The organism is Pseudomonas sp. PDM28 (assembly GCF_019219115.1).
Taxonomy (GTDB): Bacteria; Pseudomonadota; Gammaproteobacteria; order Pseudomonadales; family Pseudomonadaceae; genus Aquipseudomonas; species Aquipseudomonas laurylsulfatiphila.
This window is the reverse complement of sequence record NZ_JAHUWG010000014.1, coordinates 56998-114668: the sequence shown is the minus strand read 5'-3', so window position 1 is coordinate 114668 and position 57671 is coordinate 56998. Positions and strand designations below refer to the sequence as shown.

Here is a 57671-nt window from a genome sequence, read left to right as displayed (position 1 = left end):
GATTTGCGGCACGGCGCGTTCGGGTGTCATTTGCGTCAGCCAGGTGACCCACAAATCGGCGGTCGGGTTTTTCAACCCCCGTTCCGCCGGCAAGGGCAGGGCGATGCCGATCGGCGTGGCCTGATCGAGGTGCCTTTTCAGGGCCTGGAGCCGGGTCAGTACGGCGTTGGTGACGAACTCCGGGTAGGTGCCCTGTAGCGCGCAGGCGATGTCGCGCAGGTTGAAGTTCACCAGGAACTTGTCATGCACGCGACGGAACAACTCGAAGTCCTGTCCTTGCAACGGGCGCAGGGCTTTGATGCGCTCGAACAGCACCGAAGTGCTTTCGCCCTGGACCGCCATGTGCAGCAGCGGCCTGATCTGCCCGCTGAACAGTTCACCCAGGGTGAACGGATTGACCAGAGGTTCGGCTTCGCTGGCCTTGAGCGTCTGGAAAATGAAAAACGGGTAGCGTCGGCCACTCGCATCCCTCGAGCTGATCAACCCACCCAGCAACCAGTTGCCGCTGCGCGCGCGATAGCTGAAAAAGCACACTGGCAAAGCGTCGAACAACGCTCGCCAGTCTTCACGATGCTGCAGGGCGGCCAGCGCCCCTTGCAGCCAGCTATCGAACTCGCAGACCTCGTCGCCCGCACCTTGCAGGCTGACGAAGTCCGGGCTCGCGGGGACCTTGCCGAAGCAGCCGATCATTGGCCGGTTCCCGGGTTCAAGGTTCGACGGCTCACAGCGCTTGACCTTCTTTGGCGTTGAGCGCGCTCAAGGCCTTGACGTTGGCCAGGTCGGTCAACTTGACGCCGCCGTAGTTGCGCACGGCGAGGCTGACCGGGCCACTGCCGGTGTTCCAGCTGAAGCGTTGCTGGATGCCGTCCAGATCGCTGACCCGTGCGCTGTCGTTCATGCGCAGCAGGCCCCAGCGGCCCGGGTAGTCGAACACCGTGATGCGCTCGCCGGTCAGGGTCACCACATCCAGGCGTGCGCCCGGCGTGGTGGTGGTGCCCGGCCAGGAGAAGCGGCTCCAGCTGGTCTTGCCGTTGCGGTAGTGCTGCACCTGGCCATCGAGGGTGAAGATGATGTCGGTCAGGTTGGCCGAGGGCTCGAGCATGATCTCGAAGCCGTTGTCGCGGTCCGACAGGCTGGCGATCACCTGGCCCAACGAACTGGCCTTGTCGATGCTGTTGACCATGTTCGGGTTGACCAGCGGCGTTGCCTTGCTGTTGTTGCTCATCCCCAGGCCTTCGCCACCGGACAGGTTGCCGATCTCGTTGCGCTTGAAGTTCGGCAGCAGCCCGGACTCCGGGTCGACGAAACGCTGCAGGTCCTTGACCGAGGCTTCATTGCGGCTGCCCGGCGCAATCGGGTAACGATGCGCCATGACCTGCTCCCACGGCTTGGCGATCTGCTGTGCCCAGGCCTTGGCTATCTGCTGGCCGGCCGGGTCGCGCAGGGTTTCCCAGGCAAACTGGATCGGCAGGCTGAACAGGCCCTGCAACGATTCGGACAGGCCACCCTGGCTGGTGTCGACAGTGGTCTCGACATAGTTGCGCACGCTGGTCACTTCGCTTGGCAGCCCTTCGAGGGTTTCGCTGATCAGCTGCTTGCTGCTCTTGCCCACGTCCTGGGAGCGCTGGATGTTGTTCATCCGCACCTTGAGCTTGCGCAAGGCCGCGAGGTAGCGGTCCATGATCGTGCTGTCGGCGCCTTCGGCGTTTTGCACGGCGAACACCCGCGACACCGGCTCGAAGCGCTTCGCCAGGCTGCCGTCATCGACCGCCGGCAAAGGCGAAATCAACGCGCTGGGCGACGTGTTCTTGCCATCGAAAACCCCGCTGACGCTGCTCCAGAATCCGTCATCGGGCTTGACCCCCGCCGGCAGTGTTTCGCGGGGGGCCGGGACATCCCATTGGGTGTTGTCGTTGACCGCCGCCAGGAGGATTTTCACCGGCGAGTTCTGCACGTCGCTGAGCAGGGCCAACTGTTGGGTCGCGTTGGCCATGTCGGTGAAATGGCGAACGCCAACGCTGTCGATCAGGGTGTACCAGGCCTGGGTGTAGTCGCGCTTGTAGCGCGTCATGAACTCGCGGATGAAATTGGCTTTCTGCACGATGCTGTCGCCGCCTTCGCCGTCGAGCACCCAGTCCGATTCGTTTTGCAGGTTGCCGGACACCAGCTTGATCAGCTCAGGCTTGACGAACTGTTCCCAGCCCTGACGGGTGAAAATCGCCGGTACCGCCTCAGTGCCGTACAGCAACTGCCGGCCGGGCATCGGCACCAGGTCGCTCAAGCCCACGGCCGGGAACTGACGGCTGGATTCGAGTTGCAGGCGCAGGTATTCACGGTCCACCAGCGAGCTGGAAATCATGAAGGACTTCAGGCTGTTGCGGGTTTCGCTGATGAGTTGCTCGTTACGCGACAAGGACGGCGCCTGGCCATTCTTGAGCAATTGCACGTAGACCGGCGAGTTGTCCTGGATCACCGCCGTGCTGACAGGGTTGTCGGCACTGGCGGTATTGGCCCAGGCCACCGGCAACGCAGCACCGACGAACTCCGGGTCAGGGTGGGTGCCGGGTTGCGTCAGCATCAGGTAGAGCTTCAGTGCGTTATACGACTCGATGATGGACGCGACTTGTCGCTCATCCAACCGCCCGAGCATTTCTTCAGACAACGACAGCCCGCCGGTGGTCGCCGACAAATCCGCGGCATCGCTCGCCGTGGCCGGGTTGCGCAGTGCTGCCAGCGCTTCGCCGCGTGCCTTGTTGGCAGCGCCCTTGGCCGCGCCGCTCAGGCGACTGGCCGCCTCACCGCTACTGCGCGGCAAGCCGTTCAGGCGGGTGGGCAGCTTCAGGCCTTGCGCACGGCCTTTGGCAGCGTCGGCCTTGGACGACGCCGAGGCAAAGCTGTTCTGCGGCTCCATGGTTTTGGCGAACTCGTTGAAGGCGCGCATCTGCAATTGCAATTGCAAGGTGACGGGTTCCAGCGCCTGGGTACGCAGTTGTTGCAGATAGGCGGCTTGCGCGACGCGGTAGATGTCGTCACCGCGATACAGGCCTGCGCCCAGCTGCAACGGCACGCCTTTGGCACGGTTCTTCTCGATGGCCGAGAGCTGCTCACGCAACAGCTCCAGGCCTTGGCCCGAGGCGAGCAACCCGGCACGGTCCGGGGACTGTTGCAGCTCGGTCAGTTGCTCGCGCAACGTGGCCAGCCACTGACGGTTATTCTGGAACGACAGGGCTTGCCAGCCAATGAACGCGACGCCGGCCAGTACCGCCAGGCCCAGCAGGGCAGGGCTGACGGAGGTGTTCTTGCCAAGGCGCGACTGATAAAGGGTCAGGTCGCGGTCCGGGAAGATCACCCGGCGGAACGTATCGGTAATGAAATAGCTGCGGTCGCTGATTTTCTTGCCGGTGCTTGCCTGCGATTGCTCATGTTCCAGTTGCAGGGCGAACGACTCGGCCAGGTCGTCTTCATACACCTGGCCCAACTGCTGGTCGGTCTGCAGGGCGCTGGTGAAATACAGCCCGCGCAGCAACAGCGGCGCACCGCTGCGACCGGTCTCGGCGAAGTGCTGGAGAAACTGCTCCAGCACCCCGGACAGTTCGGCGAAATAGTTCGGAAAGTTCAGCAGTGCGCTGTTGGCATCGGCACCCAGCGCAATCATCTGGGCGTCGACGTGACGGCGAATATGGCTGTGCAGGTTGGCCAGCTTGGCATCCAGCACCGGGCGCAGGCCCTGGTTGCGGATCTCGGACAAACCGAAGGTCATGCCCAGCGGTTGCTGGCGCTCGTTCAGGTCCAGGCCCTCGAACGCCTGGCTGAAGCCCGGCAGTTGATCGGTCTTGCTCAGCATCAGGTAGATCGGTGGACTGGCGTCCAGGCAAGCGTTGTACTCCTCGATGCGCGACACCAGTTGCGCGGCGAGTTCGTTACGCTCGGCCGCACTGCATGCCAGCAGTTCAGGCAGGCTCACCACCAGCACCAGACCGTTGACGGCGGCCTTGCTGCGTTGCTTTTTCAGCATGCGCAGGAAGGCGGCGAATTCGCTGGCCGACGGGTCGTCGCGCAGGTAACGGCCGGCCGTATCGATCATCACGGCCTCGGGGCTGAAATACCAATCGCAATGCTGGGTGCCGCTTTCGGTGTCGTTGGCGCTGCTGGCAATGCTTGCGGAAAGGCCCGAGCGGGTCAGCAACGAGGTCTTGCCCGCCGCGGACATGCCGATGACCAGGTACCACGGCAAATCGTAAAGTGCCGACGAGCCGCCGCCACCGGCCGAGCGGTCGGTGCGCAGCATCGCGATGGCGTGCTTGAGGCGTTCGCGCAGCACCTGCTGATCGCGGAACTCACCGGCGGATTTGAGCGAGCGATCGACTTCGAGCTGCACCAGGTTTTCAAGGTTGTGCTCCGCCCGGATACGCTTGTACTGACGCAGCACAATGATCAGCAGGTAGAAGGCGCTGACGATCGCCATCGCCTCCGGCGCATAACCGCGCAGCCAGCTCACATGCGGCGCGACGAACCAGCAGACCGCCAGGCTCGCCAGCCACAGGGCGGGAACGAGGAACCAAAAGCTTTTCAACAAACGCAATAATGTCTTCATGTCTTCCTGACTCGGTTACCTGACCTGTGCTCAGGCACTGAACAGCTGGCTGATTTGTTCGGACAACGCCGCTACGTCCTTGGCCAGCAACCAGTCCAGCGTCAGGTAGACACCTGCGCAGACCAGCGCAATCAGCGCCAGGTAGAGCCAGAGGGGAACTTCATGGCGCAGCATTTGCGAGACCTGGTCGGGCAACGCCCAGTCAGGCGAGAGGGCCTTGGGCGTCTTGCGATAACGCGCGATGTCCTGGCCCAGGGTATTGGCCAGGTAACGCAGCTGATCTTTTTGCCCGAGGCTGAACTTGCCTTCGAAGCCCAGGGCCAGGCACAGGTGGTAGACCTCGAGCACATCGAGGTGCTGTTTGACGTCGCCACGCAGGGCATCGATTTTTTCGAAGAAGCCTTCGCCGGCCAGGTGCACGCCGAAGTAGCGGAACTGCAGCGGCTGCAATTCAAAGTGCCGGCGCAACTCGTTGTCCCCGGAGCGCAACACGCTTTCATCGAGGAACGCACACAGGGCGTACTGGGTGTCCTTCACCTGTTCGACGCTGTAGTTGGCGCTGCGGGCATCGCGCTCCAGTGCCTTGAAGAAGGTGTCGACACTGGCCTCGAAGGCGCTGACCGACGTCACTTGCCGGCCCTTGCGCACGATCAGCGCCATGCTGATGAAGTCTTGCACCAGGTCTTTGAGCGTCGGTTTTTCACGGGCGGCCGCAACGGCGCCTTGCAGTACGGCTTCGGTCATTTGAGTACCGCCATCAGTTCAAGCTTGAGGTTGGTGAAGGCGCTGGGCGCGTAGAAAGAGATGGCCTGGGCGCTCATCATTCGTTCATACACCCGGCCATGGGGCTCGATGGAGAAGTAGTGATTGTCCAGTCGCACCGGAATCGCATTGGGCAGGCGGGTCGAATGATTGAGGGTGACGCCGGGCATGGCGCTGTTGACCACCACTTCGATGTCTTCCGGCGAGCCGACCTTGAACGCCCGTGGCACCAGCTCTAGCAGGCTTGCGCCCGGCATGTCGGCGTGCACGGAGATGTAGAAGTCCGCCTCGGCCAGCCGTGGGTCGTGCAATTGCCCTTGCCAGTAAGAGGGTTTGGTCTGGGTCAGGTTGATCACCACGCACTGGTTCGGCACGACGTTGTCGAGCAGCACGCGAATCATTTCGTCGAGCTTGACCAGCGAGGCCGCCGGGTCGTGGTGGTCGTATTCGGGGATGTCGTTGAGCTGCGTATCCAGCGAGAACGTCAGCAGGCCGCCGGCGAGTTCGGCCAGGAACAGATACAAGCGCTCGGGGTGCAGGCGCGGGTGCGCGAGCAGGTGCGCCAGGCTCGGGTGGGCACGGTTCACCGTGTTCAACAGCCAGAACAGGGTCACGTCGCTGGAGCCAAATTCGGCAATCTGGTCTGCGCGCTCGCGACGACGACCCGACAACGCCTTGCTCTTGGATTGCAGGGCGCCAAGCAAACGCTTGCCCAGTCCGACCAGGGTGTCGTGGGTGCCCAGGTGCAGCGTCGGGTGCACGAAATGCCCGTCGAGGTTGAATCCGCCGATGTTGTTGCGCGACAGCCGGGCAATCGGGCACCAGGTGTAGCCATCGAGGTTGTCGCCGTCGATCAGCATCACCACGTTCAGGCGCAGGCTGGTGATTTCGTTTTCCAGGTCGCCTTCGTTGAGGTCCGGCAAGGTGTCGAACTGCTTGCGAAAGCGTCGCCCGGTCTTCTGCTCCTGGCCGTCTTCGACGTAATTGAGGCCGAATGGCTCGGGCAGTTTCAGCGCGGCGTAGACCTTCAGGTCGTTGCCCTTGAGCAGGTCCTTCAGGTCACGGGCCGCCGGCAGCGGGTCGTGCTGCGGTGCGTCGAACAGGCTGCCGTCGGGAAACACCAGCTTCAGGCGCTTGAGCTGCAGGGAGCCGGTGGCGAGGGCTTCCTCGTCCACTTCGAGCAACTGCACGCCCCAGTGAAAAGGCGTGTTGCGCAGGGTCGCCTGCGCCAGCTGATGCTGGTGGAACTCATCCTGATACTGGAAATGTTGTGGCAAAAGGAACATGCCTTCGGACCACATCACCCGGCTTTGCTTACTCATTGAGCGCCTTCCAATAATGAATTCAATTTCGACTCCACGGCTTTTTGCGCGGAGGCACTCGCCTGGTCCTGGGCTTTCTGCACCACGGCGTCCTGCACGCGCTCGGTCAGCGTGGGCTCGGCCGGCTGGTCGGGCAGGGCGGCGGCTTTTGCGAGCTGCTCCTGGGTCTTGGGTTTGTCCAGCACGTCGACGCCACTGACGGCGGACACCGTGTTGTTGTCCACCAGCACCCGCAAGCCGTCGGAGGAGAACCAGATGCCGTCCTTGCGCAGGGAGTTGGCGTCGAACGCGACCTTCCAGCGGCTGTTCTCGTCGTTGCGGAAGAAAGCCGCGACGCCGACATAGCCTGCCGCCTTGTTCAGCGGCCACTTGTCGACTTGCCCCATGCCCGGCAACAAGGTGATTTCGCGGTTTTCGATCAGGGTGTTGCCGAGGGCCTTTTGCGGGTCGTCCCACAGCGAGTCGGCATCCACCGACGCAAAGCGCTCCAGCGATGTCAGCTGGTACACCCGCAGCACCACCGAAAGCGGCTTGCCAGCCGCGTCGGGGTTGAGCTGATTGCCGCCGTCGGACGTCAGGATGACCTTCTCGTTATCCTCGAACAGCATGTCGCCGGCCCAGGTGTTGTCGACCCGCTTGCCGACCCGGTCGGTGACGCCGCAGGCGCTGAGTACCGTCATCATCGCCACCGCCGTCAGGCATTTGGCCAACGTCGTCCCCGCGGGACGCTTCCCTGAATATCTCTTGTCCATGACCACTACCTGTTAATGCCCGATCAGTTCAGGCGATAGGCGAAATCGCCGTCGCTGCCCAACTCGATGTTCAAACTCTGAATCGGTTTGTCCTGCGCCATGCGCTCCAAGACCCGTTGGGCCAGTTCCGGCATCAGGGTCTGGGACAAAATGTTGTCGATGTTGCGGGCGCCGCTGTCGACCTCGGTGCAGCGCGAGGCAATCGCCTTGACCAGTGCTTCGTCATAGCTCAACTGCGCTTGATGATTGCGCTCGAAGCGCTGGCGAATGCGCGCAAGCTTGAGCGCGACGATACGCTCGAGAATCGCGTCCTTGACCGGGTAGTAGGGGACGATGGTCAGGCGGCCGAGGAAGGCCGGCTTGAACACCTGGTTCAACTCGTCACGCAGCCCTTCGACGATGTCCTGCGGCGTCGGTTGCGTCTGAGCATTCAGGCACCACTGCATGATGCGGTCGGTGCCGGTGTTGGACGTGAGGATGATCACGGTATTGCGGAAGTTGATCTCGCGACCTTCGCCGTCATCCAGCACGCCTTTGTCGAACACCTGGAAAAACAGTTCGAGCACGTCCGGGTGGGCTTTCTCCACTTCATCGAGCAGCACCACGCTGTACGGCTTGCGTCGCACCGCCTCGGTCAGCACGCCGCCCTCGCCATAGCCGACGTAGCCCGGTGGCGAACCCTTGAGGCTGGAGACAGTGTGGGCTTCCTGGTACTCGGACATGTTGATGGTGATGACGTTGCGCTCGCCGCCGTACAGGGTGTCGGCCAGCGCCAGTGCGGTTTCGGTCTTGCCGACGCCGCTCGGGCCGAGCAGCAGGAACACGCCGATCGGTTTGTTCGGGTCTTCCATGCGTGCGCGGGAAATCTTGATGCGCTTGCCGATTTCGTGCAGTGCGTGGTCCTGGCCGAGCACCCGCTCGCCCAGCAACGCCGGCAGGCGCTGCACGGTTTCGATTTCGTCGCGCAGCATCTTGCCCAATGGAATGCCGGTCCAGCCGGAAATCACTTCGCCGATGGTCCCGCCATCCACCAGGGCATGCACCAGCGGTTGCTCACCCTGGACGCTGGCCAGTTCGGCGCGCACCGCGGCAATCTCCTGGGCATCCGGTGTCTGATTCTCCGGGTGGCTGAGGGCGCCGAGTTTTTCCACCAGTTGCAGTTCGCGTTGCCATTGTTGTTCGAGGGCGTCGCGGGTCTGCTGTGCGCTTTGCAGTTCGGTATTGAGGGCGGTCAGCCGCCGGGCGTGGTCGCTGCCTTTGGCGGCTTCCTGCTGCAGTACCGCGATTTCCGCCTGCAGGTTGTCGATCTGGCGTTTGCAGTCTTCCAGCGGCCCCGGCTGCGCCGATTGACCGAGGGCCACCCGGGCGCAGGCGGTGTCCAGCACGCTGACGGCCTTGTCCGGCAACTGGCGGCCGGTGATGTAGCGATTGGACAGGCGCACCGCCTGCACCAGTGCTTCGTCCATCACCGTGACCTTGTGATGCTCCTGCATCTTGGCCAGCAGGCCGCGCAGCATGTGGATCGCCTTGTCTTCGTCCGGCTCTTCGACCTTCACTACCTGGAAGCGCCGCGCCAGTGCGGCATCTTTCTCGAAGTACTTCTTGTACTCGGCCCAGGTGGTCGCGGCGATGGTGCGCAGTTCGCCCCGGGCCAGGGCTGGCTTGAGCAGGTTGGCGGCATCGTTCTGCCCGGCCTGGCCACCCGAGCCGATCAGGGTGTGCGCTTCGTCGATGAACAGAATGATCGGATGCAGGCTGCGCTTGGTTTCTTCAATCACCGACTTGAGACGGTTTTCGAATTCGCCCTTCACGCCGGCACCGGCCTGCAACAGGCCCAGGTCCAGGGTGTGGATGGCGACGCCCTTGAGCACCGACGGCACGTCGCCCTGGATGATTCGCAGGGCCAGGCCTTCGACCACGGCGGTTTTGCCGACGCCGGCCTCACCGGTGAGGATCGGGTTGTTCTGGCGGCGGCGGGTGAGGATGTCGACCATCTGCCGCACCTCGAACTCCCGGCCCAGCACCGGATCGATCCGGCCTTCGCGAGCGCTTTGCGTGAGGTTGATGGTGTATTGATCGAGGGCCGGGGTCTTGCCGTTGCCTTTTACCGTGCCGGCGCTGGCGACGTCGGATGTGCCCAGCGGTTTGGCCTGTTTCGACTCGGCGCTGCTGTCCACCAGCGCGCCGAGGTTGACGCGCAAGTCGTCAGCGTTGATTTTCTCAAGCTCGGCGGCGCTGGCGACCACCACGCGGCGCAGCTCGTCGTCATCGAGCAAGGCTTGCAACAGATGACCGGTGCGGATCTGCGCCTGGCCGAACTCGATGGACGCCAGGACCCACGCCTGTTCAATCATGCGGGTCAGGTGCGGCGACAGCGCCGGTGTGCGCGTATTGCCTTTCTTGAACGTCCCCAGTGCCGTCACCAGCTGCGCCTGCAAGCGTTCGGGCACTACGTCGTAATGACGCAGGATGGCCGGTAGGTCGTTGTCGTGGCTGTCGAGCAGCTGCAACAACAGGTGCTCGATTTCGACATCGTAATGGTGTTCCGACAGGCACAAGGCGGCGGCGCTTTCAGTGGCGGCGCGGCTGGTGTCGTTGAGCTTGGCAAACAGGGACTTCAGGTTCACAGGGAGACCCCATCAAAAGGAATGTGGAAGAGGGCACAACGGGATGGCTCGACGTCGGCGTCCGGGCGCTTGAGCCAGCCGAGCCAGCCCAGCGAAACATTGCCTTGGCGCCCCAGGCGAGCAACGGGCACGGCCTGGGGTTTGAGCTTGGGCGCCAACTGGAAGTCGAGTTCGGCGCCGACATAGAAACGCACCAGTTCCACCAGTTTCCGGTAGTCCTCGGTGCCTGGCTGGAAGCGTTGATAGTCGGCCAGCTCCAGTGGACCCATCTCGATGCGCACGCACGACTGGTAGTCCCAGACCCGGTTGCCGGCGACGGCGCTTTGCCCGAGCACGGCGTTCTTGCGCCCCAGTTGCGTGCACTGGCCGGCGTCGAGTTTCAGCCAGCGACCGGCAAAGGGCTTGACCTTGAACGGCAGCGAAAAATAAAAAGACAGCATCGCTTCCAGGTTCAACGCGTTGCGCGGTTTTTGCGCAAACAGCCCGGAGAAATAGCTGAACAGTTCACGGCGCAAGGGCGAGCCTTGCCGGTCGAATTTCTGCTTCTGCGCCTCGGGGCCGAAACCCACCAGGTTGAGCAGGTAGCGATCGAAATCCGAAGTACCGTTGCGTTCGTACTCGATGTAGAACTTGTACTTTTGCCAGGCCTCGTAGAACAGCGTGGTCATGCGGTGCGAAAAGATGTCGAGGAAGGCATGGGCCGCGTCATCGCGGTACTGGACGTGCCGCTCGATCAACAGCTCGGTGTACGGACGCGGCAACACACCCGAGGGCCCGACCAGGCCCATGAAGGTGACTTGCATCTCGGACAGCGGCAGGCCGGCCACGGACACCTTGCCTTCACGCTCGAACTGCAGGTCGCTGACTTCACTGGCCGGGAAGTTGAGCGACAGCTGCGAGCGAAAACGCAGAGGGTCTTCGTGCGGTCGGGTTTCCAGGTCCATGCGCCCGGTTCTGCTGTAATGCAGGCGAAGCAGGCGCACCAATTGGAAAAACTCGAATCGGTGCGGCTCAGCCCTTGCCTGGTCGATCAGACCAGGGGTTGATCGCCGGTTCGCGGTGGCCATTGGACGACTCTCTTTTCGCGCTGCAAGGTGCGAAGGGTTAATTGGGTAAAACTGTTCATGCTGCAGTACTGACCAAAGAAGTGATCGAGCACCATGCCGAACAGAAACACACCGCTGCCGGTGTATTGGCTTTCATCGAAATTGAGGGTGATGCCGACGCCGCGCACGAAGTTCGGCCGCGGGTGGCCGATGCGCGCCACCACCGGCTCGCTGCTCACCGAGACGATGCCGTTGATCTGTTTGCGCAGTGCCGACAGGTTGCGGTAGTTGTAGAGCGACAACAGCTCCAGCAGCACTTCGCGACCACGGGACACCAGCGACATATGGTTCAGCGACAGGTGCGAAATCAGCCGCCAGATCACGCCGTTGCCCAGGGGCACGCGAGCGGTGGCGGTGGGCTTGCGCAGGCAACGGATGTCCTTGATCACCGAGTTGCCCGGGATAGTGAAATCGCCGCGCTCGCCACCGAAAGGCAACATCAGCGGCAGGTCGCGGTTGCTGCAGGTCAGGCGGATGCTCAACGTATCGTTGTTGGCCTCCATCAGCCCCAGTTCTCGATCCACCACCCGGATAAACACGTTCGAGCCATCGCGCTGGCCGGTCTGTACGGCTCGACGCCGGGCAATCCAGAAACTCTGGCCCGGGCCCTGATCGCCACGGGGCTCGAAAAACGGATGGCAGGTGCCGACCTGATCGATGCTGCCCACCTTGCGCACGCGTCGCACGCGGTCGATGGACACCACTTCGGCCGAGCTTTGCAGGCGCACATCCGGTGTCACCGCGTACTCGTGCTGGGCGTGGGTCAACTTGATCGGCTCGGCCTGCTGGCGGAACAGGTTGATGATCGGCGTGCAATTGAGCTTGAAGTTATTGCGCCCGATGTTCTGCGTCAGGCGCGCCAGGCGGTCGCTCAGGTCGTAGTCGGAGAAGTAGAAATTGACCTCGACTTTCTCGACCTCCTTGCCCGCCAGAATTCGTGCAAAGCCCGACAGGTCGAAGAACATGAACTTGTCGGGGAAGGTGAAGTACTCGTGGAGCAGGCGGTAGCCGAGGAACGAGCGCTCGGAGTAATCCACCAGGCCTTCGTCCAGGCCATAACCGACGGTTTTCAGTGCGTTGGCCGGCAAGGCGACTTCGCGGGTGCGGCCCTGATCTTCGAAGGTCAGCGTGGCCTTGGCCAGGTTGTTGAACAGCAGTTCGTACAGTTGCAGCATCAACGTGCTTTCGCCGTCGAGGAAGAACCGCAGGCGGTCCAGTTCCAGCTTGCCGAACATCACGTCGCCGGTCGCCACCAGGCCGATGCGCAAGCGCGCGACCAGGTCAGCGCTGTGGCCGTTGAATGCCGAACGTTCCATCTCGATGAACGATGCCTGTTGCACCGCCACCGGCCACAGCTCGACCGGGTAGCAGGTGCGGAATTTACACACCACGCCATCGATCGGGTTGGCACTGATTTCGGTATGCCGGGGCACACGGAAGGCTTCGGTGACTTTTTCCTGCTTGCCCAGGTTGAACTCGACGATCGACATCGACGGGGTAGGGCGCAGGTAGTGCGGGTACAGCACTTCGAGAAACGACTCGACGATTTCCGGCAGTTCGTCGTCGAGTTTTTTGTGTACCCGTGCAGACAGGAACGAGAAGGCTTCGATCAAGCGCTCGGTATGCGGGTCTTCGCAGTTATCGCCCTCGATGAGCAACCGCGAAGCGATTTTCGGATACTGGCTCGCGAACTCCTGGCCCAAAAAGCGCAGGTGCGACAGTTCCTTTTCGTAATAGGGCAGCAGATCGTCGAGCATCAGTTGAGGTTCTGCACTTTGTATTCCTGGGTGTTGACCTGCAGCACCGCGTCGAAGGACACCTGACGGGTGACGTCCTGCAGGCGCAGGACCGCGTCCACGCGAAAGGTCAGCATGCGTTGGCCGGTCTGTTGGGCGAGCAGTTGGACTTTGACGCTGCGAAAGCGCCGGTCGCCGACCGAGATCGCCTTCTCCAGTTGCCGCTGGATCAACAGGCGATCCTTGGGGTCAAGCACGCTGCGACTGGTGAAATCCGGCATGCCGTAGTCGAGGATGGTGCCGCCCAGATTGACGAAACCTTCCAGCTCGTTGGCGACCAGGGACTGGCGGGTATTGACCAGGATCTCCAGGTCGCGAACGATGCTGGCCTTGTAATCGGCCAGCGAACACAAGCGCTGCGATGACGCTTCGATGGACTGATGCGGACGATCGTCCAGCAACCGGTCCAGCAGTGATGGCAACAGCTTGTGTTGACTACTCATATTGCCTCCCTGGCAATGTGCTCGATCAGCCGCGGGTCGATTGCGGCAATTCAGCCACCAGGCGCAACGAAGCGGTGAGCTCGTCCAGTTGGTAGTGCGGGCGCAGGTAGGTCACGGCCTTGTACACCCCCGGCTTGCCCGGCACTTCGAACACCTCGGCGCGGGCTTCGCGCAACGGGAACTTGGCCTTGGCTTCCTGGCTCGCGGTGTCGTCCAGCAACACGTAGCTCGACAGCCACTTGTTGAGGAACAGCTCGACATCCTTGCGCGAGGCGAAGCTGCCGATCTTGTCGCGCATGATCGCCTTCATGTAGTGGGCGATGCGCGAGGTGGCGAAGATGTACTGCAACTGCGCCGAAAGCCGGGCGTTGGCGTTGGCGATGTCGGTGTTGTACTGCTTCTGCTTCTGCGCCGACTGGGTGCCGAAGAACGCGGCGTAGTCCGTGCCTTTGCAGTGCACCAGCGGAATGAAGCCGAGGTCCGACAGCTCTTTTTCACGGCGGTCGGTGATGGCGATCTCGGTCGGGCACTTGAGGGCGATTTCGCCGTCATCGGTCTTGAACGTGTGGGTCGGCAGGCCTTCCACCAGGCCACCACCCTCGACGCCACGAATCGCCACGCACCAGCCGTAACGGGAAAACGCATCGGTGACCCGGGTGCCCAGCGCGTAGGCGGCGTTCATCCACAGGTACTTGTTGTGGTCGCGTCCGTCGACGCTTTCGACAAAGTTGAATTCCTCGACCGGCGTGGTATCCGGGCCGTAAGGCAGGCGACCGAGCACGTGGGGCAGGGTCAGGCCGACATAACGCGAGTCTTCCGAGGCACGGAAGGACTTCCACTTGGCGTATTCGACGGTGTCGAAAATCTTCGCCAGATCCCGTGGGCCGGACATGTCGGTGAACGAGTCCCAGCCAAACAGCTCAGGCGAAACCGCCGAGATGAACGGCGCATGGGCGGCCGCGGCGACGTGGGAAATCTCTTCGAGCAGGTACATGTCTTCCGGGCTTCGGTTGAACTCGTAGTCACCCAGCAGCATGCCGAACGGTGCACCGCCGAAGGTGCCGTATTCTTCTTCGTAGATCTTCTTGAACAGCGCGCTCTGGTCGAATTCGGAAGCGGCCTTGAGGTCGCGTACCAGGTCTTTCTTCGACGCGTTGAGCAAGTGGATCTTCAGCGTGGTGCTGGTCTCGGTCTGGTCCACCTGGTACTTCAGGCCGCGCCAGGAGGCTTCCAGCTGCTGGAACTCACTGGCGTGCATGATTTCGTTCATCTGCTCGGAGAGCATCGCGTCGATCTCGGCGATGCGCGCATCGAGCACGGCGATCAGGTCCTTGCTTGGCGTCATTTCGCCTTCCAGGATCTGGTTGACCAGTTCGCCGATCAGGTCGCGGGTACGGGTGCGTTCAGTCTCGGAACGGGCCACGCGGCTTTCGGAAATGATGCTGTCGAGCAACGAGGATTGCGCGGTGAAGCTGTCTACTTCAACCAGCGTGCTGTCCTGTTGAGTCACGGTTTGCTTGTCGTTCATCGTCAGGCTCCTACGCTTTGCCGTCGGTGGCCGGAACGGCGGCTTCACGGCCGAATTCCTTGCCCAGGGTTTTCAACTTCTCGGTGTTCTGCAACACGTCCATCAGCAGCTCTTCGAGCTTGTCGTTGCCGCCCATCTTGTTGCGCAGGTCCGCCAGCTTGTTGCGCACTTCCAGCAGCTTGCGCAGCGGCTCGACCTGCTTGACCACGTTCTGCGGTTCGAAGTCTTCGAGGGCGTTGAAGTTGAGCTCGACGCCCAGCTGCGTGCCGTTTTTCGCCAGGGTGTTGTCGACGCGGTAGGTCAGGCGCGGCTTGATGCCCTTGAGCACGCCGTTGAAGTTGTCGCGGTCGATGAAAATGAACTTGCGATCCTTGAGCTTCGGCAGCGGCTCCAGCGGGTTGCCGGAGAAATCGCCCAGCACACCGACGACAAAGGGCAGCTCTTTCTTTTCCTGAGCGTCACCGATATCCACGTCGTAGGTGATATGGACCCGAGGCGCGCGGACGCGGTCGAGTTTGTGCTGGGTACTTTCCTTCTTCGCCATCGTGATCTCCTGTGCGAACAATTCGCTGCAAGTCGTTTGCGTGTCGGTTCAATGGGTGGCCGAGCGCGTTACATTCCTTCGATCGTCAGCAGCAGGCGCTGACGGATTTCATCGTTCATTTCCATGATGTTGGCGTGCCCCACCAACTCTTCGAAGCTGGTGTTGCCGGCGATCTGGGTGCTGCTGCGAATCACGGCCTCGTCCGGCAACTGCGAGCGAACCGGCGAGCTGATGACGCAGAAGGGCAGGTCGCCGAACTCCTTCAAGCGTTCGAAACTGACGGGGAAACGCAGGCCTTCGAGCAGGCGGCTGATGCCGGGCGACTTGCTCAGGCAGTAGAACAGCACCAGGTAATGCACCACGAAGCGGTACAGCTCGGCGCTGCTGCGATTGGGGTCTTTGATGACGGTGCGAAAACGGGCCAGGTCGAACGAACTGAAGCCCACCACCCAGCGCACGGGGCTGGTGATGCGAATGGATTGGCCACTTTGGGACAGCACCTTGTCGTACTCCAGCGCAAACAATTGCGGGGTCGTACTGAGCAGGTTGAGGGGCACTTCGAGTTCATTGACCAGCTGGAACGGAGCGGCCGAGCCGATGCGGTCGAAGAGCTCCTTGAGTTCCTTGAAATGGTGCTGGGTCTCGCGCCCGCTGCTGCGTTGCGCGCCTTGCAGGTACTCACCGAAAAACGCTTGCGGACGAATCAGCAAAGCCAGGGTCGCCAGGTAATCCGAGGCCTGCGCCTTGAGCGCATCGGAAATGGCCCGGGTCTGGCTTCGCAGCTGGATCAATGCTTCAACATCGAAAAACGTTTGAGTCATCGGTACATCGTCCTTGAGCACTTCGCACCTTCCTGGAATAAAACCGGAGAGCATGTCGAGTGACTTGATTCACAAGTGGACATCCGTCCACGAGAATTGATTGCTGGTGTTCGTCATCAAAAAATCACACTGCCGGAAACAATCGGAAGTGTGATGCTGGCATATAGATATCGAGTTGCCAGTAACGTCGTGTATGGCAACACGTCGTATCGAAAAGTTCATTCGGGGGCGGATTTTTTCTCGTTTTTGTTACATGTCGCAATGATGCCTTAGTGCCACTATTTGCGGGATGTGTCTGTCAGACAGTTCCGAAAGCCAGTCAATTCAATGGTTTCAGAGGCGTGGTGGATCCAATTTTTAATTGAAAATAATTTGTAAAAGGTGAACCGGTTCACCCAATGCCCGCTTGAGGGTCTGTTAAAGAAAAGATTGAAGGATAAGTGTCATATAGTCGGCAAGGAAGTGATGGCATCTCAGGATATCCGGGATATACAAGGCGTCATTTCCATTGCTGAACGAGTGTTCGGGCAATTTGGCGTTACATATCGTCGATATTTCTGTATAACGCGCCGGGTACGAGTGCGCCCCGCAACTTTCATGTCGGGCTGTGCAATAGCGTGAGGGCTTTCGGGCCTTTGTTAAATGGAATTTATGCTCGCCACGGATGTCAGGCGACGCGACTATTGAGGCCCTGTCTCATGAGAACGTTGAAACTCATTGCCGTACTTATTCTCCTGCCGCTTTGCCTGGGTTTGTTTGGCGTCTGGGAGTTGCAACGCAGTACCGAGAGCATTCGGGACTTCGCCGAAGCCAAAGCCGAGTTGGGCGTGATGCGTCCCGAAATCGAAGCGATGGTCGCCAAGCCGTTCTCACGCTCGGCCAAGGTCGATATCAACGGTGAACGCATGGGTGTTCACCAGGCTTTGTCGCTCATTACCCAAGTCGAGCATGAACTGACCATCCTGCAACCGGTGGCAGCCGTGATGAACAACCTGGCCAAGGGTGTCATCGCCCTCGGCCTGCTGGCCTCGCTGGTCGGTGTGCTGGGGTTGCTGGGTCTGCGTTGGGCCGGTGCCCGCGCCAGTCATTCCCGTGAACGATTGCTGCACACCTTCAGCCTAGTGAGCCGCCTGTTGCCGTACCTGCTGGTGGGGCACATCGTCGCCATGGGTGCGGCGGTAGCGGCCATCCTCGGTTTCGAAGGCCTGGGGCTGTGGCACATGGGGAAAATGGCCACTGGTGAATTCAAGCTGATGCTTATCGTGCTGATGCTGATGCTCGGTTTCCTGTATTCGATCTGGCAGATGGGCAAGCAGCTGCCGGTCATGCTGCACATGTTCCAGTCCACGCCGATGAGCGTGCTGGGCCAGGTGGTCACACCGGAGCAGGCGCAGACGTTGTGGGCCTTTGTTCGCGAGCTGGCGGACCAGCTCGACGCGCTGGCACCCGAGCACATCGTGTTGGGCATGAACGAAGGCTTTTACGTCACCTCCAGCGACGTCAACCTGCTCCCGTCAGGCACCGCGCTCAAGGGGCGCACCCTGCACGTGCCGATGATGTACCTGGGCTTGCTCGATTCGGCAGAAACCGGCGCGGTCATCGGTCACGAACTGGCGCACTTCGCCGGTGCCGATACCGAGTACAGCCTGCGCTTCGTACCGATCTACGAGGGTATCGGCCGCAGTCTCGGGGTGATTGCCGAGACCATGCTGCAAAGCGATGTGCTGCAACGCATGACGCTGTGGCCGGCCTTCATGCTCGGTGAGTATTTCATGGAGCGTTTCGATCATGCGGTGAACCACTGGAGCCGCGTGCGGGAGCTGGCGGCGGACGCGGCGGGTGCGCAGTTGACGGGAAATATCGCCATCGCTTCGGCGCTGGTGCGCATCTCTGCCATCGACCCCTTGTTGCACCAGGGTGTCTCGACCCATGTGGTCCACGCGACCAACCCCAGCGCCGAACACGTCCTGACCCGCGACTTGCCAGGCAGCGTGCTGCAGGAACTGGCCGCGCAGCCGCTGACCCTGCCCGAAGAGGAAATGGCAGCCAGCCTGCCTCATCCGTCGGACACTCACCCCTCCAACCGCGAGCGGCTGGCGTCCCTGCAAGTCACGGTCGAAGAGGCCGTCAGCCGTGGCACCCGACCGATCATCGCGGCACAAGCCAGCGCCTCGATGGATCACTATTTCGCCGATCCCCAGGCATTGCGTGCGCGCATTACCGAGGACTTTCTCGGCCACTACGTGGAGCAGGATGCGGCGGTTGTGCAAGCGTTGCGTAGCCATGCCGGCAATGCCACGGAGGAAGTCCGACTGCATGAAGGCGCACGATTGCGCGGGTGGATTACCCTGGGTTGCTTCTCGCTCTTCATGTTGTTGGGTTTGGGCCTGCTGATCCTGCCGTACCTGTTACCGCAGGTTTTCGTGGACGCGGATTCCACAATGAAGTTGGTTGGTATTCTGCTCTTGATCAGCATGGCGTTCCTGCTGCCACTCTCCTTGCGCATGCTCACGCGGGCGAACAAGACTGCCTTGCTACTGACGCCCGAGCACTTCGTGTTCGCCAACTTCAAGGCGCCATTGCCGATACAGCACGTCGCCGATTTTGGTCTGCAAGTGGGGCACGGGGTGCACTTGAATTTGCTGCTGGAAGACGACGCCCCCATGCCTGAGTTGGCCTCGCGTTCGTTCTTTTCACCGGATGCGAAACTCAACAGGAAAAAACGCTGGGTCCAGTTGCAGCTGCTTCAAATCTGCCGTGACGACAAAAAACTCAAGGACCAGGAGTTGGCGGACCTGATTGGCACCTATCTGAATGCAGGCACTGCACGGCACTTGCTGCAGCAGCGATTCGAGCAGGCTTGAAGGCTTTCAGCATCGGCAAGCGTGGAGTTCCGGGTTCAATGGCTCAACAGGCTTGGAGGACGGTCCGCAGTGGCAAGCGTTCTTCAATGTCCTGGATAAGGATCATGGGCCTACTGCCTACCTGTTCAAATGTCGTCACTGCGCCACGCTGGGCGCTTACCAGGACAGCCATTGATACCCAAAGTGCTCAATCCATGGCGACCTACAAGGAAGAAGCTCTGATGACCGACAATCACACCCCCGACTTCAGCAAAGTCCCCACCGGCATGCTGCCGTTCCCGCCTGTTGAAGACGTGTTTGTCGCCGATCAACTGGAGCTGGCCAACCATCTGCACCCTTTGTTCAGCTTGGATATCAGCACCGTAAACCCGGCCGGCGCAGACATGATCGTCATGTTCTACGAGCCGATTGAAGGCTTGGTGCTATTCACCTTCGATTACAGTTGAATCCCATGAATAAGGCCGAACTGCAAACGCTTGTAGTCAGAGTTAAAAAGTATCTCGCGATTATCTTTATGCTCTGCCTTGTAGGCGTTTTCATCTATGCGTACCTGCACAAACCGGAGTTTCCTTCTGAGATAGTCCTGAAGCACGACTTCATTCCGGGGCAGTCGATCTACATCGTTCAAGATGCCAGGGATGCAGATGAGCCCAAAAGCCTGAGGTTCTACGTCAACAATGGCGACGGTTGGAATAATGAGACGATGAAGGTGCTCCTCGCAAAGACCCCGCCCTTCCTGGTCTCGGACACTGACTTGAAAGACGTGGTAATCCAGCGTGTCTCCAACGGCCTGCACATCAAACTCAAAGGCGCAGTATCGAATTACCAGAGCAACCTTTACCTTGAAGACGGCGACACTTACACCACCTACCGTGTAAGCCTTGAACAAGTCGAAACGCGACCGCCCTTGGCGAGCGGTCGGTAAGCTTGCTTCAGCAAGGCAATCACTGCGCACACAACCGCAATCGCCAGCGCCGGCCACTGCATCGGCAAATCGATGATACTGGTTGCTGGCGGGGGGCTGGTCGTATTGATGGCGTGCCTGCTGCCACTCTCGTTGCGCATGCTCAAGCGGGCGAACAAGACGGCGTTGTTGCGGACGCCCGAGCACTTGGTATTTGCGAACCTAAAGGCGCCATTGCCGATCTGGCACATGGCCGATTTTGGCCTGCAAGCGTGGGGTGCGAAGTTCAATGGCACCCTGCGCAGAGCTGATGGAGGTCTGATAGCAGCGTCTGAAGTTCGTTATTTTCGGCCAGCAAGGGCTTTGCGTCTTCATACAGAACAACGTCGTTGATCGAGCCCATGCCGCCGTACAGCGACATCAGTCGAGACAGTGCGTACGCCGTCTCCTGGGGCAGCGCAAGGCTGCACTCCTCAAGTTTGTCGGCCCATTGCGGGTGATCGAATCTCCTCAGCAGTTCTGCTGTTCGGGCAAGGTTCGAGGAGATCTTGCAGATGTCTTTCATGGCGCCAGTCCTGAGCGAACCATTTATCAACGTTCACAACGTTGGCGGAACCATGGTTCCAATCGACCGAGTAGCTGAGGCCATTCCAGTTACCACTGATCAATACCCAGTATTTAATGCTATGTACGAGGAAGACTTTCCGGTGGCAATCCATTAGGCAGCTGAATCTTCAGGCCGCGTGCGATCTGAATGCCTATGTAGAAGGCATCCCCCAGTACACCAGAAAGTTCAGGATCGTCGGCTTCAAACTCTTTGCTGGCCCAAACGCCGATGGTCAAATCGTGGAGCCGGGCTTTATCTTTTTCAACGCCTAGCAACACGTTCTTGATGAATTGCAACTGGATCAACGAGCTTGAATAAATCTGGAATTCTGGACAGCCGTTGTATCTCAGGGCGGTGATGGCTAGCGCATTGTCGATGTAGTCGAGGGCAGTTATCGGCGTTTTCAAGAGGCGGTCCCTCTCTGTATCAGCGCTTTGATTGCTGCGCGACGCCACGTATTGATCAAACATTCGAATCTGCTCGCCTTTCGTGGCAGAGTCCCGATAGGAATCAACATGTTTTCTATAGGTCAGGAATTGTTCCGATTGTGGTCCATGGGCCAGCAACGAAACAATGGCCGCACATTGTATGAGCCAATAGATTTCGAACGAGGATTCGGTGCCTCGACAATAACCAATATCTGTCCCTTTGCTGTACAAGTCACGAGCCAGTTGGCTGGCTTTATCGCGGTTTATCGTCGTCTCTGATGTCCATCCGGCCCGGTCATTTGCGATGACGAATACCCGATAGTGCTGCAACAGGAGGGCATCCACTAGCGTCAGGTCCGGGCAGGCCGGGGGCATCAACGGTACAAAAAACTCTGGTTCACGATTGATCGGTAGCCAGGACAGGTTCCTTTCCACTCGGGAAGGTGGCTTGTCCACTTCGGTCAAGGTGGCTGCATCGACAACCTGCTCGGTGGGGGCGGGTGGAGGAGCGGGCTTTTGTCCGAAAAAGGTTTTCAAGTGCTGCAGTAGTTTTGACATGGAGGTAGCCGTTCAAGGATTTTGATTTTGAGTAAAACTATCCGCTGACAAGAATTTCCAGGGAGTACTTGCCGTTTCAGCGATTCCCATAAATCACTTCATCCATCTCGTCATGGAGTGGGGCGCTTTCGAATAATTTTTGCGCCAAGTCCTGAATGTGTTCTGACCAGGCGACCGTTTTGACCCATTCTTCAGGCATGCCCGTCACCCCGTACAGCGCCCCGGCTATCTGGCCGGTGGTCGCTGCCACGCTGTCGGCGTCGTCCGCCAGATTGGCCGCCAACAGGATTGCATCCTTGAAGTTGTCGGTGTTCCAGACCGCCCACAGAGCTGCTTCCAGCGTATCGATGACGTAGCCGGAGGAGCGGATCTGATCGCGGGTTTTTTGTTTGTATTCGCCAGCGTTGATGATCAAGGGGCGGGGATACAAGGTGCGAATCATTGACGACAAGGTTTCTTCCTTGTCCGCGCCATTGAGGGCCAGGTGCAGTTGAGCGCCCAGCAGTTCGCAGCAATTTACGGCTTCTGCAGCCTTGTGAGTGCAACGGCTTTGTGCCGAGCTTTCCCGCCAGGTGCCGGACAAGGAGTGGCGACGGAAGATGGCGGTCGGTGCCAGCCTGATGATCGATCCGTTGCCGGCTGTGGATGGATGATCGTTGCCGTACCAGTCGACACCCTGCGCCAATCGACCTTCAAGCGCAGCGCGAGTGGCGTTGCCAATGTCAAAGCATTTTCCGTTATGGCTGTTTTCGCCATTTTTATACCAGCGACAAAGCCTCTGCGTGTAGTCGCGGAAATCGAATTTATTGTTTGCCACGTAAGTGTCTGCGAGAGCCAGTGCCATGCTCGTATCGTCAGTCCACTCACCCGGTTTCAGCTTGAAGGGGCCGCCGCCAACCATGTCACTGACATGTTCACGACCACGGGGCAGAAACTCGAGCGTTGTACCCACGGCGTCGCCAATCGCGAGCCCCAACAGGCAACCCTTGGCGCGGTCCAGCGCCTGCTCTTCAGTGAGGGTGCAAGGCCTGGAAGTCAGCCACTCAGGTTTCCTGTTCGGAAATCTGGGTGCGTCCGGCTGCAACATGTAATCCATGCGCTGGCGCAGTTGAGGAGAGGGCGGTGGGAGCAAGTGGTCGTATCGCTCAGTGTATTGGGTGAGCGCTTCGTTTGAGCTTCTGAGATCAATAAGGTTTTTTAACATCTCGGCACCAGGCAATGATCTGTTATGACGTATCGTATGAGTTCAGACGCGTTCAAATGCGTCCCATAACATCTGTCGAATAGCATCCAGTCTTGCGTTAGCTGCGGTTCGCTGTTCAGCGGTACCTCGATCAATGTAGACGTCTGAGAAACCTGATTTGCTGCCTGCCATTGTTCTATACATTGAAGTCGCTTTTGCCCATTCATTACTGTCCGGCAAAGGGTCCTCAGACAGTAGGCGGATTATCGCATTTATTCCTGAATCAAAATTTTGGCAGCTCTCACTGTGAAAGATTTCTTTGAGCGTGATCAGTAGTTCGGTCAGGTGTGAATTTGTCATGCGCTGCATCCGTCACGCCTATTAGTTGTGTTAACTATCCGACGTGTTCAAGTGACGTTGTTAGCTTCATGTTGTATCTGTGTTGGCTCCTGTTCAACTCAATAGATTTCAATGAGTAGCCGTCGTCACGCACCGTCATCGGCGGGAGCGACCTCTATCGTAGTCCTGGCGGGTGATCTCCTCACCGAAGCGCAGCGCTTCATTGTATAAACGGTTGTCATGAGGGACTGGTTGAGAACTCTCTTCGTTGCCGTAGAAACGTACGAATATCTGCTTCAAATGATGATCCCAGCGATAGGTGACTTCTTCGTATGGATAGTCAACATAAAAGTCTTCGTTAGCGAAACGCTCGCCCTTTTGAATTGCCATTCGATTCTCTCAACTCCGAGGGCTGAAGTTAATTACGTTTTATCCATTTTTGCTTTGAGGAGTTTATATGAACTCCACTCGCGGCCGCCTATAATTTCTACGTAAAAATTGGCGTAAGCTTTCTTTAGATCGCTGTTTTCTCTTAGATTGGTCTCTTCGAATAATCGATGGCCAGGTATTTCTCGAGGTTCAATATTTTGCGTTATTTTACCTTGCTCCACTGCTGATAAGAGTGGCTCCAACTGACTGTATAGCATTGCCGCAATGTCGCTCTTGTCTTTGCAGAGCTCAAGTTGTTCGCGTAGTTGGAGTGTGGCGATTTTTAGGTCGTCAATATTCATTTTTTTTCCTAGTTGTCGATTGTTCCCAGCAGTCTTTTAGTAGACCACTCATTGCGATTGGGAATCAAAAATTGATTGGCGCCACCCGTACGCACTATATTACCTCCGAACTCCGTCGTCGGTGCGACTTTACTGATGAATACCTCTGTAGGTTGAAGAGGGTGAATTTCGAAAATTGAATACTTCGGGGCTTCACTCACCAGAGGTAGCCCCAGTGAGTCGGCTAAGGTTTTACTGGATTTGGCAGATGCCTGCAATTCTTCCATGGTGGTAAAATAAGGAGAGTAATCGGTAATCTTTTCACCCACTGGTACGATTTTTACGAGCGGGGTTTCCATCGTGATGACTTTCGGAATTGTACTCCCTGACCCAATTTGTGCTACGGCACGCTCGAAAATTTCTTCAGTGGATGCTTTCGGATCTGATGCCCGGAGTTTGTCAAAATACAGCTGCCCTTCAGGACTCTCAAAAAACTCATTGATCTGTTTGGCGGAAAGGCCATGTGTATCAAAGGTTAACACCTTATTCTTTTTATCCTCCAGTGATACAAAGTCTGGATCTTGTTTAGCGTAATATTCACGCATTGTCTCTGGCTCGGCCTTCTGAAGGGGCGCCGGCTCCTTCACCCGCAACTCATCCCGAGCCAACAACTTCTGCTCATTCTTTGCCAACCAACCCGCCAGCTCCTTGTTCGATATCTCCGCCTGAAGCTTCGCACTGCGGGTCGCGATGTTTTCCATGCTGTTCATCACACCGGCTTTCATCTGGCCTCGGGTCAGGTAGGTGACGATGGCGGTGAGCAACAGGAGTACAAGCTGCTCCTGCCCGCGAGCCAGTTGTCGTGCCGCGCGTTCGATGCGTTCCTGTACCAGTGCAGCGGAGCCGCCGCTGGGATCGAGGCCGGACGGCTTGAGGCCTTCTTCGGCGTGCCAGGCCGTGGCGATGCCTTCCTGCAAGGTCGAGAGGCAGGCGGGCAGGCCCTGGTAAAAATATTCGGCGATGGCGGACAGGCCCAGACCCATGAGAATCAGGTTGCCGACCTGCAAGCCGATACCGGCCCCGGCAGCGGCTCCGGGGGCCGCACCGACGCCAAAGGCGAAGGCCCCCGCTGCGCCGCCGGCCACGGTGCCGATCGCCACGCTGCCGCCGAGAATCATCGAGACTTCTTTGACCAGTTGCAGCAGTACCGGCAGGATCTGCTCGATTTCAATCGAGGCCCACTTGCGCTTGAGGTCCATCTGGATGATCGGGTAAGAGAGGGTCATCGCCTGATGCACCGCATCGATGCGACGACCGCCCATGTAGCCGTAGGCCTGGCTCGCGCCATTGCTGACACGCCGGGTGAAGCCGTTCCAGTTGTCGTGCACGCTCTGCAAGCCGTCGTTGACGCCCTGGTTCAGCTCGTTGAATTTCTGGTCGAGGTTGCGTTCGACATCGGCCCAGCTGGGCACGTTGGCTAAAAGATCCATTTACTCGTCACTGTCCTTGGGGGTAAGGCGCTTCCTTGTTGCTGCGGTCGAGCTGTCGAATATCCGACTTCACATCATTGCCAAAGTGATGGCAATTAGCCGCACTTCAGACTGCGGGGCGGGTAGAAGATTTCAACATGGATCCCATTTTTGTTATTCGCGTTACATTCGGCAATGATGGCAATAAGGCATTAGTCGCCAACAAGTGGCCGCTAACTTCCCGTTCATCCTTGATATATCAGCGTTTCTGGCTGGCCAGTGTGGCGATAATTATTTTTCAGAGATTATCCTGAACTGAGTTCCAAGTGCGTGGAAGTGCGCGCATATATGGCGTCCGGGTTGACACAGTGCATGACATGGGTGTCTCCTTCCCGCGTTCGAGCATCTGTGATGCCTGCAAAAGTGTGACAAATTTCGCAAATATTTTACTGAATGATGGCACTTTCATACTGTCTTGCGGTCGCAGTTTCTGACGCCTGTTTCGTGTGAGGAATTTCACTCGGCGTTTAAACAAACCCGATGAAAATGAAGCGTTTTTAGAGGCAGTCGCTTACAAGACTTGCAAATTGCCACAGTCCGAAAACATGGGGCGGCGAGGTGTTCGCCCAGATCGATGATGTGGCAGACAGGGTTTTGACCCTCTTATCTGATTCGTTATGCGCAGTGGTTGAGAGAGGGCGGTAGCTTTCCACTGTTTTCAAGGAGATACACATGTTGATGGACCTTGCCGCAATGCTTTCCCCGCAGAATCGGCGCCTGTTCAAGTTCAAGAACCTCGCCAACCCCGAACAGCAATTGTTGCTTGAGTCCTTCAAGGGGACTGAAGGTCTGTCGCGTGCGTACAACTTCGAGTTGCTGCTGGTGTGCCAGGACTCCGGCGTCGAGCTGAAGTCGATGATGGGTCAGCACGTGGTTCTGGAAATCGAGCTGGCAGACACCACGCCTCGTTACCTGGCGGGCTACCTCACGCGTTTTGCCAGTATCGGTAGCGACGGTGGCATGGCCCGCTATACGGCGACCCTGAACCCCTGGTTCTCCATGCTGAAGAATCGTTTCGACACGCGCATTTTCCAGGGTTGCACGGTGGAAGATGTCGTCACCCAGGTGTTTGCCTTGTGCACCGCGTTTTCCCGGCACGAGTTCCGCCTGAGCAAGCCGCTCAAGCATTACACATACATCACCCAGTACCGCGAATCCGACTTCAACTTTGTCCAGCGCCTGCTGGAAGAAGAGGGGATGTTTTACTACTTCGAGCACACCGCCGAAGGCCACACCATGATCATCTGCGACGACTCCACTACGTTGGTGCCGTTGCCTGAGCAGCCGCAGATCCGTTTCCACACGGCATCGGTCACCGAGACCGCCGACTCCATCACCCAATGGAGCGGCAACCGCCAGTTGCAGTCGGGGAAAATCGCGGTCCAGACCTTCGATTATCGTCAGCCGTCCAACCGCTTGCCGGTCGCCATGAAGAGCCTGAACAAGCAGGGCGATGTCGACGAATTCGAAATCTATGACTTCCCCGGTCAATACACCCACGGCACCTACGACGAAGGTGAAGCGCTGCTGCGGTTGCGGGTCGAAGCGCTTGAGCTCAAGGGCAAGAGCTTTCATGGCGCCAGTAACTGCCGCGCGATGAAGCCCGGTTATACCTTTGAGCTGTTGCAGCATTACGATCACGATCAAGGCCCTGCCGATGAGCGTCAGTTCCTGCTGATGAGCGTCGAAAGCGAAGGCCACAACAACTACCTCAACGGGCACCAGGCCAGCTACTACAACACCTTCTCCTGCGTGCGCAAAAAGATCGTCTTCCGCCCTCAACTCACTACCCCGCGTCCGACCATCTCCGGCCCGCAAACCGCGATCATCGTCGGCCCGCCGGGGGAGGAAATCTTCACCGACGAACTCGGCCGCGTGAAGGTGCAATTTCACTGGGACCGCAAGGGCGAGCACAACGACAAGAGCTCCTGCTGGGTCCGCGTCGCCCAGTCCGGTGCCAGCGGCGGCTTCGGCAGCATCCAGATTCCCCGGGTAGGCGATGAAGTCGTGGTGGTGTTCCTCGACGGCAACCCCGACCGCCCGCTGGTCATGGGCAGCCTCTACAACAGCCAGAACACCCCGCCGTGGTCGTTGCCGGCGAACAAGACCCAGAGTGGTTTTTTGACTCGGTCGATGAAAGGTGACGGCGGCACGGCGAACTTCTTCCGCTTCGAAGACAAGGCCGGTGCCGAGCAGATCATCATGCATGCCGAGCGCAACATGGACACCGAGATCGAGGTCGATGAAGTCCATACCGTCGGTAGCAATCGCACGATTAAGGTCGGCGGCACGCACACCGAAACGATCAAGAAAGACACGGTGATGAATGTCCAGGAAGGCTCGCTGACGATTCAGGTCGACAACCAGTTCATTCAGGTCAGTGCCAATCAGCACATCATTCTTCAGGTGGGGGACAGCAGCATCACTCTCACGCCGGACGGCATCGAGATCAAAGGCAAGGCGATCACCACGACGAGCACCGGCACGACCCAGATCACCGGTTCCGAGGTCAGGGTCAATGACTGAGGTAATGGCGCCATGACCAGAGTCAGTCTCTACGATCGCATCTCCGAAAAGCGCATTGCGCAGGAGGAAGTCGAACGCCTTGCCCAGCAGAACGTGCTCCTCGTCCAGCCTGAGCCCGAGCCAGAACCCGAGCCGGTGGTGGCGCTGCAGGATACGCCCAGCAGTTTCACCTTCGCTGGTTTCAACCTGGCATTTCCGACGGGGTTCAACTTCCGCGAAGTCCAGACCACCCTCGAGCACGAAGGCGAGCCGGTCAACCTGACGATCAGGCGTCGTAATGTGCGACAGGGGCAGACCCTGGAGCAGCTTTTCGATGCCTCGGTGCAGGCGTTTCGCCAGGAGCATCCGGACGTGCGCATCATCCGCCAGCGCGATGTCAGCGTGGCCGGCAGTGCGGCGAAGTCCGTGGATCTGCATTTCAAGACCGGTCATGCCGATCGTCACGCGCGCCTTGTCGGTGCCCTGGTGCCTGTCGCCGGGCGTGACGATGGGCAATGGCTGAGCATTGCTTGCGAGATTGATCCGGCCCGGCCCGCGCTCAGTCTGTGGCTGGTTGATTTTGACGGCATGCTCGACGGCCTTGCCTTGCGCTGAACGCCTAATTTTTTTGATTCAAGGAAGTTACCCAGAATGGATTATGAGTTGCAGGAAGGCAGCATCGCGTTGCCGCAAGGTTTTCAGGACCGTACGGTAAACATGTTTGTGTTGGGGGCGAGTATTCCAGCGCCGTTGAGCATCACCATTTCCCGGGACACATTGCTGCCCGGCGAAGTGCTCAAAGCCTACGTCGAGCGTCAGATCAAAATGCTCGCGTCCAAGCTGCGTGGCTATACGCTGCTGGGCAAGAAGGCCGTTGCATTGTCGACCACGGCGCCGATCGAGGGCGTGCAGATCGATGCGTATTACATGACCGATGGCCGACCTTTCTATCAGCGCCAGGCGGCGTTTCTGATCGAGCCTGGACGCGCGATCATTTTTTCCACCACAGCCCAGGCTGACTTCAGCAGCGAGCAGAATCAGAACTGGATAGACTTGTTGGCGAGCTTTCAGCCTCGCCAGCCCGGCGGCCCCAAGACCGACTCCAGCGCACAGGAGTAACGGCCATGTTCGAAGCCGCAAGGTTTGGCGATGAACTGTCGCACACCAGCGCCCTGGGCGGGTTTCTCATCGGCGCGGCGCTTGGTATTGCGCTGATTGCCACGGTGGCGATCGCGACGTTCACCTGTGGGTTTGGCGTGGCCTTGTTGGCGGGTTTGGCCGCAGGCGTCGGAGGTAGCCTGCTCACCGCGGCCGGGGAGAAGATAGGCAGTATGTTTTCTTCACCCGCGGGGACGATCGTCACCGCGTCGCCCAACGTGTTCATCAACAGTCGCAAGGCTGCCCACGTCGAAAAGAGCACGGGGGCCTGCGACAAGCATCCCGGTCCGGTAAAGGTCGCCGAAGGTTCGACCAACGTCTTCATCAACGGTACGGCCGCCGCCCGCAAGGGCGACAAGATGACCTGCGGCGCGACGCTCTCCAGCGGCTCGGACAATGTCTTCATCGGTGGCGGAACCCATCGCTACCTGCCGGTGGACGACGAGATTCCCGGTTGGCTGCGGACCACGGTCGACATCCTCATGGCGGTCGCCGGTGCCGCGGGCGGTATCGCTCAATTGATCAAGGCCGGGACCCAGGCCGGCATGAAAGCCATCATGCCCTGCGCACTGAAATTCACCGCCGGGTTCGTCGCCGGTGAGGTTGCCTCGCGTTACGTCGTGGGACCGGCCATCGAGCGCGCGGTGGGTGGCCTGATCGGCAACCCCGTTGATGCCACCACCGGCCGCAAGGTCATTACCGACGAAACCGACTTCAGCCTGCCGGGCCTGATGCCGATCCAATGGTCCCGCTTCTATGCCAGCGACCTGAGCGTCGACAGTGTGCTCGGCAAGGGTTGGGTCTTGCCCTGGGAGCAAAGCCTGCGTCGCAGCGGCACCTTCGTGTACCTCACCGACAATCAGGGGCGCAGCGTTCCGTTCGTGGACGTGCAGCCGGGGGAGCGTATCTACAATCCCCATGAACAGGTGTATCTGGTCTGCACCGAGGGCGGTCATTATCTGCTGCAAACCCTCGACAACAGCTTTTTCTACTTCGGCGAAGTCGCGGACGACAATGTCCCGGTACCGCTGCAACGCATCGAAAACGCCCTGGGCCACTTCCTGCACTTCACCCGCACCGCCGAGGGCACGCTCACCGACATCAGCGCCACCGGGGGCGTGCGGGTGCACCTGCATTACGACAACCCGCTGGGCCGCCTGACCGACGTCAGGCGCGTGGTCGACAACGAGGCCGTTGAAACCCTGGTGCAGTACCGTTACGACGACAACGGACAGCTCGCTGAAGTGATCAACCGCAACGGCGATTCGCTGCGTCGTTTCAGCTACATCGACGGCATGATGGCCAGCCACAGCAACGCTCTGGGCCTGACCTGCAACTACCGTTGGGAACCCATCGAAGGCCAGCAACGGGTAGTGGAACACTGGACCAGCGATGGCGAACGTTTCCGGTTCCGCTACGACATCAAGGGCCGCACCACCCGGGTCACCGACGTGCTCGGGCGCGAAGCCGAGCTTCACTACAACACCGATCATCGCGTCACCGCCAGCCGCGATTTCGGGGGCGAGCACTACGTCATCAACATCGATGACACGGGCAACATGACCGGCCTGACGCTGCCTGACGGCAACAGGATCACGCTCAAGTACGACGAGTACGCACGGCTGCTCGAGGAGACCGACCCGCTCGGGCGCACGATCAAATACCGCTATCACCACCTGACCCCGCTGATCACGCAGGTGGACTACCCTGACGGCAGCACCTGGCAAGCCCGCTACGACGACAAGGGCAACCTCATCGCCGAAGTCGACGCCCTCGGTCACACCACCGAATACCTCAACGGCGACGACGGCCTGCCACACACCATCATCGACGCGACCCACAAGTCCAAATACCTGTGGTGGAACACCCTGGCCCAGGTCGAGCGCTTCCAGGATTGCTCGGGTAAAAACACCACGTATCGCTTCGACGAGCGCCAGCACCTGGTCGCCGTCACCGACGCGCTGGGCCAGACCACCACGCTGGAACGCAAACCTGACGGCGAAGTGCTGCGCATCCATCACCCGGACGGCAGCGCCGAATCCTTCACCTACAACGCCCTCGGCCAGGTGCTCAGCCACACCGACGGCAAAGGCCAGACCACGCGCCTGCTACGCACCGCCCGGGGCCTGCCGAGCAGCCGCCAGGACGCCAAGGGCCAGCGCATCCGCTACGAGTACGACCCGGCGATTCGCCTGACGGCACTGATCAACGAAAACAACGCGGCGTACCAGTTCGCCTACGATGCGTCCGACCGGTTGGTCGAAGAAAAGCGCATCGACAACCTGACCCGGCGCTTCAGCTACAACCTCGGCGGACATCTGACCCAGGTCGACGAAACCGGCTACGGCGAGCGCGGCGAACGGCCACAGCGCCGCACCGAATTCGAGCGCGACGCGATTGGCCGCCTGCTCGCCAAACTCAATACCGACGCGCGCCAGGACTACACCTACGACGACGCAGACCGCTTGCTCACCATCGAGCGCCTACCCACCGCCAACGGCAAAAAACTCGGCGTCAGCGCAGAAAAACTCGATTTTTCCTACGACCTATTGGGCCGTCTGATCAAAGAGACGACGCTCCAAGGCGCCTTGTCCTACGAATACGACCCCCTGAGCAACCTCACCACGCTGACGTTGCCCACCGGCCAACACCTCAATCACCTGTACTACGGCAGCGGCCACCTGCACCAACTCAACCTCGACGGCCAACTGATCAGCGACATCGAGCGCGACGACCTGCACCGCGAAGTCCTGCGCACCCAGGGCACGCTCACCAGCTGCTTCGGCTACGACGCGATGGGCCGCAAGAGCTGGCAGTTCGCCTCGCGCCTGCCGGCGGAAAAACTCTCGCGCCTCCACAACCCCGGCATCCAGCCCGACCTGCTGGTCGAGCACGCCTACAACCCGATCCACCGCCGTCACCAGTACGACCCGGCCGGCGAGTTGACCCGCACCCTCGACAAACTGCGCGGCGAGATCAAATACCAATACGAAGCCAACGGCCAGTTGCACAGCCGCGACACCGGCCAGCTGATCGACAGCGAAGAGTTCCGCTACGACGCCGCGGCGAACCGGCTGAACTTCAACACCAGCCAGTTTGACCACGTCAAGGACAACCGCCTCAAGCGCTGGCGGGATCAGGAATATGCCTACGATGCGTGGGGCAACCTGATTGAGAAACGCAGCGGGATGAACCGGCTGCAGACGTTCACGTATGACTGCGAAAACCGCCTCGTCAAAGCTGAGACGATGGTCAACGGCAAGCTGGAAAGTACCGGTTCGTATCGTTACGACAGCCTTGGGCGGCGGGTTGGCAAGGTGTCAGAGGTCGATGGCGTCACCGAGCAGAAGCATTTCCTGTGGCAAGGCTTGCGCATGTTGCGCGAGGAAACGCCGGGGCAGAGCAGTCTGTACATTTACGAGCCGGGTAGTTATGCGCCGTTGGCGCGGGTGGATCAGGCCGAGGGTGAGGAACAGAAGCTTTACTACTTCCACACCGACCAGATCGGTACGCCGCTGGAGATGACTGACCGGGAAGGGCAGATCGTCTGGCAGGCGACGTACAAGGCTTGGGGATCGCTGGAGCGATTGGACGTCAACAAAGTCGAGCAGAATCTGCGGTTTCAGGGGCAGTATTTCGATGAGGAGACAGGGCTGCACTACAACACGTTTCGGTATTACGATCCGGAGGTGGGGCGGTTTGTTACGCAGGATCCGATTGGTTTGTTGGGGGGGGGGAATCTCTATCAATATGCACCCAATACCACTGGTTGGATTGACCCGTTTGGCCTATGCAAAAGTTCTGCAAGTGGTGTTAAAGGCACAAATAAAGCACGGCATGATCTTGAGCGAAATGGATATAAGGTGGTTTCGGAAGAGGTGACGATGAAAGTTAATGGCAGTAGGGTTCGCGCCGATATAGTCGCTCAAGATGCACATGGGAGTTATCACGTATTCGAGGTTAAGCATGGTTCTGGTGGACTCACTAAGAATCAAAAAGCCGCTGGAGTCTATGATATGTCAAGTCCTGCCAACACTACGCAGCATCTGGGTGGTGGGACCATAAAACAATCGCAAGGCACAGCAGGCACATTCAAAGTTGATACTAAAGGTAAGCCTGGTAAGTCCTTAGGCGGCAAAGGCGCCGTTCATAATGCTACGTTCAATGTTTTGAAATATGGGTGATTTTATGAGTAAAGAAGATAGGGTTTATTTTGAGAGTGAGCTGCTAAAAGAGCTGAAGGGTCTTGAATGGCCAGGCTTGTCGATTAAGGCGGTAAAGGGAGGGGTTAAATTTCGCTGGGAAAAAAAATTAGTAGCTGAGCTTGATTTTCAGTATTTGGTAAATTCGAATGCATATGTCCTGAATGGCATAGTCTTCGGGGGGCCTATTTTTGACTGTTCTTCTGAGGTCAATCCTCCTTATAAAAGCAATTTGGGTAGTGCTGCGTGTTTCTCATTTACAACATCAGGAAGACAAGATAAAAAATTCGGCACAAGTATATATGGCACCATAAGTGTGCCTAAGCGAGAGGATGCTGGTGCGATATGTGCGCATATCCGGCGCGCGCTTGAAAGCCACTATGTCCCCCTCATGGCAGGGTGCATACTGCCAAGCGCCCGGACTATTGATGATGTGCTGGCATCTCCGACTGACTATGCATATCCCGCGTTATTTATTCATTGTGCTGTTGCTTATAATTCAGGAATCATCAGCAGCGAAAATCTTGAGAAGGTTAAGTTAAATAAAAAGATAATTAAGAATAAAGATTTTGATTTGGGGCTTTTGAGCAGCTTATAGTATTGTTGGCTGTACATTAGCTTAGGTGTTGACACTATTGAGAGTTGAGAGTGTCAGCTCGAGTATTTCCTGCATTCGTTTTTGGTTTGCTCTTTAATAATTTAATTAAAAGTGGTTGCGAGGTTAGCGCAGCCACTTACCCCGCTATGAACGGAGACCCTTCTGGCAACGTATTCATTGGCGGTGGCACACACCGCTATCTGCCGGTGGACGACGAGATCCCCGGCTGGCTGCGAGCCACGGTCGATATCATCATAGCAGTCGCCGGTGCGGCGGGCGGTATCGCTCAATTGATCAAGGCCGGGACACAGGCCGGCATGAAAGCCATCATGCCCTGCGTGTTGAAATTCACCGCCGACTTCGTCGCGGGTGAGGTTGCCAGTCGCTACGTCGTAGGACCGGCTATCGAGCGTGCAGTCGGCGGTCTGGTCGGCAACCCTGTCGATGCCACCAGCGGCCGCAAGGTCATCCCTGACGAAACTGATTTCAGCCTCCTAGGCCTGATGCCCATCGACTGGTCACGCTTCTACGCCAGCGACCTGACCGTCGACTGTGTGCTCGACCGGGGCTGGGTATTGCCCTGGGAACAAAGCCCGTGTCGCAGTGGCAGCTTCGTCTACCTCACGGATAACCAGGGGCGCAGCGTGCCCTTTGTGGATGTGGAACCCGGTGATCGCATCTATAACCCCTATGAGCAGCTCCACCTGGTCCGCACCGAAGGCGGCCACTACCTGCTGCAAACCCTCGACAACCTGTTCTTCTACTTCGGCGAGGTGCCGGACGACAGCAGCGATGTCCCGCTGCAACGCCTGGAAAATGCCCTCGGGCATTACCTGCATTTCACCCGCACGGCTGAAGGCCGGTTGACCGACATCAGCGCCACGGGTGGTGTTCGGGTGCACCTGCACTATGACAACCCGCTGGGGCGCCTGACCGACGTCAAGCGCGTCGTCGACAACCAGGCGGTTGAAACCCTGGTGCAGTACCGCTATGACGACAACGGCCAACTCATCGAGGTGATCAATCGCAACAGCGATTCGATGCGCCGCTTCAGCTACGCCGATGGTGTGATGGCCAGCCACAGCAACGCCCTGGGCCTGAGCTGTCATTACCGCTGGGAAACCATTGAAGGCCAGCTGCGTGTGGTGGAGCACTGGACCAGCGATGGCGAACACTTTCACTACCGCTACGACTTCAAGCACCGCACCTCGTGGGCCACTGACGCACTGGGGCGCGAGCTCCAGATCCACTACAACGAAGATCGCCGCGTGATTGCCAGTCGTGACTTCGGCGGTGAGCAGTACGCTATCGACCTCGACGAAGCGGGCAACATGACCGGTCTCAAGCTGCCGGATGGAAACCGGTTGGGGTTCAAGTACGACAACTTTTCGCGTTTGCTTGAAGAAACCGACCCATTGGGCCGACAGATCAAATACAAGTACCACCTCGGTACTACGCTGGTCACAGAAACGACCTTCCTGGACGGCAGCACCTGGCAAGCCCGCTACGACGACAAGGGCAACCTCGTCGCCGAAGTCGACGCCCTCGGTCACACCACCGAATACCTCAACGGCGACGACGGCCTGCCACACACCATCATCGACGCGACCCACAAGTCAAAATACCTGTGGTGGAACACCCTGGCCCAGGTCGAGCGCTTCCAGGATTGCTCGGGTAAAAACACCACGTATCGCTTCGACGAGCGCCAGCACCTGGTCGCCGTCACCGACGCGCTGGGTCAGACCACCACGCTGGAACGCAAGCCCGACGGCGAAGTGCTGCGTATCCATCACCCGGACGGCAGCGCCGAGTCCTTCACCTACAACGCCCTCGGCCAGGTACTGACGCACACCGACGGCAAAGGCCAGACCACGCGCCTGCTGCGCACCGCCCGGGGCCTGCCGAGCAGCCGCCAGGACGCCAAGGGCTAGCGCATCCGCTACGAGTACGACCCGGCGATTCGCCTGACGGCACTGATCAACGAAAACAACGCGGCGTACCAGTTCGCCTACGACGCGTCCGACCGGTTGGTCGAAGAAAAACGCATCGACAACCTGACCCGGCGCTTCAGCTACAACCTCGGCGGGCACCTGACCCAGGTCGACGAAACCGGCTACGGCGAACGCGGCGAACGGCCACAGCGCCGCACCGAATTCGAGCGCGACGCGATTGGCCGACTGCTGGCCAAACTCAATGCCGATGCCCGTCAGGATTACGTGTACGACGACGCTGATCGCCTGCTGTCGATCCAGCGCCTGCCGACCGCGCAGGGCAAGCAACTCGGCGTCAGCGCAGAAACGCTCGAATTCTCCTACGACCTGCTCGGCCGCCTGATCCAGGAGACTACGGCGCAAGGCGCCTTGTCCTACGAGTACGACCCACTGAGCAACCTCACCACGCTGACGTTGCCCACTGGCCAACACCTCAATCACCTGTACTACGGCAGCGGCCACCTGCACCAACTCAACCTCGACGGCCAGCTCATCAGCGACATCGAGCGCGACGACCTGCACCGCGAAGTCCTGCGCACCCAGGGCACCCTCACCAGCTGCTTCGGCTACGACGCGATGGGCCGCAAGAGCTGGCAGTTCGCCTCGCGCCTGCCGGCGGAAAAACTCTCGCGCCTCCACAACCCCGGCATCCAGCCCGACCTGCTGGTCGAGCACGCCTACAACCCGATCCACCGCCGTCACCGCTACGACCCGGCCGGCGAACTGACCCGCACCCTCGACAAACTGCGCGGCGAGATCAAGTACGAGTACGAAGCCAACGGCCAGTTGCACAGCCGCGACACCGGCCAGTTGATCGACAGCGAAGAATTCCGCTACGACGCGGCCGCGAACCGGCTGAACTTCAACACCAGCCAGTTCGACCACGTCAAGGACAACCGCCTCAAGCGCTGGCGGGATCAGGAATATGCCTACGATGCGTGGGGCAACCTGATTGAGAAACGCAGCGGGATGGGCACGCTGCAGACGTTTCGTTATGACTGTGAGAATCGGTTGGTGCGGGCCGAGACGTTGGTCAACGGCAAGCTCGTAAGTACCGGTTCGTATCGGTACGACAGTTTGGGGCGGCGGATTGCCAAGGTTTCAGAGATCAACGGTCGGACCGAGCAGAAGCACTTTTTGTGGCAAGGCCTGCGGATGCTGCGCGAGGAAAGTCCGGGGCGGAGCAGTCTGTACCTGTATGAGCCGGGGAGTTATGCGCCCTTGGCGCGTGTCGACCAGGCGGAGGGTGGGGAGCAGCAGCTTTACTACTTCCATACCGACCAGATTGGTACGCCGCTGGAAATGACGGACCGTGAGGGGCAGATTGTCTGGCAGGCGACGTACAAGGCTTGGGGTTCGGTTGAGAAGCTGACGGTCAATGACGTCGAGCAGAACCTGCGGTTTCAGGGGCAGTATTTCGATGAGGAGACGGGGCTGCACTACAACACGTTTCGGTATTACGATCCGGAGGTGGGGCGTTTTGTTACGCAGGATCCGATTGGGTTAGATGGGGGATATAACTTATATAAATATGCGCCCGGTCCTACTGGATGGATCGATCCACTGGGGCTTTGCTCCAAGGCGCTAAGTAACAATATGACAAAAGGTGGAACACCCCGCCCCGCAAACTCAGCTGCACATCATATCGTTGGTGATACCGCTAAGCTTGCAGCTCCTGCGAGAGCGGTCCTGGCAAAGCATGATATTCATGTGGATGATGCGGTCAATGGAGTGTTTTTGCCTAATCGTAATAACATTGACTCGAGTGTGCCGGGGATCTTGCATAATGGTAAGCATCCAAATTCTTATTTTGAGAATGTTAACCAGCTTATAATTAGTGCGGATAAGGCTGGTGGTAAGCCGATGGTTTTGAAGACGATTGATAGAATTCGTAATACATTGCTTACGAGTCCGCGCGATGCGCAGTGGTCTGGATTATTTGGGTGATTTATGAAGATTTATTCAATAACACAAGATGATAAATACAAAACATTGATCGATGCGGATCAGGTGGAAAGTCTGCAGGAATTCGCTACAAAGCTGGCATATGGTGAAGTGATTTTAGAGTCTGAGAGACAGGCTTTTTGTGTCGTCTATAATAGTGATGATAAAAATAAGCCGGCACTTTCTGATTTTTTTACTTTTTTCAGGCCGATCTTGGTTGTCTCGGAAAAAGCATATGATGCGCTTGATTTTTTGCAGACTTTTCCTAGGGTTAAGCTGCTCGGGCCACGTGCAGGGGATGTCGCAATATTCATTGCCGAGCTTCTATCAAATGCATTTGATATTGATCAATCCGATTACGATAGGGGGGAGGGTGGTTACGTCGTTTATAAGGCGGTATTAAAAATTCCAGAGAGTTACACGGGAGAAATTTTCCGCATTCCTGAAAATCCGCAAGTGCTATATGTCAGTCAAGTGTTCAAGGACGCTGTAGAGTCACTAGGCCTAAGAGGGCTCGCTTTTAAGGAAGTTGCTCGGAGTTATTGAAGGGACTGTGAGGTGTGCAGAGGTTGTATTGAAATGGTGGTTTTTGTTTCGGAAGTAGATGTGTTTTTGTATGGATAGGGAGAAGTAGCATGTATTCAAGGAATATGCTGACAGGGATGTTGATGTTGGTAGGGGTTTTTCTGAGCGGATGTGACAAATCCGACAACACCCAAGACGTTGCGACCCACAATCAGGAGCATTTGGAGGCGCGGAACTCAAGCCAGGCAGAGATAGAAAAATACAATATTTATGTCGAGGCCGCGAACAGGGGCGGGGATTTCGTCACCACACTGGAGAAGCGTAGGGCCGAATATTCGGAAACCCTCGCGTCAGAAAAGAAACTGACGAGTTATTACATCTTCAACAGTTATGATATCAGCATTCTGCAAGATAACTTTAACAAAGCATTGGAACTCTCTTACCCGATGCCAGAACTGGATGGACCTGCGAAAGGCATGCTTGTAGCGCTCGCAAAATTGCAGCCTGTCCACGCAGAACTCGCCAATTATGCCAATTCCAAGGGATACCTGGCCGATGACGGAAAAAAAGCCAGAGAAATGGAGCCATTGCTGGATGCAGCCTTGGAAGCCGTTGCCGTTGAGCAGGCGAAATTTTATGCCGGTATTAACAAGCTCGACGAAATAAATACCCAGACAGCCTTTGATAGCGCCGAGAAAGACAGCCTGGGTTATTACCGTGCAGGCATCGTGCTTTACGCCAAGCAATCCGTTCGATTGTCTGGCGATTTTTTCCAGTCATCTGGTGCGCAGGAAGCTACCAAACATTTTGAAAACAGCCTGAATAAGACCGCCCAAATGATCGATGGTTGGGACAAGAAGGGCAAGGCTCAGACACCAGCTCTCAAATGCAGTGTCTTGCTCAGTGATTTGAACCGTTTTGTCGGTAAAGGGCGTGAAGCGATCAACACGGCGAGAAGCGGTGGCTACAAGCCTGATGAGCAACGACAAATGATGTGGAAAATGAATAATCCCATCGAGCGAGATGCCAAGACTTTTGGGCAATCCTTTGACTCTGTGATCAATGGGCTGAACCGTACAACCTGTATCTGAAGGTTTGCAATGGAGTCGACAGTGTTCGCAGGCAACGCCTCTTAATGAAAGATAGTCGTCTGGATTACGTTGTTTTTTACAATCAACCACTAGGGAAGTAACCATCTCATGCAGCAATCACCCAAACCCGCTTCAACGGTGACAGGTCAACTGATCTCTACCTTCCGTCACGGTAAAGGCTTTCTGGTCTTCTTGCTGTTGCTCGCAATTGTCCTGTTCTGTATGGCGGGATTTGTGTTGTACCTGGGTACCATACTGCCGGTGGCCAGTTCCGGGGCGAACACCAGTCGTGGTTCCAGTCCGCAGTTGTTGATCTATTCAGTCAGTGGCCTGTTGGTCGTCACTTCGGCGGTCTTGTTCGGGCTTTATCCGTGGCAGAAGAAGTTGCGCGGAACCCATTATGAGGTTTACGAGCACGGCATTGTTGCTGTCAGTGGAAAGCAGCAACAATATACGGCGTTTACTGAAATAGAAGACCTTTACCTGTTCAGTTCAGGGCAAACCGTATTCACTGGCCTGATCACCAACCTGGCGTACCGTCGTAACGAAAGCGAGCCGTTTCATCGCGTCATCGAGTCGCTGAAAGGCTTTCAGGAATTCCAGCAACTGGTGCGTGAGTTGCATGTTCGCGAGTGTCTGCTGGTTGTGATGAACAAACTTGAGTCTAACGGCGCAGTGACCTTCAAGTATGTGCCGACCGGGCAGGTCTGGCGCAAGCGAGTCTCGGGGGACTTCCTGAATGTCGTCACTCAAACAATTATTGTGACACGCGAGTTTCTGGAAGTTGACGGACGTAAAGTCCCGGTGTCGGCCCTTGCTTCAGTCAATTTGAACGCCTGGAGTGAGAAGGTCACTCTGAAAGACGAGGCTGGGAATCAGATTCTATCAACGGTGTGCACCGGCATCATGAGTCATGACCTGTTCCTTACGACGCTGGAGGTGCTGCTGGATGCTCAACGGGCAAGCAGCGGTGAGACTGTTGAGAGTCTGGCCTGAGAATCCCAGAGCACCGTCAGGCTGAACAATACAAAAAAACCGGCTGATCAGGCCGGTTTTTTTGAGGGCGGTGGTAGAGCAACGTATTCAGGCAGTGCGATTCTGGATCAGACGATCCGAGCCACCTTCGGCAATCCGATTCTGCAGCAGTTTGTCCGAACCACCTTCAGCAACGCGATTCTGCATCAGTTTGTCGGAGCCACCTTCAGCCACGCGATTCTGCAGCAGTTTGTCAGAGCCACCTTCAGCGACGCGGTTCTGCAGCAGCTTGTCGGAGCCACCTTCAGCGACGCGGTTCTGCAGCAGTTTGTCGGAACCGCCTTCAGCCACGCGATTCTGCATCAACTTGTCGGACCCATCGGCGGCGACGCGGTTCTCGATCAGGCGATCGGAACCACCTTCAGCCACACGGCTTTCAATCAGACGATCCGAGCCGCCTTCAGCGACCACAGGTTGAGCAGAAGTTGCGGCAAAAGCGTTAACTGCGAAAACCGAGAAAGCGATGCTGAGGAGGGTCTGGCGTTTCATGATCGTGTGCTCCGGGGTGCTTATGGGTTGGTATGGAGCAGATGTTACGCCGTGGATTTTTTATGAGAACTTCATTGAGTTGATGGTGACTATTGATGCAGTCAATGGATGATTCGGTGCCCCCCCCTGTGGGAGCAAGCCCGCTCCCACAGGTTTTTGCAGTGGCCACAGGGGGCGGTGGTGTCAGCGGGAAATGAGGCCGTGGTCGATGGCGTATTTGACCAGCGCCGCCGGTTTGTCGATGTTGAGCTTGCGCCGGATGCTCAGGCGGTGTGTTTCCACCGTGCGCACGCTGATGTCCAGTTCCCGGGCCATTTCCTTGTTGTTCAGCCCTTGCGCCATCTTCGACAGCACCTGGCTTTCCCTCGGGGTCAGTTCGTTGTCGGTGTTCTTGTCGGCGATCAGCCGCTGGGCGATGTCGGCGCTGTAGAAGGTGCCGCCGCTGGTGATGGCTTCGATGGCGGCGATGATTTCCCGTGACGGGGCGTTTTTCAGTACGTAGCCGCTGGCGCCGGAGCGGACCGACTCACTGACGTATTCGTAATTGTCGTACATGCTCAGCACCAGCACCTTGAGCGACGGGTACTGGCTGCGCAGCACGCGGGTCAGTTCCAGGCCGTTCATGTCCGGCAGGCTGATGTCGACCAGCAGCAGGTCCGGCTGGCAGCGCCCGACCATGTCGATGGCGTCGGCGCCGTTTTCCGCTTCGCCGACCACTTCCAGGGGCGACATCACGGCCAGCAGTGCCTTGATGCCGTCGCGCACCAGGGAGTGATCGTCGACCAGGGCGATGCGGATCGGGGAGGGCAGGTTCATCGCAGCTATTCACTCTTGTAGTGGTGGGGCCGGCTCAGTGTTTTGCGCCAGGCTTCATCGGCAGTCGTACGTCCAGCTCGCTTCTGCCCGGCATCGAGATCAAGTCGAAGCGCCCGCCATAATGTTCGACGCGTTCGCGGATGTTACGCAAGCCAATGCCGGCCTGACGCCGTTCGACCTGGGCGACATTGAAACCGATGCCGTCATCGACCAGCGTCAGCCGCACGGACTCGTCGCAGCCGCGCAGTGTAATGGACACGTGCTTCGCCTGGGCGTGGCGTTCGATATTGGTCAGGCCTTCCTGGACGATGCGAAACAGCGACACTGCCGCGCCGTCGACCAGTTGGCAGTCGAATTCATTTTCGTTGTAGGTCACGGTCAGCCCGCTGCGCTGCTCGAATTCCGCGGCCAATTGACCGATGGCCGCCGGCAGGCCGAGGGTGTCGAGCAAGGATGAGCGTAGGTCATGGGAGAGGCTGCGGACTTCACCGATGGCATCGCCCAGACGTTCGGTGGCGTCCTTCAGGGTGTTCAGGCCCTTGTCTTGGGCTTGTCCGCTTTCGAGCAGATGGCTGGCCAGTTCGAACTGGAACTTGATCGAGACCAACACCTGGCTGACGCCGTCGTGCAACTCGCGGGACACCCGGGATCGTTCCTCTTCCTGCAGGCTGACGATGCGCTGGGTCAGGCGCTGCAGTTTCTTGTCCGCCAGGCGATGCTCGCTGACGTTGAGGGTCATGCCGGTGGCGAAGACGAACAGCACCGCGACCAGGGCGACCACGGCAATCGCCATCATGGTCTTGCGGATGCCCATGGCCACTTCGGCACGGGCCTGCTGGGTTGCGCGCTCTACGTCTTCGAGGTAGATGCCGGTGCCGAGCATCCAGCCCCAGCGGTCGAGCATCACCACGTAGGCGAGCTTGTCGGTCACCTGGCCGGAGGAGGGCTTGTTCCAGGCGTAGCGTTGGAAGCCTTCGCCCGATTGCGCGCTTTTGAGCAACGCCTGAATCACCGGCAGGCCGTGGGGATCCTTCATGTCCCACAGGTACTGGCCCACCAGGTCCGACTGGCGCGCATGCATCAGGCTGCGGCCTTCGTGGTCGTAGACGAAGAAGTAGCCGTTGATGCCGAAGCTGAGCTTGCGCAGTTCTTCCAGCACTTGCTGCTGGGCACGGGCGTCGCCATGGCCGTCGTCGTACAGCGGGGCGATCAGGCTCTGGGCCATTTCCACGTAGTTTTTCAGTTCCGCGCGTTTGCTCGCCAGAATGCTGTCTTCAATCAGTTGCGCCTGTTGATCGCCCAATTGGCGGTTGAGGGAAATCACCAGCGCGCAGATGACGGCAATGGCCAGCACCAGCGGCAGAATCCCGAGGGCGACGATCTTGTGTTTGAGCTGCATGTTGACTCCTGCCCGCGCGAAGGCTGGGGATCATATGCCAAAGATACACAGCATTGTTGGACGCAATGACCATTGGCGGGTGAGGTCATTCAGTTGGAATGCTGAACCTGTGGGAGCGGGCTTGCCCGCGATGAGGCCATAACATTCAACATCTATGTCGACCGTCAGGCCGCCATCGCGGGCAAGCCCGCTCCCACAGGGGATCTATGGCGTCTACGTAGTACTACGTAGAGACCACGTACGTAGTAACGCGGATTTATTTGTGGACGGCATGCGCAGATATTGGGCCAGCTCCGCAATGCGGACACAATTATAAAAATTACCGCCGCAGTCACTGGCTGTCGGCAGGAGACACGCTATGCCCCGTCTGGCTAAACACCTCGCCTGGTTTGCCGTGGCTGTCCTGGGAGCGATTGCGCTGAGTGTCGTGGCCCTGCGCCGCGGCGAAGCGATCAACGCCCTGTGGATCGTAGTCGCAGCCGTCGCCATCTACCTCGTTGCCTACCGCTATTACAGCCTGTTCATCGCCAACAAAGTGATGCAGCTCGATCCCACTCGGGCCACGCCGGCTGTGCTCAATAACGATGGTCTGGACTATGTGCCGACCAACAAACACGTGCTGTTCGGTCACCACTTCGCGGCCATTGCCGGTGCAGGTCCGCTGGTCGGGCCGGTACTGGCGGCGCAGATGGGCTACCTGCCCGGCACCCTGTGGCTGATCGCCGGCGTGGTGCTGGCCGGTGCGGTGCAGGACTTCATGGTCCTGTTCATGTCCACCCGCCGCAACGGCCGCTCCCTGGGCGATATGGTCCGTGAAGAAATGGGCCGCATCCCCGGCACCATCGCGCTGTTCGGCTGCTTCCTGATCATGATCATCATCCTCGCGGTGCTGGCGCTGATCGTGGTCAAGGCCCTGGCCGAGAGCCCGTGGGGGATCTTCACGGTGATGGCGACCATCCCGATCGCGATGTTCATGGGCATCTACATGCGCTACATCCGCCCGGGCCGCATCGGCGAGATCTCGGTGATCGGCGTGCTCTTGCTGCTCGGTTCGATCTGGCTCGGCGGGCAGATTGCCGCGGATCCGGTGTGGGCCAAGGCCTTTACCTTTACCGGTATCCAGATCACCTGGATGCTGATCGGCTACGGTTTCGTTGCCGCCGTGTTGCCGGTGTGGCTGATCCTGGCGCCCCGTGACTACCTGTCGACCTTCCTGAAAATCGGCACCATCGTGGCTTTGGCCATCGGTATCCTGGTGACCATGCCCGAGCTGAAAATGCCGGCCCTGACCCAATTCATCGACGGCACCGGCCCGGTCTGGAAGGGCGGTCTGTTCCCGTTCCTGTTCATCACCATCGCCTGTGGCGCGGTGTCGGGTTTCCACGCGCTGATCGCTTCCGGCACCACGCCGAAGTTGCTCGCCAATGAGGGGCATGCCCGTTACATCGGTTACGGCGGCATGCTGATGGAGTCCTTCGTGGCCATCATGGCCATGGTCGCGGCGTCGGTGATCGATCCGGGCGTGTACTTCGCCATGAACAGCCCGGCGGCCGTGGTCGGCGCCGATGCGGTGGCCGTTGCGCAAACCGTCAGCAGCTGGGGCTTTGCGATCACGCCGGAAGCGTTGCAAGCGGTGGCCCACGACATCGGGGAAACCACCATCCTGGCCCGTGCCGGCGGTGCGCCGACCCTGGCGGTGGGGATCGCGCAGATCCTGCACCAGCTGTTGCCGGGCGAGAACACCATGGCGTTCTGGTACCACTTCGCGATCCTGTTCGAAGCACTGTTCATCCTGACTGCGGTCGACGCCGGTACCCGTGCCGGGCGCTTCATGCTTCAGGATTTGCTCGGTTCGTTCGTGCCGGCCCTGCGCCGCACCGAGTCCTGGACCGCCAACCTGATCGCCACCGCCGGTTGCGTGGCCATGTGGGGTTATCTGCTGTACCAGGGCGTGATCGACCCGCTGGGCGGCATCAACACCTTGTGGCCGCTGTTCGGCATCTCCAACCAGATGCTGGCCGGTATCGCGCTGATGCTCGGCACCGTGGTGCTGATCAAGATGAAGCGCCAGCGTTATGCCTGGGTCACCTTGCTGCCGGCTGTGTGGTTGCTGATCTGCACCACCACCGCCGGCTTCATCAAGCTGTTCGATGCCAACCCGGCGATCGGCTTCCTCGCCCTGGCGAAGAAGTACAGCGATGCCCTGGCCAATGGTCAGGTGCTGGCCCCGGCCAAGAGCATCGAGCAGATGCAACACGTGATCTTCAACGCCTACACCAACGCCACGCTGACCGCGCTGTTCCTGTTTGTGGTGTTCAGCATCCTGTTCTTCGCACTCAAGGTCGGTATCGCCGCCTGGGGCAGCAAAGAGCGTACGGATAAAGAAGCGCCATTCCAGGCGCTGCCGAATGCATAGGCGAGGAGCGCAGCATGTTCAATGACCTGAGTCGCCTGGGCAAATACCTCGGTCAGGCCGCGCGCCTGATGGTCGGCATGCCCGACTACGACAACTACGTCGAGCACATGCAGAGCAAGCACCCGGACAAACCGGTGATGGACTACGAGGCGTTCTTCCGCGAGCGCCAGGAGGCCCGTTACGGCAGTAAAGCCGGACCCAAGTGCTGTTGAGTGAGCAAAAAAAAACCGGCTGAAAGGCCGGTTTTTTATTGCCTGGAGCAAAGTCCCGAGTGATGGAGGCCGCGCGGCGATCCGAATCGTCGCCGATCCTGTTGTCCCGGGTCAGTCATGGGGCCTTGTCATTCTTTCGCCCGTGAGGCTGATGATCCGGCTTGGCGATCTTGAGTGCCCGGTCGGCGGCCTTGGCGTTATGCACCAGGCGACAGAGCACGGCGACGACGATGATCGCCAGCACTACCCAGATGACAATGGCTTTCACGTACATGGCGAAACCTCTCGCGCAAAACGATCCTTCCGATCGCCGACGTCCCTGTAGCAATAGTATTAATCCATTGTGGCAGGTGTTGCTGATCTTGCATCGCGTGACTGATTTGCGCTGTTTATCAGCTATCTCCACGGATGAAGCGACAGTTTCCCGGACCGGTACTTTAATGGAGGGTCTGGAGCGACTGATCGCGGGGCTGTCATAGCCTCAAGGCTATGGATCCCATACCGAAAAGCTATTTCATCAATCGGTGATCCGGATCCACGCTCAAGGGTGGTTAGCTGAAAACAAAATCAAGAGGAGATGCCATGTCAACTGAATCGAAATGCCCGTTCAATCACGCCGCTGGCGGTGGCACGACGAACCGCGACTGGTGGCCGAACCAACTGAACCTGAAGATCCTGAGTCAACACTCGCCCAAGTCTGACCCGTTGGGGGGCGACTTCAACTACGCCGAAGCCTTCAAGAGCCTGGACTTCCAGGCGCTGAAAAAAGACCTGACGGCGCTGATGACCGATTCCCAGGACTGGTGGCCGGCGGACTTCGGCCACTATGGGCCTTTCTTTATCCGCATGTCCTGGCACGCCGCAGGCACCTATCGCACCGGTGACGGGCGGGGCGGCGCCGGTTCCGGCCAGCAACGCTTTGCACCGCTCAACAGCTGGCCGGACAACGTCAGCCTCGACAAGGCCCGCCGGCTGCTGTGGCCGATCAAGCAAAAGTACGGCAACAAAATCTCCTGGGCCGACCTGATCGTCCTCACCGGCAACGTCGCCCTGGAATCCATGGGCTTCAAGACGTTTGGTTTTTCCGGTGGTCGCGCGGATGTCTGGGAACCGGACGAAGACGTTTACTGGGGTTCTGAAAGCAAATGGCTGGGCGGTGACTCGCGTTACGGCAAAGAAGACAAACCGGTGCAGAAACCCGGCGATGTGCCCTTGGTGGCTGAGCCCGGCAGAAACGAGGACAGCCGTACCGAAAATGGCCGCAATCTGGAAAACCCCCTTGCTGCGGTGCAGATGGGCCTGATCTATGTGAACCCGGAAGGCCCGGAAGGCGAACCGGACCCGGTCGCCTCGGCCAAGGACATCCGCGAAACCTTCGGCCGCATGGCGATGAACGATGAGGAAACCGTGGCATTGATCGCCGGTGGCCACGCCTTCGGCAAGACCCACGGCGCCGGGCCCGCCGACCACGTCGGGCCGGAACCTGAAGCCGCCGGCCTGGAGCTGCAAGGCCTGGGCTGGAAGAGCACATTCGGCACCGGCAAAGGGGCCGACGCCATCACCAGCGGCCTGGAAGTGACCTGGACCACCACGCCCACCAAATGGAGCAACAACTACCTGGAAAACCTGTTCGGTTTCGACTGGGAACTGACCAAGAGCCCGGCCGGCGCCCATCAGTGGAAACCGAAGAACGGTGCCGGTGCCGGGATCATTCCGGATGCCTTTGATCCGTCCAAACGTCGTGATCCGACCATGCTGACCTCGGACCTGGCCCTGCGTTTCGACCCGATCTACGAACCGATCGCCCGACGCTTCCTGGCCAACCCCGATCAACTGGCCGATGCCTTCGCGCGCGCCTGGTACAAACTCATTCACCGTGACATGGGCCCGCTCTCGCGCTACCTCGGCCCGGAAATGCCGGGCGAGGAACTGCTGTGGCAAGACCCGATCCCTGCCGTCGATCATCCGCTGGTCAACGACAGCGATGTGGCGGGCCTGAAAAGCAAGGTCCTGGCGTCCGGCCTGTCGGTGTCGCAGCTGGTATCGACGGCGTGGGCCGCCGCGTCCACCTTCCGTGGCTCCGACAAACGCGGCGGTGCCAACGGCGGGCGCCTGCGCCTGGCGCCGCAGAAGTCCTGGCCGGCCAACCAGCCGGAGCAACTGGCCAATGTGCTGGCCAAACTTGAAGGCATCCAGAAGGAGTTCAACAGCGGCGGCAAGAAAATCTCCCTGGCCGACCTGATCGTGCTCGCCGGTGGCGCGGGTGTCGAACAGGCGGCGAAAAACGCCGGCCACAGTGTGACGGTGCCGTTCACCCCGGGACGCACGGACGCCAGCCAGGAACAGACCGATGTCGAGTCCTTCGGTTTCCTTGAACCGATTGCCGACGGCTTCCGTAACTACCTGAAAACCCAGTACCGCGTGCCCGCCGAATCCTTGCTGATCGACAAGGCACAACTGCTGACGCTCAGCGCACCGGAAATGACGGTACTGCTGGGCGGCCTGCGGGTGTTGAACACCAACGTCGGCCAGAGCAAACACGGTGTGTTCACCCAACGGCCGGAAGCGCTGACCAATGACTTCTTCACCAACCTGCTGGACATGGGCGTGGAGTGGAAACCGGTGTCGGATGCCCAGCAGGAGTTTGAAGGGCGTGATCGCAAAACCGGTGCGGTGAAGTGGACGGGCACCCGGGTTGACCTGGTCTTCGGCTCCAACGCGCAATTGCGTGCGCTGGCCGAAGTCTATGCCAGCGCCGATGCGCAGCAGAAATTCGTCAAGGACTTCGTGGCTGCGTGGACAAAGGTGATGAACCTGGATCGCTTTGACGTGAATCGCCGCGTCTAGAGGAGATAACGCCGGCACCACCGGCAAAAAGTGCCTCGGCTCGCCCTCCGGCTTTTACATCAGCGGAGGGCATCCGGCACTCAAGGCTGTCTTTCAATAAAAGAGAGGTTCTGTTCTCGAATGACGCCGGCAGCATCATCGTAGAGAAACGGCAGAAACATATAACGGCGACCTTGGGTTACTGAAGTGGCTTCGTGCAAGAGTGAGCACGAAAACACCACGGCCCCTCCTGTCGGCGCGTTGTAATAGACTTTTCCATACTCCGGAAAATGCAGAAACCCCCCTTCGTACTCTCCCGAATTAAGAAACAGGGAAACGGCAAAACGGCGATGGGCCGTACCCTTCGTGGTGTTATCCCGATGGGGCCGGAAATGCCCGCCTTCCTCGCTGTTGTAGCAGGCCACCAGATAGCGCTCCATTCGAGTGGCATTGAACTGGAACGCTTTCTGTAACTCCGGAAGCAAACGGCTGGCTATGCGCGATTCACAGGCTTTGGCCAGAGCCTCATCTTCAATGACGCAGTCACGACGTCGTTTGTGATTATGGTCGGTGATGTGGACGGTTTTACCCGCCTGCTCCGTCATGAACCCGGATTCCTCGCCGCCGCGTTCGTCGTAATAACTGATCAGTGCTTTACACAAAGACGGCTCAAATATACGGGGAACCACCAGGACGGGGGCGTGTGGAGTGGCGGCACGTGGCGCGGCCGTTGCCGGTAATCGATCCAGAAAACGCATTAACGAGGGGACATGGTTATCAATGGGGGGGCTTATCGGGACGATGGCCAGGACACGTAGCGCAGGGTCCAGCACATAGGTCATTTGCCTGATGCTGCCGTCTGGCTGCAATGTACCGTAGAGCTTGCTGACCGACCGATCGAAATCCCAGATGAAGCGTATGCCGGGTATCGAACTCTCCACCCGCTTCAGCTTTTCATCCTCTGGATCGACGGAAACACCAAAGAAGCAGACTTGATCATCATCGAATCGCGGGCGATGGGCCTGAATATCTTCCAGAACTTTAGTGGACACAGGGTCGGCCGCAGAACCCAAAAAACAAAGCACGACATACCGACCGGCAATCGTGTCGAAACAAAAGCGTTCTCGTAGTTGAGTGCGGCAATGAAACCAGGGGGCTGGTTGACCGACTGAAAATGCCGTGGCGCGCATCACAACTCCTTGCCGGTTGGCCGTGGATCGTTGCAGGTAAAGCTAGTTCAGTCTTGTTGAAGCTGCCCGGAGCGCTGATGGCGACGCTTCATCCATGGCTTGTATCGCTGGTTTGTCGCAGGGCCAGGTGCGTCCTGTGCGGTTGTTTCGGTCAGCGGGACAGTGCGGCGGTCCCACAAGCTCCCTCGCCACCTGTAGGAGCGAGCTTGCTCGCGATGGACGTTAACGAAAACGCGTGCTTGCTGGCTAAGCGCGGCGCACTTGAGTCCATCGCGAGCAGGCTCGCTCCTACAATTGACGGTATGGCGTTAATGACCGTCTACAAGACGTGGCAACTCCAGGGGATTGCCCTCGCGCAAAACCTCCGGCAGCAGCTCATCCGGAAACCCCTGGTAAGCCACCGGGCGCAGGAAGCGCTCGATGGCGGTCATGCCCACCGAGGTGAAGCGGCTGTCCGAGGTGGCTGGAAACGGCCCGCCATGCACGGTGGCAAAACACACTTCCTGCGGATGGGCGAAGGCGTTGACCACGATGCGCCCGGTGCGTCTCTCCAGGGTTGGCAGCAGGCGACGGGCCAGTGGCAGGTCGTCCTGCTCAAGGTGCAGGGTCGCGCTGAGTTGCCCCTTGAAGGAGCGGGCTACCCGTAACAGCTCTGCTTCATCCCGGACCTTCACCAGCAGCGCGGACGGGCCGAATACCTCCTGGGAAAGCGCCGGCTCGGCGAGAAAATGTTCGCCGTCGACTTCGAACAGCGCCGAACGGCCATCGACTTCAGCGGTGGCGGTCGAGCCCACGGCGACGAGGCGGGCGCCGGCGTTTTCCAGGGTGCGCAGCCCGTTCAGATAGGCCCCATGGATGCCCGGTGTCAGCATCGTGCGCGCCGGTGCTTCGCTCACGCCTTGGCTCATGGCGTGGCGCAGCGCTGCAAACCCTGCGCCTTCGACGGCCAGCAGGATCGCCGGCTTGAGGCAGGCTTGCCCGACGTTGACCAGCATGCGCTCGACAAAGCCATCGCCAATCGCCGCGCCGCGTTCGGCCAGTGCCCGGGGCAGGATGAAGGTCGGGTTGACGCTGGTCATTTCGGCGAAGACCGGAATCGGCTCGGGGCGCAATTGCGCACGCCGATACAGCGCCATGCCACCCTGTTCGGAACCGGTGAAGGTCACGGCCTTGATCAGCGGATGATCGACCAGCGCTTCGCCGATGGCATTGCCGCTGCCACGCACCATGGAGAACACGCCTTCGGGCAATCCGCTGTCTTGCACCGCCTGGCGGATCGCCCGGGCCTGGATTTCCGAGGCGCCGGGATGCGCGTTGTGCGCCTTGAGAATGACGGTCGATCCCGCCGCCAGCGCCGACGCGGTGTCGCCACCGGCCACCGAATAGGCGATGGGGAAGTTGCTCGCACCGAAAATCGCCACCGGGCCGATGGCGATTTTTTGCAGGCGATGATCCATGCGCGGGCGTGGCTGGCGCTCGGGTTGCGCCGGGTCGATGGCCAGTTGCAGGAAACGCCCCTTGCGCACCACATCGGCGAACTGGCGGAACTGCGTGGCCGCCTTGATGGCCTCGCCTTCCAGTTGCGCCTCGGGCACGCCGGTTTCCAGGGCGGCCCGTGCCGCCAGCGCCGTTCGAACGCGGTCGAGGTTGTCGGCGATGCGTTCGAGAAACGTCGCCCGCACGGCGAGCGAGGTGTGGCTGTACACATCGAATGCTTCATCGGCCAGGGTCGCCGCCCGGTCGACATCGGCCACGCTACCCAATGCGAACGCCGGTTCAATCGGCTGGTTGGTCGCGGGATTGAGCGCCTTCAAGGTGCCTTCGCTGGCGCCGACATCACGGGCGCCGATCAGCAGGTTGCCGGTCAACTGCATCACGCACCTGCCTGTGCCAGTGCGGCAACCAGTTCATCGGTGGTCAGGATGGCGTGAGCGAAGGTCGGGCCGTTCAGCTCATGGGCCGAATGCATCATCTCCGGCTTGAAGGCCGCGGTCGCGTCCCGTACCAGGGTGACGTGATAGCCGAGTTCCTGAGCGTAACGGGCGGTGGCCTCGATGCAGGTGTTGGCCAGCAGGCCGACGATGATCACGTGGGTGATACCCTTTTGCTTGAGGCGAAAATCCAGGTCGGTATTGGCAAAGCCGCTGGAACCCCAATGTTCCTGAACGATGATGTCGCCTTCCTGCGGCGCGAAGTCGGGGTGCCATTCGCCGCCCCATTCCCCGCGTGCGAAGTGGTGCATGTGCATGATCTTGCACTGGGTGGGGCTTGGGTGATCCCAGTTTTCGTAGTCGCCTTTTTCCCAGCGGTGGTGCGGTACGATGACCACCGGAATGCCGAGCCCGCGAACGGTGCGATCAAGCGTGCGCAGGTTGTCGAGCAGGCCGACGCCCTTGGCAATGGGCTCGATCAAGGGGTAGATCTTTCCGCCTTCCGACAGGAAATCGTTGTAGGGGTCGACCAGCAGGTAGGCCGTCCGATCAAGAGGGTAGGTGGCGTTGGACATGGCGGTGCTCCGTAAGATAATCCGTGGATGATGAAGTGTAGTTGCCAGCAATTCACGTAGATATGATAATCATAGTAACTAGGCAAGAGGCAATACCGCATGTCGGTGAAAGCAACCGTTTCTGAAACCCTGTGCCCGATTTCCCGGGCCGAAGCCGTCGTGGGCGACCGCTGGACGGTGCTGGTGCTGCGTGAGTTGTTCATGGGCAGTCATCGCTTCGATGAAATCCAGGCGCAGACCGGCGGTACGCCGCAAATGGTCGCGGCGCGCTTGAAGAGCATGGAGGCCGACGGGCTCCTGGAGCGACGTGCCTACAGCGAACGGCCCAAACGCTACGAATATCACCTCACGGAAAAGGGCGATGCGTTCTACTCGGTGGTGCTGGCGCTGCGGGCCTGGGGCGAAACCTGGTGCAAATCGCCCGGGGAAGGTTTGGCGGTGGTCTATACCCACCGCAGTTGCGGCGAGCCCGCTGGCCTCGGTCCGCTGTGCGCCCATTGCGGGCAGCCCTTGCGCCGCGCAGACCTGATCAGTGAACCGAGTGCCGCCTATGTCGCCGAACGCAGCGCCCGGCGCGAAGCGTTCAAGGCCTAGCGGCGGGTTTGTATCGGCAGGTATCCGCAACGCCCGCCGTTACCCGGGCATACAAAACCGGGGTTTCCAGACACCCTGGCGATACACGGCGGCCTTCAAATGCAACCACCGGCATCGTGTCATTTTCGGCGCGCTGGCCAGGGTTCAACTGGAGGAAAGGCAATGTTGCGTATCAACACCCGTCACACCATCGGCAAGCTGGGCATTGCCCTGGCCGCCGCAGGGCTTGCGACCTTCGCGAGCTTCTCTCAAGCCCAGGCGGCACAGCCGGCTCCGGCAGTGAAAAACTGGCAGCAGGGCCTGCATCGCACCGATCTGGTACGCGAAGACCTGGGCGCCGCCGATCGTGAAGTCACTCAGGTGCTCGTGGACTTCGACCCGGGCGTGACATCACCCAAACACGCTCACCCTGGCGTAGAAGTGGCGCACGTGATCAGCGGTACCTTCGAGTATCAGCTGGAAGGGCGGGCACCGGTGACGCTCAAGGCCGGTGATTCGTTGTACATCCCCGAAGGCGTCGCCCATGTGGCGAAGAACGTGGGCCAGGACAAGGCCTCGGAACTGGCAACCTACATCGCCAGGAAAGGCCAGCCGCTGCTGATCCTGAAGGAGTAGATGAACTGTGGGAGCGAGCTTGCTCGCGATGGTCTCGAGAGCGCTGTGTTTAACCAGAAAACACGCGTTATCGTTAACGACCATCGCGAGCAAGCTCGCTCCCACAACAGCAACAACAACTACGATTGCGGTGTTCAGAAAGCCTGGCCTGACCGGTATCAAGACGTCAGGCCAGGCTTTCTTGCGTCGGTTAAACCAGATTGATCTCGACGTCGATATTGCCGCGAGTCGCTTTGGAATACGGGCAAGTCTGATGCGCCAGTTCCACCACGCTGCGTGCGATGGCCGGGTCCAGGCCCGGCAGGCTGACATTCAGGCGGGCTTGAAGGAAGAAAGCGTTTTCGGACTTGCCCAGGTCGATTTCGGCCTCCACCGCAACATCGCTCGGCAAGGCCACTTTCAGCGAGACGCACGCCTTGCCCATCGCCCCAATGAAACAGGCCGACCAACCCGCCGCCAGCAGTTGCTCAGGATTGGTGCCGGTGCCCGAACCGCCGGGAGGCGAAAGCTTGATGTCCAGGCGTCCATCGGTGCTGCGCGCCTGACCGTCGCGGCCGCCGGTGGTGTGGGTCTTGCCGGTGTACAGCACGGTATCGATTGCATTGATCATGGTGGTATTTCCTGTCAGTGGGTCGCGGGAATGCTCGGAAAACCTGCGCTTTCCGATGCGCCCCACTGTTTCATTTCCATGTACTGCCCATATGTCCTGAACCTGGCGGATGTGTATCGCTGTGTAAGGTGGCCTAAGGGAAATACAGTTCGATACAAACCGCTGAAATGCGCGCGGCATCGGAGTTTATTGACTGCATACCTCCCACACACAACCGCGCAGCCAGCGATGGGCCGGGTCGGCGTCCATGCGCGGGTGCCACAGCATCGACACCGTGATCGGCGGCGTGGGGAAGGGCAACGCAAAGCAATGCATGCCCTGGCACAGGTTGCCGACGTGCCGCTGCGGCACGCTGGCGACCAGGTCTGAAGCCCGCGCCAATGCAATCGCGGACGAAAAGCCGGCGACGAGGGTGATGATCTCCCGCTTCAGCCCCAACTCATTCAAGGCGTCGTCCATCACACCTTTTTCATGGCCCCGGCGTGAAACCAGGATGTGCCGGGCGTCGGCATAACGCACCGGTGTGACTTCACCGTGAGCCAGCGGATGGCCCTCGCGCACCACGCCAATGAAGCGGTCGCGAAACAGCATCCGGGTCCGCACTTCCGGGCTGGTGGATTCGTCGATCACGCCGGTTTCCAGGTCCACCGAACCGTCGCGCAGCAGGGTGCTGTCCTTGTTCAGCTTCTGCACGAAATTCAGGCGGACACCGGGCGCCTCGCGGTGGATGCGGGCGATCAGTGGCGCGCCGAAATTTTCCACGAAGCCGTCGCTGGTGCGCAGGGTGAAGGTGCGCGCCAGTTGATCGAGGTCAAGTGCCTCGGCGGGGCGCAGGACGGCTTCGGCATCCTGCACGAGCACGCCGACGCGTTCACGCAGCTCCAGCGCCCGGGGTGTGGGAACCAACCCGCGCCCGGCCCGCACCAGCAACGGATCGCCCGTGGTTTCGCGCAACCGCGCCAGTGCCCGGCTCATGGCCGACGGGCTCAGGCGCAAACGCTGCGCGGCGCGGGCCACGCTGCCTTCCTCCAGTAACACGTTCAGGGTGATCAGCAGATTCAGGTCGGGCATGGAATGGGTTCCTGTGGGAGCAGGCCTGTGATGAGGGGGGCTGTGATTAGGGGGCTTGTGGTGAGGGGGCTTGTGATGAGGGACCTGTGGCGAGGGGGCTTGCCCCCGTTGGGTTGCGAAGCAGCCCCAAAATCTCTGATGCACCAAAGATCTTGTGAGTGCTACGCACTCAAACGGGGGCAAGCCCCCTCGCCACAGGTCCCTCACCACAGCCCCCTCTCCACAGGTCTCCTCACCACAGGTCTGCTCCCACACTGGTTTGTGGGTGAGTGGCGTCTGGTGCATGTATTCAGTGCAAACGCTGCGTCTTCCGCCATGTTATGGCTGGGCTTAGGCTCCAGACAACCTGTTTGCGGAGTCGCGAGAAAATGAAGTCCATATCGATTCGGGGCGCGCTGGCCAGCCTGTCGCTGTCCATGTTGCTGTCATCCCTGGGCACGAGCATTGCCAACGTGGGTTTACCGACACTGGCCGCCGCGTTCTCGGCCTCTTTCCAGCAAGTGCAATGGGTGGTGCTTTCTTATCTGCTGGCGATCACGGCGCTGATCGTCAGTGTCGGGCGGCTCGGCGACATCATTGGCCGTCGGCGTTTGTTGTTGATCGGAATGGGTGTGTTTACCGTCGCTTCAGTCCTGTGCGCCGTCTCATCCGGTCTCGGATTGCTGATTGCCGCCCGGGCCCTGCAGGGCATCGGCGCGGCCATCATGATGGCGTTGACCCTGGCGTTGGTGAGCGGGGCGGTGCCCAAGGCAAAACTGGGCAGCGCGATGGGCCTGCTCGGCACGATGTCGGCGATCGGCACCTCGCTCGGCCCGACCCTCGGCGGATTTCTGATTGCCAATTTCGGGTGGCAGGCGATTTTTCTGCTCAATGTGCCGCTGGGCGTTTTGGCGATGGGCCTCGCGCTTCGTTTTCTACCGAAAGATGGCCCTGAGAAAAGCGCGGACCGAGCGGGTTTCGATGTTCTCGGCACCCTGGTACTGGTTTTGACGCTGCTGGCCTATGCGCTGGCAATGACCCTCGGGCGCGGCCGTTTTGCGCCGCTGAACCTGGCACTGCTGCTGGTGGCCTTGGTGGGGTCGGGCGTGTTTGTGTTCGTCGAGCGCACTGCCGAGTCGCCGCTGGTTCGCCTGACGATGTTCCGCAATGTGCAACTGAGCGCAGGTTTCGCCATGAGCCTGCTGGTGACGACCGTGGTCATGGCCACCCTGGTGGTGGGGCCGTTTTATCTCACCGGCGCACTGGCGCTGAATGCAGCGAGCGTTGGCCTGGTGATGTCGACGGGGCCGCTGGTCGCCGCACTGGTCGGGGTCCCGGCGGGTCGATGGGTCGACAGATTGGGCGCACATCGATCCGGCACGCTCGGATTGCTGGCCATGCTGACCGGCGCTTGCCTCCTGCCCGCCGTGCCGACGAACTTCGGTGCGCTCGGCTACATCGTGCCCCTGGCGGTCATGACCGCCGGTTATGCGCTGTTCCAGGCGGCCAACAATACCGCCGTGCTGGCGGACATCACGCCGCAAGAGCGCGGCGTGGTCTCCGGTCTGCTCGGGTTGTCGCGCAATCTGGGCTTGATCACCGGCGCTGGCGTGATGGGCGCCGTGTTCGCCTTCGGCACGGCCAGCCACGATGTTTTGCAGGCGCCACCTGAGGCCATCGCCCAGGGGATGCGCTTGACGTTTGCGGTCGCGGCGGGGCTGATCTGCATCGCCCTGGCGATTGGTGCGGTCAGCAAAATCCTTTCACGTCGCCTGGTCGCGTCGTGCTGAAAAACGGCGCGACTGTCGTGAAAACGACCTGTTTGCGCTGAACGCGAAGCCTTGTGAGTTTTCTGTTGAACGAGTGTTCAGTCTGGACTATGTTGAGGGCCACCTTCCCCCGGCTGGTTGCGGGCTTGCGTTTCTTCAATTCGAACGAGGCACTGGCATGCGGTTTTCACCCTTTGTAGAGCGGATCAGTGGCCAAGGCGTTGCCGCCTGGGATATTCACTACGCGGCCAACGCGGCACAGCGCAAAGGCGAGGACGTGATCATCCTCAGCGTCGGCGACCCGGATTTTCCCACCCCGGATTTCATTACCGATGCCGCCATCCACGCCTTGCGCGAAGGGGATACCCACTACACCGAAATCGCCGGCCGCCAGGCCCTGCGCGAAGCCATCGCCGGTCGCTACAGCCGCTTGATCGACCGCGAACTGCAGGCCTCGAACATCATTCTCACCGCCGGTGCGCAGAACGCCTTGTTCGCCACCTCGATGTGCCTGCTCGGTGCCGGCGACGAAGTGATCGCCCTCGACCCGATGTACGTCACCTACGAAGCCACGCTCAAGGCGTCCGGCGCCACGCTGGTGCGGGTGCCCTGTGCGGCGGATTCGGGTTTCCGCCTCGATGCCGCCGTGCTGGCCAAGGCCATCACCCCGCGCACCCGGGCGATTTTCTTCTCCAACCCGAACAACCCCACCG

General features: G+C 59.4%; 46 protein-coding genes and 1 pseudogene (2 of these 47 only partly in view). 19 read left to right on the top strand and 28 right to left on the bottom strand.

Annotation, left to right across the window (positions count from 1 at the left end):
* The 12 genes from tagF to KW841_RS27800 form a co-directional block, all read right to left on the bottom strand.
* Positions 1-690, bottom strand: partial view of a type VI secretion system-associated protein TagF gene (tagF, locus tag KW841_RS27855; RefSeq protein WP_218480532.1) — the 5' portion only. The gene continues 237 nt to the left of window position 1, outside the view; 690 of the gene's 927 nt are visible here — the first part of the coding sequence; the start codon lies at positions 688-690; the stop codon falls past the left edge of the window.
* Positions 691-721: 31 nt separating this feature from the next.
* Positions 722-4594: a type VI secretion protein IcmF/TssM N-terminal domain-containing protein gene (locus tag KW841_RS27850; protein ID WP_218480531.1), complete on the bottom strand. Its 3873-nt coding sequence runs from the start codon at positions 4592-4594 to the stop codon at positions 722-724.
* Between the two features lie 30 nt (positions 4595-4624).
* Positions 4625-5338 (bottom strand): type IVB secretion system protein IcmH/DotU, encoded by a 714-nt coding sequence (icmH, locus tag KW841_RS27845; protein ID WP_102701748.1) that lies wholly within the window; start codon positions 5336-5338, stop codon positions 4625-4627.
* Positions 5335-6678: a type VI secretion system baseplate subunit TssK gene (gene tssK, locus KW841_RS27840; RefSeq protein WP_007978722.1), complete on the bottom strand. Its 1344-nt coding sequence runs from the start codon at positions 6676-6678 to the stop codon at positions 5335-5337. Before tssK ends, icmH begins: the two co-directional genes overlap by 4 nt.
* Entirely contained in the window at positions 6675-7430 is a 756-nt protein-coding gene (gene tssJ / locus KW841_RS27835) for a type VI secretion system lipoprotein TssJ (protein ID WP_218480530.1), read from the bottom strand. Before tssJ ends, tssK begins: the two co-directional genes overlap by 4 nt.
* 23 nt (positions 7431-7453) lie before the next feature.
* Entirely contained in the window at positions 7454-10057 is a 2604-nt protein-coding gene (tssH, locus tag KW841_RS27830; RefSeq protein ID WP_218480529.1) for a type VI secretion system ATPase TssH, read from the bottom strand.
* Complete coding sequence (gene tssG / locus KW841_RS27825; RefSeq protein ID WP_218480528.1) at positions 10054-11124, bottom strand: type VI secretion system baseplate subunit TssG; 1071 nt, start codon at positions 11122-11124, stop codon at positions 10054-10056. The genes tssH and tssG overlap by 4 nt, the downstream gene beginning before the upstream one ends.
* Positions 11088-12920: a type VI secretion system baseplate subunit TssF gene (gene tssF / locus KW841_RS27820; RefSeq protein ID WP_218480527.1), complete on the bottom strand. Its 1833-nt coding sequence runs from the start codon at positions 12918-12920 to the stop codon at positions 11088-11090. The genes tssG and tssF overlap by 37 nt, the downstream gene beginning before the upstream one ends.
* Positions 12920-13402 carry a type VI secretion system baseplate subunit TssE gene (gene tssE / locus KW841_RS27815; protein WP_102701753.1) on the bottom strand — a complete coding sequence of 161 codons (483 nt, stop codon included), beginning with the start codon at positions 13400-13402 and terminating at the stop codon, positions 12920-12922. The genes tssF and tssE overlap by 1 nt, the downstream gene beginning before the upstream one ends.
* 25 nt (positions 13403-13427) lie before the next feature.
* The gene (gene tssC, locus KW841_RS27810) at positions 13428-14930 is read right to left on the bottom strand and encodes a type VI secretion system contractile sheath large subunit (RefSeq protein WP_218480526.1); all 1503 of its coding nucleotides are present in this window, start codon (positions 14928-14930) and stop codon (positions 13428-13430) included.
* 10 nt (positions 14931-14940) lie between these two features.
* On the bottom strand, positions 14941-15474 hold the full coding sequence (gene tssB / locus KW841_RS27805) for a type VI secretion system contractile sheath small subunit (protein WP_007978739.1): 534 nt from the start codon (positions 15472-15474) through the stop codon (positions 14941-14943).
* Positions 15475-15542: 68 nt separating this feature from the next.
* Complete coding sequence (locus KW841_RS27800; protein ID WP_007978741.1) at positions 15543-16295, bottom strand: hypothetical protein; 753 nt, start codon at positions 16293-16295, stop codon at positions 15543-15545.
* Positions 16296-16993: 698 nt separating this feature from the next.
* Between KW841_RS27800 and KW841_RS27795 the strand changes: the two genes are divergently transcribed.
* From KW841_RS27795 to KW841_RS27785, 3 genes are all read left to right on the top strand, one after another.
* Positions 16994-19159 carry a M48 family metallopeptidase gene (locus KW841_RS27795; protein ID WP_218480525.1) on the top strand — a complete coding sequence of 722 codons (2166 nt, stop codon included), beginning with the start codon at positions 16994-16996 and terminating at the stop codon, positions 19157-19159.
* Between the two features lie 104 nt (positions 19160-19263).
* Positions 19264-19605, top strand: coding sequence for a hypothetical protein (locus KW841_RS27790; protein ID WP_218480524.1), 342 nt, complete (start codon positions 19264-19266; stop codon positions 19603-19605).
* A 5-nt stretch (positions 19606-19610) separates the two neighbouring features.
* Positions 19611-20084 carry a hypothetical protein gene (locus KW841_RS27785; protein ID WP_218480523.1) on the top strand — a complete coding sequence of 158 codons (474 nt, stop codon included), beginning with the start codon at positions 19611-19613 and terminating at the stop codon, positions 20082-20084.
* 265 nt (positions 20085-20349) lie between these two features.
* On the opposite strand, the gene KW841_RS27780 is transcribed toward KW841_RS27785, so the two are convergent.
* From KW841_RS27780 to KW841_RS27750, 7 genes are all read right to left on the bottom strand, one after another.
* Entirely contained in the window at positions 20350-20628 is a 279-nt protein-coding gene (locus tag KW841_RS27780; RefSeq protein ID WP_218480522.1) for a hypothetical protein, read from the bottom strand.
* A 119-nt stretch (positions 20629-20747) separates the two neighbouring features.
* Positions 20748-21656, bottom strand: a complete 909-nt coding sequence (locus KW841_RS29875; protein WP_256357978.1) for an immunity protein Tsi6 family protein — start codon at positions 21654-21656, stop codon at positions 20748-20750.
* A gap of 76 nt (positions 21657-21732) precedes the next feature.
* Positions 21733-22860 carry an ADP-ribosylarginine hydrolase Tri1 gene (gene tri1 / locus KW841_RS27770; protein ID WP_218480538.1) on the bottom strand — a complete coding sequence of 376 codons (1128 nt, stop codon included), beginning with the start codon at positions 22858-22860 and terminating at the stop codon, positions 21733-21735.
* 42 nt (positions 22861-22902) lie between these two features.
* Positions 22903-23199, bottom strand: a complete 297-nt coding sequence (locus KW841_RS27765; protein WP_218480521.1) for a hypothetical protein — start codon at positions 23197-23199, stop codon at positions 22903-22905.
* Positions 23200-23334: 135 nt separating this feature from the next.
* The gene (locus KW841_RS27760; protein ID WP_218480520.1) at positions 23335-23568 is read right to left on the bottom strand and encodes a hypothetical protein; all 234 of its coding nucleotides are present in this window, start codon (positions 23566-23568) and stop codon (positions 23335-23337) included.
* Positions 23569-23600: 32 nt separating this feature from the next.
* Positions 23601-23909, bottom strand: coding sequence for a hypothetical protein (locus KW841_RS27755; protein ID WP_218480519.1), 309 nt, complete (start codon positions 23907-23909; stop codon positions 23601-23603).
* Positions 23910-23917: 8 nt separating this feature from the next.
* Positions 23918-25378 carry a DUF6861 domain-containing protein gene (locus KW841_RS27750; RefSeq protein ID WP_218480518.1) on the bottom strand — a complete coding sequence of 487 codons (1461 nt, stop codon included), beginning with the start codon at positions 25376-25378 and terminating at the stop codon, positions 23918-23920.
* A gap of 711 nt (positions 25379-26089) precedes the next feature.
* On the opposite strand from KW841_RS27750, the gene tssI reads away from it, so the two are divergent.
* The 9 genes and pseudogenes from tssI to KW841_RS27705 all read left to right on the top strand — a co-directional run bounded on the left by tssI (position 26090) and on the right by KW841_RS27705 (position 40427).
* Positions 26090-27943 (top strand): type VI secretion system tip protein TssI/VgrG, encoded by a 1854-nt coding sequence (gene tssI / locus KW841_RS27745; RefSeq protein ID WP_218480517.1) that lies wholly within the window; start codon positions 26090-26092, stop codon positions 27941-27943.
* A gap of 12 nt (positions 27944-27955) precedes the next feature.
* Positions 27956-28537, top strand: a complete 582-nt coding sequence (locus KW841_RS27740; RefSeq protein WP_218480516.1) for a DcrB-related protein — start codon at positions 27956-27958, stop codon at positions 28535-28537.
* A gap of 36 nt (positions 28538-28573) precedes the next feature.
* Positions 28574-29041: a DcrB-related protein gene (locus tag KW841_RS27735; protein ID WP_218480515.1), complete on the top strand. Its 468-nt coding sequence runs from the start codon at positions 28574-28576 to the stop codon at positions 29039-29041.
* Positions 29042-29046: 5 nt separating this feature from the next.
* On the top strand, positions 29047-33264 hold the full coding sequence (locus tag KW841_RS27730; RefSeq protein WP_218480514.1) for an RHS repeat-associated core domain-containing protein: 4218 nt from the start codon (positions 29047-29049) through the stop codon (positions 33262-33264).
* A gap of 4 nt (positions 33265-33268) precedes the next feature.
* The gene (locus KW841_RS27725; RefSeq protein WP_218480513.1) at positions 33269-33880 is read left to right on the top strand and encodes a hypothetical protein; all 612 of its coding nucleotides are present in this window, start codon (positions 33269-33271) and stop codon (positions 33878-33880) included.
* Between the two features lie 161 nt (positions 33881-34041).
* Positions 34042-37818 (top strand): annotated as a pseudogene (locus tag KW841_RS27720) (RHS repeat-associated core domain-containing protein); the annotation flags it as partial.
* 3 nt (positions 37819-37821) lie between these two features.
* Complete coding sequence (locus KW841_RS27715; protein WP_218480512.1) at positions 37822-38361, top strand: double-CXXCG motif protein; 540 nt, start codon at positions 37822-37824, stop codon at positions 38359-38361.
* An 89-nt stretch (positions 38362-38450) separates the two neighbouring features.
* Positions 38451-39431: a YiiG family protein gene (locus KW841_RS27710; RefSeq protein ID WP_218480511.1), complete on the top strand. Its 981-nt coding sequence runs from the start codon at positions 38451-38453 to the stop codon at positions 39429-39431.
* A 108-nt stretch (positions 39432-39539) separates the two neighbouring features.
* A complete protein-coding gene (locus tag KW841_RS27705) occupies positions 39540-40427 on the top strand; it encodes a hypothetical protein (RefSeq protein WP_218480510.1) in 888 nt (295 codons plus the stop codon).
* Positions 40428-40514: 87 nt separating this feature from the next.
* Here KW841_RS27705 and KW841_RS27700 read toward each other — a convergent pair whose 3' ends face one another.
* The 3 genes from KW841_RS27700 to KW841_RS27690 all read right to left on the bottom strand — a co-directional run bounded on the left by KW841_RS27700 (position 40515) and on the right by KW841_RS27690 (position 43170).
* Positions 40515-40955 (bottom strand): phage infection protein, encoded by a 441-nt coding sequence (locus tag KW841_RS27700; RefSeq protein ID WP_218480509.1) that lies wholly within the window; start codon positions 40953-40955, stop codon positions 40515-40517.
* Positions 40956-41138: 183 nt separating this feature from the next.
* Positions 41139-41771: a response regulator transcription factor gene (locus KW841_RS27695; RefSeq protein WP_015095659.1), complete on the bottom strand. Its 633-nt coding sequence runs from the start codon at positions 41769-41771 to the stop codon at positions 41139-41141.
* Positions 41772-41805: 34 nt separating this feature from the next.
* The gene (locus tag KW841_RS27690) at positions 41806-43170 is read right to left on the bottom strand and encodes a cache domain-containing protein (protein WP_218480508.1); all 1365 of its coding nucleotides are present in this window, start codon (positions 43168-43170) and stop codon (positions 41806-41808) included.
* A gap of 358 nt (positions 43171-43528) precedes the next feature.
* Here KW841_RS27690 and KW841_RS27685 point away from each other — a divergent pair, with 358 nt between their 5' ends.
* On the top strand, positions 43529-45586 hold the full coding sequence (locus KW841_RS27685) for a carbon starvation CstA family protein (RefSeq protein WP_102702207.1): 2058 nt from the start codon (positions 43529-43531) through the stop codon (positions 45584-45586).
* A gap of 14 nt (positions 45587-45600) precedes the next feature.
* Complete coding sequence (locus KW841_RS27680; protein WP_008051268.1) at positions 45601-45798, top strand: YbdD/YjiX family protein; 198 nt, start codon at positions 45601-45603, stop codon at positions 45796-45798.
* A gap of 115 nt (positions 45799-45913) precedes the next feature.
* On the opposite strand, the gene KW841_RS27675 is transcribed toward KW841_RS27680, so the two are convergent.
* Positions 45914-46072 carry a hypothetical protein gene (locus KW841_RS27675; protein ID WP_218480507.1) on the bottom strand — a complete coding sequence of 53 codons (159 nt, stop codon included), beginning with the start codon at positions 46070-46072 and terminating at the stop codon, positions 45914-45916.
* 308 nt (positions 46073-46380) lie between these two features.
* On the opposite strand from KW841_RS27675, the gene katG reads away from it, so the two are divergent.
* Complete coding sequence (gene katG / locus KW841_RS27670; RefSeq protein WP_218480506.1) at positions 46381-48645, top strand: catalase/peroxidase HPI; 2265 nt, start codon at positions 46381-46383, stop codon at positions 48643-48645.
* An 80-nt stretch (positions 48646-48725) separates the two neighbouring features.
* On the opposite strand, the gene KW841_RS27665 is transcribed toward katG, so the two are convergent.
* From KW841_RS27665 to KW841_RS27655, 3 genes are all read right to left on the bottom strand, one after another.
* Positions 48726-49814: a redoxin domain-containing protein gene (locus tag KW841_RS27665; RefSeq protein ID WP_218480505.1), complete on the bottom strand. Its 1089-nt coding sequence runs from the start codon at positions 49812-49814 to the stop codon at positions 48726-48728.
* Positions 49815-50122: 308 nt separating this feature from the next.
* On the bottom strand, positions 50123-51688 hold the full coding sequence (locus tag KW841_RS27660) for an aldehyde dehydrogenase (NADP(+)) (protein ID WP_218480537.1): 1566 nt from the start codon (positions 51686-51688) through the stop codon (positions 50123-50125).
* The gene (locus KW841_RS27655; protein WP_218480504.1) at positions 51688-52320 is read right to left on the bottom strand and encodes an isochorismatase family cysteine hydrolase; all 633 of its coding nucleotides are present in this window, start codon (positions 52318-52320) and stop codon (positions 51688-51690) included. The genes KW841_RS27660 and KW841_RS27655 overlap by 1 nt, the downstream gene beginning before the upstream one ends.
* 99 nt (positions 52321-52419) lie before the next feature.
* On the opposite strand from KW841_RS27655, the gene KW841_RS27650 reads away from it, so the two are divergent.
* The gene (locus tag KW841_RS27650; protein WP_007977772.1) at positions 52420-52914 is read left to right on the top strand and encodes a helix-turn-helix domain-containing protein; all 495 of its coding nucleotides are present in this window, start codon (positions 52420-52422) and stop codon (positions 52912-52914) included.
* Positions 52915-53076: 162 nt separating this feature from the next.
* Entirely contained in the window at positions 53077-53529 is a 453-nt protein-coding gene (locus KW841_RS27645) for a cupin domain-containing protein (RefSeq protein ID WP_218480503.1), read from the top strand.
* A 190-nt stretch (positions 53530-53719) separates the two neighbouring features.
* Here the strand turns inward: KW841_RS27645 and KW841_RS27640 are convergent, their stop codons facing one another.
* Together KW841_RS27640 and KW841_RS27635 are read right to left on the bottom strand one after the other, a co-directional pair.
* A complete protein-coding gene (locus KW841_RS27640; RefSeq protein WP_218480502.1) occupies positions 53720-54139 on the bottom strand; it encodes an organic hydroperoxide resistance protein in 420 nt (139 codons plus the stop codon).
* 186 nt (positions 54140-54325) lie between these two features.
* Entirely contained in the window at positions 54326-55210 is an 885-nt protein-coding gene (locus tag KW841_RS27635) for a LysR family transcriptional regulator (RefSeq protein WP_218480501.1), read from the bottom strand.
* Positions 55211-55578: 368 nt separating this feature from the next.
* On the opposite strand from KW841_RS27635, the gene KW841_RS27630 reads away from it, so the two are divergent.
* Together KW841_RS27630 and KW841_RS29945 are read left to right on the top strand one after the other, a co-directional pair.
* The gene (locus KW841_RS27630; protein ID WP_218480500.1) at positions 55579-56979 is read left to right on the top strand and encodes an MFS transporter; all 1401 of its coding nucleotides are present in this window, start codon (positions 55579-55581) and stop codon (positions 56977-56979) included.
* Between the two features lie 157 nt (positions 56980-57136).
* Positions 57137-57671: the 5' end (the start) of an aminotransferase class I/II-fold pyridoxal phosphate-dependent enzyme gene (locus KW841_RS29945; RefSeq protein WP_218480499.1), read on the top strand. Its footprint extends 1469 nt past the window's final position; the window shows 535 of its 2004 coding nt (coding positions 1-535); its start codon is at positions 57137-57139; its stop codon lies beyond the right edge, outside the window.

What these genes read in the sequence shown, in the direction of transcription:
- KW841_RS27675 (WP_218480507.1), bottom strand. Translation starts at nt 46,072, where the DNA reads ATGTACGTGAAAGCCATTGTCATCTGGGTAGTGCTGGCGATCATCGTC.
- tssI (WP_218480517.1), top strand. Translation starts at nt 26,090, where the DNA reads ATGTTGATGGACCTTGCCGCAATGCTTTCCCCGCAGAATCGGCGCCTG.
- KW841_RS27685 (WP_102702207.1), top strand. Translation starts at nt 43,529, where the DNA reads ATGCCCCGTCTGGCTAAACACCTCGCCTGGTTTGCCGTGGCTGTCCTG.
- KW841_RS27705 (WP_218480510.1), top strand. Translation starts at nt 39,540, where the DNA reads ATGCAGCAATCACCCAAACCCGCTTCAACGGTGACAGGTCAACTGATC.
- KW841_RS27635 (WP_218480501.1), bottom strand. Translation starts at nt 55,210, where the DNA reads ATGCCCGACCTGAATCTGCTGATCACCCTGAACGTGTTACTGGAGGAA.
- KW841_RS27800 (WP_007978741.1), bottom strand. Translation starts at nt 16,295, where the DNA reads ATGACTCAAACGTTTTTCGATGTTGAAGCATTGATCCAGCTGCGAAGC.
- KW841_RS27700 (WP_218480509.1), bottom strand. Translation starts at nt 40,955, where the DNA reads ATGAAACGCCAGACCCTCCTCAGCATCGCTTTCTCGGTTTTCGCAGTT.
- KW841_RS27780 (WP_218480522.1), bottom strand. Translation starts at nt 20,628, where the DNA reads ATGAAAGACATCTGCAAGATCTCCTCGAACCTTGCCCGAACAGCAGAA.
- KW841_RS27660 (WP_218480537.1), bottom strand. Translation starts at nt 51,688, where the DNA reads ATGCAGTTGACCGGCAACCTGCTGATCGGCGCCCGTGATGTCGGCGCC.
- KW841_RS27735 (WP_218480515.1), top strand. Translation starts at nt 28,574, where the DNA reads ATGGATTATGAGTTGCAGGAAGGCAGCATCGCGTTGCCGCAAGGTTTT.
- KW841_RS27630 (WP_218480500.1), top strand. Translation starts at nt 55,579, where the DNA reads ATGAAGTCCATATCGATTCGGGGCGCGCTGGCCAGCCTGTCGCTGTCC.
- tssK (WP_007978722.1), bottom strand. Translation starts at nt 6,678, where the DNA reads ATGAGTAAGCAAAGCCGGGTGATGTGGTCCGAAGGCATGTTCCTTTTG.
- KW841_RS27710 (WP_218480511.1), top strand. Translation starts at nt 38,451, where the DNA reads ATGTATTCAAGGAATATGCTGACAGGGATGTTGATGTTGGTAGGGGTT.
- KW841_RS27755 (WP_218480519.1), bottom strand. Translation starts at nt 23,909, where the DNA reads ATGAATATTGACGACCTAAAAATCGCCACACTCCAACTACGCGAACAA.
- KW841_RS27740 (WP_218480516.1), top strand. Translation starts at nt 27,956, where the DNA reads ATGACCAGAGTCAGTCTCTACGATCGCATCTCCGAAAAGCGCATTGCG.
- KW841_RS27850 (WP_218480531.1), bottom strand. Translation starts at nt 4,594, where the DNA reads ATGAAGACATTATTGCGTTTGTTGAAAAGCTTTTGGTTCCTCGTTCCC.
- tssJ (WP_218480530.1), bottom strand. Translation starts at nt 7,430, where the DNA reads ATGGACAAGAGATATTCAGGGAAGCGTCCCGCGGGGACGACGTTGGCC.
- KW841_RS27790 (WP_218480524.1), top strand. Translation starts at nt 19,264, where the DNA reads ATGGGCCTACTGCCTACCTGTTCAAATGTCGTCACTGCGCCACGCTGG.
- tssE (WP_102701753.1), bottom strand. Translation starts at nt 13,402, where the DNA reads ATGAGTAGTCAACACAAGCTGTTGCCATCACTGCTGGACCGGTTGCTG.
- tssF (WP_218480527.1), bottom strand. Translation starts at nt 12,920, where the DNA reads ATGCTCGACGATCTGCTGCCCTATTACGAAAAGGAACTGTCGCACCTG.
- KW841_RS27665 (WP_218480505.1), bottom strand. Translation starts at nt 49,814, where the DNA reads ATGCGCGCCACGGCATTTTCAGTCGGTCAACCAGCCCCCTGGTTTCAT.
- tssC (WP_218480526.1), bottom strand. Translation starts at nt 14,930, where the DNA reads ATGAACGACAAGCAAACCGTGACTCAACAGGACAGCACGCTGGTTGAA.
- tssB (WP_007978739.1), bottom strand. Translation starts at nt 15,474, where the DNA reads ATGGCGAAGAAGGAAAGTACCCAGCACAAACTCGACCGCGTCCGCGCG.
- KW841_RS27730 (WP_218480514.1), top strand. Translation starts at nt 29,047, where the DNA reads ATGTTCGAAGCCGCAAGGTTTGGCGATGAACTGTCGCACACCAGCGCC.
- KW841_RS27640 (WP_218480502.1), bottom strand. Translation starts at nt 54,139, where the DNA reads ATGATCAATGCAATCGATACCGTGCTGTACACCGGCAAGACCCACACC.
- KW841_RS29875 (WP_256357978.1), bottom strand. Translation starts at nt 21,656, where the DNA reads ATGTCAAAACTACTGCAGCACTTGAAAACCTTTTTCGGACAAAAGCCC.
- KW841_RS27690 (WP_218480508.1), bottom strand. Translation starts at nt 43,170, where the DNA reads ATGCAGCTCAAACACAAGATCGTCGCCCTCGGGATTCTGCCGCTGGTG.
- KW841_RS27715 (WP_218480512.1), top strand. Translation starts at nt 37,822, where the DNA reads ATGAAGATTTATTCAATAACACAAGATGATAAATACAAAACATTGATC.
- KW841_RS27645 (WP_218480503.1), top strand. Translation starts at nt 53,077, where the DNA reads ATGTTGCGTATCAACACCCGTCACACCATCGGCAAGCTGGGCATTGCC.
- KW841_RS27695 (WP_015095659.1), bottom strand. Translation starts at nt 41,771, where the DNA reads ATGAACCTGCCCTCCCCGATCCGCATCGCCCTGGTCGACGATCACTCC.
- KW841_RS27760 (WP_218480520.1), bottom strand. Translation starts at nt 23,568, where the DNA reads ATGGCAATTCAAAAGGGCGAGCGTTTCGCTAACGAAGACTTTTATGTT.
- KW841_RS27680 (WP_008051268.1), top strand. Translation starts at nt 45,601, where the DNA reads ATGTTCAATGACCTGAGTCGCCTGGGCAAATACCTCGGTCAGGCCGCG.
- KW841_RS27795 (WP_218480525.1), top strand. Translation starts at nt 16,994, where the DNA reads ATGAGAACGTTGAAACTCATTGCCGTACTTATTCTCCTGCCGCTTTGC.
- KW841_RS27655 (WP_218480504.1), bottom strand. Translation starts at nt 52,320, where the DNA reads ATGTCCAACGCCACCTACCCTCTTGATCGGACGGCCTACCTGCTGGTC.
- KW841_RS27750 (WP_218480518.1), bottom strand. Translation starts at nt 25,378, where the DNA reads ATGGATCTTTTAGCCAACGTGCCCAGCTGGGCCGATGTCGAACGCAAC.
- icmH (WP_102701748.1), bottom strand. Translation starts at nt 5,338, where the DNA reads ATGACCGAAGCCGTACTGCAAGGCGCCGTTGCGGCCGCCCGTGAAAAA.
- KW841_RS27785 (WP_218480523.1), top strand. Translation starts at nt 19,611, where the DNA reads ATGAATAAGGCCGAACTGCAAACGCTTGTAGTCAGAGTTAAAAAGTAT.
- tri1 (WP_218480538.1), bottom strand. Translation starts at nt 22,860, where the DNA reads ATGTTAAAAAACCTTATTGATCTCAGAAGCTCAAACGAAGCGCTCACC.
- tssG (WP_218480528.1), bottom strand. Translation starts at nt 11,124, where the DNA reads ATGGCCACCGCGAACCGGCGATCAACCCCTGGTCTGATCGACCAGGCA.
- KW841_RS27725 (WP_218480513.1), top strand. Translation starts at nt 33,269, where the DNA reads ATGAGTAAAGAAGATAGGGTTTATTTTGAGAGTGAGCTGCTAAAAGAG.
- KW841_RS27650 (WP_007977772.1), top strand. Translation starts at nt 52,420, where the DNA reads ATGTCGGTGAAAGCAACCGTTTCTGAAACCCTGTGCCCGATTTCCCGG.
- KW841_RS27765 (WP_218480521.1), bottom strand. Translation starts at nt 23,199, where the DNA reads ATGACAAATTCACACCTGACCGAACTACTGATCACGCTCAAAGAAATC.
- katG (WP_218480506.1), top strand. Translation starts at nt 46,381, where the DNA reads ATGTCAACTGAATCGAAATGCCCGTTCAATCACGCCGCTGGCGGTGGC.